Here is a 57,671-nt window from a genome sequence, read left to right as displayed (position 1 = left end):
AACATTTAGCGCTAATGTTTTATTCAGTAAACTTTGTTTTTTGGGTGGTTTGTAAAATGTCACCATAATGAATGAAATCTCTTTCTGCGGGCACAATACGTAACTATTACGTAATAGCATGTTATATCGCTATAAATTTACATCGCTATATGACATGATATGATTTAGGTAGCAGATTTTACACTAATTTTTCCTCGATAGATGCAGAAAATAAGCTTAAAAGAATGGGTTGTACTACTGACTATTGTGCCAACAACTGTCATAGGGATCAGTATTGCCAGCTACTTTTCCTACCAACGTTATGTTGAACTCGATGACTTTTTAGCCTTAAGAGCTACAAGTATTATTGAACCTTTAGCGATCACCAGTTCTGAACATTTACAGCATAAAAATCGCGAAAAGCTCCGTGAACTAATCGGTTTTGCCCACCGTAGCCATTCAACCATCATAAAAAGTATTACGGTTTTTACTCTAGATCACCAAGTTTTTGTTACGAGTGCCTATCACGGCGATACCAACCTTTTACGGTTAAATAATCAAACCAATATTCCTAGTAATACAAGTCGAGAAAGCATTGATGATTACGTAATTTTTAGAACACCGATCATCAATGAATATCCTCGCCTTAATGATAGTAATGACCATATTGAAAACCTAGGTTATATCACCTTACAAATTGACCGTAGCACGTTAAAGTTTGATCAACAAACAGAGTTACTTACGGCTTTTTTTATTGTTTTGGTTGGCTCTTTTGTCAGCGGTTTTTTTACTTTTAAGCTAATAAAAAATGTAACTCGACCAGTAACTTCTATGGTACAAGCGGTTGATAGAATTCGAGAAGGTAAATTAGAAAGCCGAGTTAGTGGCCAATTAATTGGCGAACTCAATTTTCTTAAAAATGGTATTAATGCGATGGCGCAATCATTAGGAGATTATCATGATGAAATGCAGCGCAGTATTGACCAAGCAACTTTAGACTTACGTGAAAGTTTAGAGCAATTTGAAATACAAAACGTTGAATTAGACTTAGCCAAAAGAAAGGCGCAAGATGCCAACCGCGTTAAGTCAGAATTTTTAGCGAATATGAGTCATGAATTAAGAACTCCGCTAAATGGTGTCCTTGGTTTTACGCGGCAAGTATTGAAAACGCCATTAACCGATACACAGCGTGATTATTTAGAAACCATTGAACGCTCTGCTAATAATTTACTCGCCATCATCAACGACATTCTCGACTTCTCAAAACTTGATGCTGGTAAAATGATCATAGAAAAAATTCCGTTCATTTTTCGAGATGCGATTGAAGAGACGATTACCTTATTAGCGCCAAGTGCCCATAAAAAGAATATTGAATTTTCATACCGAGTTGCTAGCAATATTCCTGATGGCGTTATTGGTGATGCCATGAGAATTAAACAAATATTATTAAACCTTGCCAACAATGCGATTAAATTTACCCAAACAGGTTTTGTCACTATCGATATTGACTGTGATCAAAATGACGGCAAACAAGCCTTGTTAAAGTTCACCATTACCGATACCGGTATTGGCATGAGCAAAAAACAGCAGGCATCACTATTTGAAGCATTTAGCCAAGCAGATAAAAGTGTCACGCGACTTTATGGCGGTACCGGTTTAGGGCTGGTTATATCGCAGCGTTTAGCTGAAGAAATGCAAGGTGATATTGGTTTTCATAGTAATAAAGATCAAGGTTCTTCATTCTGGTTCACCTGCCAATGTGAAATCAACCCGGTACAAATTAAAACCTCAATTGATACTTCGCCATTACATCAACAGCCCATTTTATATTTTGAACCCCAAGATCATAGCCGTATGGCAACCAGTCGGTTATTAGAAACTTGGGGCATGGAAGTGACACCATGTACTAGTATTGAGGAATTAACCAATATACTCATTAATGAAAACCATTATCAACATGCGCTGATCGGCTACAATATTAGCCCTACCGCCCTTAACGATTTAAAAGAGTTATTAACAACACTAGCGCCGAAAATAAATAATATTCATTTTGCCATCAATAGTAATTCGCCCAGCTTACAAGAAGCATTATTGTCCGCAGGTGCTAAAAGCTGTTTAAGTAAGCCGATTATTCCATCGAGGTTATTAAAAGAGCTTATGCCGCATGCAAGTGTTGCCGAGCAAAATAACAACACTAAACATTGCCAAAAACTACCAATAAAAGTACTCGCTGTTGATGATAATGATGCCAACTTAAAATTAATTAAAGCCCTTTTATTAGAACAGGTAACTGACGTTGCCACCGCGGTTAATGGTGAACACGCTTTACGCATGGCTGAAAATGAAAAGTTCGCGTTAATTTTTATGGATATTCAAATGCCGGTGATGGATGGCGCAACAGCATTAAGTAAAATAAGAACTGAAACCTTTAACGAAAGCACACCAATTATTGCGGTAACGGCTCATGCCTTAGCCGGTGAAAAAGAAAAACTCTTGCAACAAGGTTTTGACTCTTACATGACTAAACCTATTGATGAAGCCATGCTAAAACACACTATTTATGAATATTGTGATACTAACCTGTTTACTTCTGAAGTAGTGCCTGAGCTATTGAACACACCATTACTAGCAACAAAAACGGTAACCAAAGATGCTAGTAATCAGGATATTGATTGGCCTTTAGCGATAAAGCGCGCGGGTAATAAAGAAGATCTGGCCCGTGACATGTTAGCCGGCTTAATTAAAACCTTACCAGAAACAAAACTCAGTATTGAAGATGCCATTTCATGTCAGGATACTGAGCAAGTAAAAACCCTGATCCATAAGTTAAATGGAGCTTGCTGTTATTGTGGCGTACCAAATTTAAGTAAAATTATTCACCAAATAGAAACACAATTAAAACAAGATGCCAGTTTAACCTGCTTGGAACCAGAGTTTTTTGAGTTTGCTGAACACATCGAACGATTAATTGTCAAAGCACCTAGATACTTAAGTTAAACCTATCATCTATTTAACCTTTTCGAATCTTAATATCTGGAGATGAGTTGATATCTCCATCTTCGGTGACAACAGCGATCAAGCTATCACACGTTAATACCGCAATATTATGCCCGTTTTCGTTGCGTATAAACGCAAGTTCGTAACCGAACTTTCCTAAACTACTCGCTGAAAATTTTTGCGCCAAGGTCAATTTTTTCCATAAAACAGATTGCTCAGGTGGCTCCTTTCGTCTTTCGAGTAATAGATTTCTTTCAAGTTCCATGCTCATACAACATCCTTAAACGGCTTTACGGGTCTAAAAAAAGTATAGTGGATAATTAGAATTACAGTTAATTAAAAATAACGCTTAACGAGAAAGCACAACAAAAGCAACGGCATACTGAACTTCATCGGACAAACTTATATGCCAGCTGCTGGCATTCATTTGCTGTGCTCGCTCAAGTGCCCTGTCACTTAAATTTAATATAGGTTGGCCACTATTAAGCGAGGTAATAGAAAAATGCTGAAAAGATACACCTTCAGCAATACCTGTACCTAGTGCTTTCGCTGCCGCTTCTTTACCGGCCCAACGCTTAGCTAAATAAGGGATAGGAAACTTGATATTACTATAATGTTGATACTCAGCATCTGTGAGCACACGGCGAGCTAATTTAGCTCGCACCACATCACTCATTTTTTCTAAACGGGTAATATCAACAATATCGGTGCCAATACCAAGAACAGACATTAAGCTCTAGCTTCTAACATTAATCGTTTCATATCACGTACGGCTTTCTCCATACCATCAATAGCAGCACGAGCAATAATGGCGTGACCAATATTTAATTCAATTATTTCTTCAATGGCGGCAATAGGTTTAACATTAAAATAATGTAAGCCATGGCCAGCATTCACTTTTAAGCCTTGGCTGCTAGCATATTTTACCCCTTCGGTAATACGCGCTAACTCTTGTTGTTGCTCATGTTCATTTACAGCATCGGCATAATGGCCGGTATGAATTTCGATATAGGTTGCTTTTGAACTAACCGCTGCATCAATTTGTGCTTTATCAGCATCAATAAATAAACTAGTTTCAACCCCTTGTGCAGCCAATTTAGCAACAGCATCACTGATACGGGCTAAATTACCAATAACATCTAAACCACCTTCCGTTGTTAGCTCTTCACGTTTTTCAGGAACTAAACAGCAAAAAGCCGGCTTTACTTCACAAGCTATGGCCACCATTTCATCGGTTACTGCCATTTCAAAGTTCATGCGTGTTTTTAACGTTTCTTTTAACACATAAATATCTCGGTCTTGAATATGGCGGCGGTCTTCTCTTAAATGTACGGTAATACCATCAGCACCAGCATGTTCGGCAACTGCAGCAGCATGAACAGGATCAGGGTAATTAGTACCACGCGCTTGTCTTAGTGTAGCAATATGGTCAACATTCACACCCAGCAGAATATCTTTCATTTAGTTTTGTCTCTTCGTTTATTTTTTAGTAAATAGCTTGCGAGAATTTAATGGTTTATTACCTAATAAAGGTGCCATTATTTGCCGCATTAATAACTTAAAGCTGTATAAGGTTTTGTCATCAGCAAAATTTTGCTCAGCAATTGCCAGTAAGTGATGTTTATCATAACAAGGTTGTGGCAATTTGTTGATAGCGGGAATAAAACCATGCTCAGCAATATAATAAAAATGCGATGCTGCGCTCATATAAAGCTCGTCAAAGTCGATAGTTTGGCCTAACTCTTCTAACAATACCATTTCAAAATTTCTTAAAACAATTTCGATGGTATGCTGTTCATTTAAAGCCAGCAAGCTTTGCTGATACTGCTGATACAAGGCTGGGCATGGAATAAGCTCCCCTAATAAACGCACCATTAATTCATTTAAATAAAAGCCGCTGTACAAATAATTACCTTGAAAAGCATAAGACTTACCGACGGCTTCTACTAAGGTTAAATGTTTAAGAGAACGCTGACCTTTATAACTAATATTAAGGGGTAAAAAAGGTTGTAATAGTGCTTTTTTGCTAGATTTAACACTATTACCAGAAAAGGTAATAGCAGAGACTTTACCATCATGTTCGGTGATAAAGTCGAGCAATAGCTGATTTTCTTTATATGGCCGAGAATGTAATAAAAAAGCAGATTGAGTATTGGTTAACATGGCTTTGGTCAGTGATGTTAAAAACTATTCTATCCGTTGAATAGTAGAAAACAGCTTACATTATGATGAATAATCATCACCATAACCTAAAGAACGTAAAGCACGTTCATCATCCGCCCAGCCTTGTTTTACCTTCACCCAGGTTTCAAGAAAAACTTTTTGGCCAAATAAGGCTTCCATATCGCGCCTTGCTTCTTGGCCGATAGTTTTCATTTTTTCGCCTTTGTTACCAATAATCATACGTTTTTGGCTATTACGCTCAACTAAAACTAAGGCATTAATGTGTAAAATACCTTTATCGTCTTGTTTAAACTGTTCTATTTCAACCGTGGTTGAATAAGGCAATTCTTCGCCGGTAAAGCGCATTAATTTTTCACGAATAATTTCTGAGGCCATAAAACGACTTGAACGATCGGTAATGTAATCTTCCGGAAACCAAAATTCACTTTCCGGTAAATGCGCAAAACAAATTGCTTGTATTTTATCGAGATTTTCACCTTTTTTAGCTGAAATTGGCACGATTTCTTTAAAGTCATATTGGCTAGCTAATTTTTGTAAATGCGGTAATAGCTCTTCTTTATCTTGAACATTGTCGGTTTTATTGACCACTAAAATACAAGGTGCGCCTGACTGCTTTATTTTTGTTAGTACTAATTCGTCATCCGTCGTCCAGTGAGTACCTTCAACCAAAAATAACACCAATTCAACTTCAACAATCGAGCTACTGGCCGCACGATTCATTAAACGGTTAATGGCGCGTTTTTCTTCGTTGTGTAAACCAGGGGTGTCAACAAGTACCGCTTGATTATTTTCTTCGGTTAAAATACCTAAAATACGGTGACGAGTGGTTTGTGGTTTACGTGAGGTAATACTGACTTTTTGCCCTAATAAGGCATTTAAAAGCGTTGATTTACCAACATTCGGTCGACCGACAATAGCGATCAAACCACAATGCTGGTTTTCAGTTGGTAATGCGTTATTTGCCATTATCTATTTTATCCAAAACTTGTTGTGCCGCGGCCTGTTCAGCTTTACGTCGACTGGTTGCTTTTGTTAGTACCGTTTCATTCAGTACTTCAGTGTCACAGCTTACGGTAAACATTTGATTATGTGACTTACCTTGAATATCAATCACTTCATAAACAGGTAATGGAATTTTTTTGCCTTGTAGGTATTCTTGTAAACGTGTTTTAGGATCTTTATGTACACCTGGCTTTATTACCGCTAAATGCACAGAAAACCATGACAAAATTAACGCTTTGCAAGTATCAAGATCCGAATCTAAATATACCGCACCAATAATGGCTTCAATGGCATCTTCTAAAATGGACTCACGTTTATGACCGCCACTTTTTAACTCGCCAGGGCCTAAGACTAAAAACTCACCTAAACCGAAGTCAGTAGCAAGTTTGGCTAAAGTAACGCCTTTTACCAAACTCGAACGCATGCGCGTTAAATCACCTTCACAATGTTTAGGAAACTTATCATAAAGCGCTTCCGCAATAACAAAGCCTAAAATTGAATCACCAAGAAACTCAAGGCGTTCGTTATGCTCGCCTTTAGCACTACGATGAGTAACCGCCTGAATTAATAAATTCTTATTTTTAAAAGTATAGCCAATTTTACTGACAAGTTTATTGTAAGCTATTGGGTTAGTTTTGATATTCAATCAATAGCACCTATACGAGAAAAACGAACACCGGTTGGGATCCAAGTTGGTAAGAAGTCTTGTTCGGTATTTTCAAAATCAAAACTCATCCAAATAGCTACCGCTTCACCCACTAAGTTTTCTTCCGGTACGAAGCCCCAAAAACGACCATCTAAACTGTTATCACGGTTGTCACCCATCACAAAATAATGCCCTGCTGGTACCACATATTCATCAATGGCCGTGCCTGATTGCTGACATAAACGATCACCTGCATGCATACAAAAACTCTTTGCTTGTTGCTGGGCTGGAATACTCAAATCAATCAAAATGTCATGACTTTTGTTTGGCATCTTCGAGGTATAACGATATAAATCATCACCGCCCGATTTATATTCACCTTTATTAACAAATTCCGTGATCACTTTTTCAAGTTTAGGACAAGTTTCATCTGTTGTTTGACAAGCCGGTTTAATATAGATCGATTTATCACGATAAATAATGCGATCACCCGGTAAGCCGATAACACGTTTAATGTAGTCAATTTGGGGATTTAGTGGGTATTTAAATACCACTACATCGCCTCGCTCAGGCAAACCATTTTCATAAAACTTATGGCGAGCCACTGGATCACGTAAACCGTAGTTAAATTTATTTACTAAAATAAAGTCACCATCAAGTAAGGTTGGCATCATTGAGCCAGATGGTATTTGAAACGGTTCCCATAAAAATGATCGTAAAATAAGGACAAAAGCAATCACCGGAAATATTTGTACTGAGGTATCAACTAAGTTTGATGGCTCAACAATTTTATTAACGGCATCAGCGGGTAATTCACCCTCACATTGCGCTTTAGCTTCTGCTAATTTTAGCTGCCGTTGTGGCGCTAAATAAAACTTATTGGCTAACCAAACAATGCCCGTAACTACCGTAATGATCACCAAAAAAATTGAAAAATAAACAGCCATATTATTCCCGTATTCGTCCTAATTATTTGTCTAGTTTTAACACTGATAAAAACGCTTCTTGAGGTATTTCTACATTACCTACTTGTTTCATGCGCTTTTTACCGTCTTTTTGTTTCTGGAGAAGTTTTTTCTTACGAGAAATATCACCACCGTAACATTTTGCCGTTACGTTTTTACGAAGTTGTTTCACGGTTGTACGGGCAATAACGTTATTGCCAATTGCCGCTTGAATCGCAATATCAAACATTTGACGATGAATAAGCTCTTTTAGTTTTTCAACTAACATTCGACCACGAGAGATAGAATGAGAACGATGGGTGATCATTGCTAACGCATCAACACGATCACCATTGATCATCACGTCAACACGAACCATGTCTGCCGCTTCAAATCGCACAAAGTGATAATCGAGAGAGGCATAACCACGACTCGTAGATTTTAATTTATCAAAGAAATCCATCACCACTTCAGCCATCGGTAATTCATAAGTAACCGCAACTTGTTTACCATGGTAAATAATATCTTTTTGCACACCACGTTTTTCAATACATAAAGTAATAACATTACCTAAATGCTCTTGCGGCACTAAAATATTCGCTTGTACAATCGGCTCACGAATTTCGTCAATATTATTAATTGGCGGTAAATCACTTGGGTTATCAATTGAAATTACTTCACCATTGGTACAAGCAATTTCATAGTTAACCGTTGGCGCTGTGGTAATTAAATCAAGATTGTATTCACGTTCTAAACGTTCTTGCACAATTTCCATATGCAACATGCCAAGGAAACCAATACGGAAACCAAAGCCTAAAGCTGAAGAGTTCTCTGGTTCAAAAAGTAATGAGGCATCGTTTAAGCTTAATTTATTAAGGGCATCACGAAAGTTCTCATACTCTTCTGAACTAACAGGGAAAATACCCGCATACACTTGCGGTTGAACTTTTTTAAAGCCAGGGAGTGGCGCTGCCGCTTCTTTTTTCGAAATAGTGATGGTGTCACCAACTGGCGCGCCATGAATTTCTTTAATACCCGCAATAACAAAACCAACTTCACCCGTTCGTAAAATGCCGGTATCTTTTTGTTTCGGGGTGAAAATACCAACTTTATCAATGAGGTGAGTTTGTCCTGTCGACATCACCACCATTTTGTCGCCTTTTTTAATTTCACCGTTCATTACACGAACCAGTGACACAACCCCTTGGTAATTATCAAACCATGAGTCGATAATTAATGCTTGTAAATTAGCATCTCGTTCACCAACAGGAGGTGGAATATTAGCAACAATTGTTTCCAAAACATCTTCTATGCCTAAGCCGGTTTTAGCTGAACAGGTCACAGCATCAGTGGCATCAATACCAATAATGTCTTCTATTTCTTCCGCAACTCTTTCTGGATCAGCTTGTGGTAAATCTATTTTATTTAAAATAGGAATAACTTCTAAATCCATTTCTATCGCCGTATAACAGTTAGCAACCGTTTGCGCTTCAACGCCTTGTCCTGCATCAACCACTAATAACGCCCCTTCACAAGACGCTAATGAACGTGATACTTCATAAGAAAAATCAACATGGCCTGGCGTGTCGATAAAGTTAAGCTGATAAGTTTCACCATCTTTAGCAATATAATCTAACGTTACACTCTGTGCTTTAATAGTAATGCCACGTTCGCGTTCAATGTCCATTGAGTCAAGCACTTGCGCTGCCATTTCACGCGCTTGTAGACCACCACAATGTTGAATTAAACGATCAGACAAAGTCGATTTACCGTGATCAATGTGAGCAATAATAGAGAAATTTCGAATATGTTTCATAGATAGAGAATTAACAGTTTACGGCTAAAAAATAGGTTGGCGAGATTTTAGCGAATTTACGGCGTGCAAGCTATCTTTAGTTGGGATCAGGAGGGTATTTCAACAATATTAATTGTTTCAACTTGTTTTCTCAGTAATTTCGGCGCTAAGTTTTCTTGTTCCGTTAACCGATTCTGTAAATATTTAGCGTATTTAAATCCGCTAAAAGCGCCTAAAACACCAAAAATTATCGTTAATAACTCATGAGTAAGCGCAAAATAATGGCTGATATATTGCCCTAAACCGGCACAAAAGAGTAAACCGAGCAGCGGCATAAAATAGACTTGCCAAGCACTTTTTAATAATTGATGTTCAGGAATACCTAAAACCACCGGATCACCAATTGTCAGGTTTAAATGGTTTTCAAGTTTAACGGTTAGTTTACGATGAGGGATAGCTTTTGCTACTTGGCCACTACCACAGTTATCGACTTGCTGACATGAGCTACAAGTCGATTTTACTTGGCTTTCAACAATAATTTTATCATTGTCGATTGCAATAACGGTGGCATTTTCTTCAATCATAATGGGGTCTGTTTATCTTTGTTTAATAATTCAGTTTAATAATTCAGCTGAGAGATAAAATCGGTTAATCAAGGCCGAAATTATCTCGTTTAGTCATCTAAACCAATAGTTTTAACGCCCAGTAAAGCGATTTTAGCCTCAGCCCTCAGTGCATAGTGCATAGTGCATAGTACATAGTGCAATGGCTATTTTGTGCGCTAGCGGCATTAGAATTTCACTCATTTGGAACAACCAAACAAAGTTCACTCTGCTTTACTATCACTTAAAATAGCCTATTGCTGAAAGTATAAACAAAAATCAACAGACCCTGTGACTGATTACGGTGTAACTTTAAAAATTAATGAACTGGCAATTTTTTGTGCCGTACTCGCTGGAATTTTACCAACAACACTCACTTCAATGCCATTAATCACTTCATTAAAAGCGATTGTTGCGCCGTCTTGAGCAAAACCTGATGGCCGGTTTTCATCTTGGCTTGGACTAACATAAACAGAAAAATCCACTAAACCGTCGCTAAACATTTTAAATTCAGTCGGCTGTTTGGTATGCATGATCCTATGCGTATTAGCGTTAATTTCGACAAAACCTTCTGGCAACCACGATAGCCCCCAAGCATGATCTTGCTTTTGTACCAAATCAGGTAAATCAATCACCGTTGGCAAATCCGTTAATTCGATTTGCTGCAATGATGGATTAATGGTTTCATCTAACTCAAGATGAGTAAATTGAATTTGTTCTAATACCTGACCATTATCGTTAATAACCGCCAATTTTAACAGCAAGCCAGAATCTTTATCTAACCAAACCCAATGTCCATAACGAAAAGGATCTTTAGGAATAATACGAATAAACTGAGCCACTCGCCCTAAAATCCGACTACGACCGGCAGAAACCAAATCATAATTTTTTATTAGCTTTTCAGTATTACCTGAAAATATTTCAGGGATTGGGCTCGCAATAAACGCACTATTAACTGAATAAGGTTCAATACCTGATTCCAAATAACTGACAATATTATTACGACGCACCACATCACGATGAGGACCATTTAAAATTGATAACACTTCAACTTCCGCGTTATCTTCATTGATGCCATGCGACCAATGATACGGTTCCGCATTGTTATTCTTAACAACAACAAAGGAAGTAGTGAAATTTAAAGAACGAAGGGATTGGGATAGCTTTTCAAGCGAAGTATAGGCTTGATCATTTTCCACCGCTGCTGATAAAAAACTGCTCAGCAGCAATGGTATTAAAAAGAGGGATCTCATTGAGTATTATTTTCTACCTGTGTCTCAGATTGCTCAGCTTGAACAGTAATTTGTTTTAACTTTAACTGCTGCTGATGATCAGCTAATAATGCTTGAAAACGACGCTGTTGTTCCATATATGCTTGACGTTTCGCTTCTTGTGACGGCTTTTGTGAGACATTTAAACTCACCGGATCCGCGGTACCAAACACAGGCATAGTTTGCACAACTTGGTTAGGAATGATTTGCTCTGTTTGCGCCACATTCTGTTGGACACCAACAATCATTAAGGTAGCCGCAGAAGCCGCGATAGCAACTTGACCAAAAGGTTTTGCTAACTTAATTACCGTGGCTTTAACTTGTTGAGTTACCGTTTTACGCTGTGGTGCTAACACGGTAGGCTCAGCCGCAATAGCGGAAGCAATATTTAAGGATATATCAAGATCGATAGTGCTTGGGGCATCATCACGAAGTACATCACCAATTAAATGGTAACGGCTCCAAGTATCAGACATTTGCTCATCATTACTTACGTCAATAAGCTCTTTATCATCCAATTGATAATTATCAACCAATGAAGATACTGTCTCAAACTTACTTTCTGTCATATAGGTACCTTATTAATAACCTTTTTACTTATTAACATTAACGATTAATGTTGTAATAAAGGTTTAATTTGTTTATCTATTGCATCTCGTGCGCGAAATATTCGCGAACGCACTGTCCCAACGGGGCAATCCATTATTTCAGCTATTTCTTCATAACTTAGGCCATCTAGTTCTCGAAGGTTTATTGCTGTCCGTAAATCTTCAGGTAACTTTTCAATGGTTCTAAATATAACGGTTTTAATTTCTTCTGTTAATAACAGCTTTTCTGGTGATGCATTGACTCTTAAAGCTTCACCACCATCATAATTCTCTACGTCTTCAACATCAAGATCTGAACTACTTGGTTTACGATTATTTGCCACTAAATGATTTTTAGCGCAGTTAACCGCAATCCTAAATAACCAGGTATAAAACGCACTATCACCACGAAAATTAGGTAATGCTCGATAAGCTTTAATAAACGCCTCTTGCACTACATCTGATACATCGCTATGGTTTTTAATATATCGGCTAACTAAGTTCGCAACACGTTGCTGGTATTTAGTTACTAATAAATTAAATGCGTTTTTATCTCCTTTCTGTACACGTTCAACCAGGGCCTGATCGATCTTTTGTTCGCTCATCTGAGCCTAATCCTCTAAACAACTACAACACTTTTCGACACTCGGCTCATATCGAACACAACAAGTAAGACTACAGTAGTCAAAAAAAGTTCTAAATAAATTTGATTTTTATAAAAATTATTATCAAATGCGCTAAATACTATTCGTATTGAATAATAAACGGTAAAATATCTGCTTATAGTACCTGAACTTACCGAAGATATGAAACAACAACACAATTGCGACGTATTAATTATTGGCAGTGGCGCAGCTGGTTTAACTTTAGCTTTAAAATTAGCACAACATGCCGACGTGGTTGTGTTAAGCAAAGGGCCGGTGAGTGAAGGTTCAACCTATTACGCACAAGGTGGTGTTGCTGCCGTGTTTGATGAAAACGACAGTATTGATTCACATGTAGCTGACACCTTAATTGCTGGTGCAGGACTGTGTGAAGAAGATAGTGTCCGCTTTACCGCAGAAAACGCAAAAGCTTGCTTAGAGTGGTTAATTGACCAAGGCGTAAATTTTGACCAAGAAAATGCCGATAATGGAGAAACACGTTATCATTTAACTCGTGAAGGTGGCCATAGTCACCGCCGGATCCTTCATGCGGCAGATGCTACAGGTCAATCAATTCAAACCACCTTAGTTGAACGGGTGAGAAAACATCGACGCATTCGAATTTTTGAACGCTATAACGCCATCGACTTAATTACCGATAAAGCCAAAAAAAGCTGTATTGGCGCTTATATTTGGAATCGTAATTCCGAAAAAGTTGAAAACATTCACGCGAAAAAAATAATTCTAGCAACTGGCGGTTCCAGTAAAGTTTATCAATATACATCAAATCCAGATATTGCCAGTGGTGATGGTATTGCCATGGCTTGGCGCGCGGGCTGCCGAGTAGCTAATATGGAGTTTAACCAATTTCATCCTACTTGTTTATTTCATCCGCAAGCGAGAACCTTTTTATTAACTGAAGCGTTACGTGGTGAAGGCGCTTTATTAAGGCGACCTGACGGCAGCCGCTTCATGCCAGAATTTGACGAAAGAGCCGAATTAGCTCCGCGCGATATTGTCGCACGCGCAATAGATTATGAAATGAAACGTCTTGGTGCTGATTGTATGTACCTTGATATCACCCATAAATCACCAGAATTTATCAAGCAACATTTCCCAACGATTTACGAAAAAACAAAATCTTTGGGTATTGATATGACCACAGAACCATTACCAATAGTCCCCGCAGCCCATTATACCTGTGGCGGGGTGATGATTGATAAAAATGGTCAAACCGATATCGCTAATTTATATGCCATTGGTGAAGTATCATATACTGGCTTACATGGCGCTAATCGTCTTGCCAGCAATTCATTATTGGAATGTTTAGTCTTTGCCAAATCTGCCGCTGAGCATATCACTAAAACCCTTGATATTAAGCAGAAATATATTCAACTTCCGAAATGGGATGAAAGCCGCGTAACAGATTCAGACGAAGAAGTTATTATTCAACATAACTGGCACGAATTACGTTTATTTATGTGGGATTATGTTGGCATTGTCAGAACAACAAAACGTTTACAACGGGCATTACACCGTGTTGAACTATTACAACGCGAAATTGACGAGTATTATCAAAATTTCCGAGTTAGTAATAATTTATTAGAACTAAGAAACTTAGTGCAAGTAGCCGAATTGATTATTCATAGCGCCTTAAAGCGTAAAGAAAGCCGAGGCTTACATTACACGTTAGATTATCCTAACTTATTAGAAAATGCCGAAATCACTATTCTTTCACCACAAACGTTAAAAGCAGAAAGAAACAGTAACATTACATTAAGAGAAATGTAGTTTTACGATGAGCGCTTATTGCTTAACATCAAGCGCTTGTTTTTCGTTTTTATTTTTTAAAATAACTCGGCATAAACGGGCATAGTCTTGTTTGTTCATGCTGTCTTTAAAAATAAAACGTCGCTTCTGGATTTTAGGCTCAAGCACCTTTTGTGTTAACGGGTCGATTTTTTCTAAGGTTAAATAACAACCCCAAAAGCTCAATTTACTCGCTTTGGTTAGTAGCCAAATATCATCAAGGCCAAATTGACAATAACCGGATAAATCGAGAGTAAAATATTCAGGACTTGTTTGAGTGCCGACCCCTAATGTTAACTCGCTCAGAAGAAAAATTAGCAAACCAAACAAGAATACGGCTACAACAAGATAAAAAAATGCTAGTTGAAAAATAAGCGATAAACTATAACTCAGCACAAACACTAACATTAAACATTGGCAGAATAACCAAATACGGGCATGTGCTGAGGAATTTAAGCTGAGTTTATACTTTGACTCGGTTGAGTATAAGTTGGACCATGTCATTTAATTCGGCATCCTTGCATTCTTGATGTCCCATAAACCAAGCAAACAAATCAGGGTCATCACCTTCTAACAAACGTTCAAAGGTTAACTTTTGGTTTTCTGATAACTGATCATAAGCTTCATCAACAAAAGGTAAAAACAGCACATCTAATTCCAACATACCCCGACGACAAGCCCATCTTAATCTAGCTTTATTATTTAATAACGACATCAGCAACCTTTTAAAAATTTTTTATAAAACAACGCTACCCATTATTGTAGCAATTTAGCTAAGAAAAACGCACTAAAAGCTTGAGTTTTTCTTATTTGCCCTCAATTCTAATAACAACATTAATAAATAGTCATTCTGTCTAACTATGAGCAAAATTCACACTGATTTACCCGCACTATCATCATTACCTTCAGCTTTTGCTATTGAACTTGATAATTACAGTGCTATTTCTTTAACTGGCGATGAACAAAGTAAGTATTTACAAGGGCAAGTAACTTGCGACGTGAATAGTATTGATAACGCTAAATTGCTAACCGGCGCTCATTGTAATGCCAAAGGTAAAGTGTTTTCAGTATTCCGACTATTTAATTACCAAAACAGTCATTTATTATTTCAACCTAAAAGTACCTTAGCCGCATCTTTAGCAGAGCTTAAAAAATTTGGCGTTTTTGCTAAAGTAGATATTGAGCAAGCAAGCCATTTATCGTTTTATATTATTGCCGGTAAAGACGTTACCAGCAGCATTCAACAATATTTTGCACAATTACCCGATAGCCTTAACCCGATAGTATCAAAAGGTGATGCTCAAATTATTTATTTAGCCGGCCAAATGGAACACTATTTATTTATTGCTCCTACCATTAACGCAAATAAATTAATTGAAAGCTCAGGATTACCGGTTTATACCAATAAGGTTTGGCAACTATTAGAAATTGCCGAAGGCTTTCCTGCCATGAGCGAAGTTGCCGTCGATCAGTACGTACCTCAAATGCTCAACTTACAAGCTATTCACGGTATTAGTTTTACTAAAGGTTGTTACTTAGGCCAAGAAACCGTGGCTAGAATGCAATACCTAGGTAAAAACAAACGGGCTTTATATTATTTAACCGGTAATGCCAGTGACAATATTGAAGCAGGTAGTATTATTGAAATGCAACTTGGTGAAAATTGGCGAAAAGCCGGTGATGTCATCACAAGTTATTGTGACGATAATGGCCAAGTTTCGTTGCAAGCGGTACTTGCAAGTGACATGAGCTCTGATACCCTATTACGTATTAAAGGTGACGAGCAATCAAAATTAGTGATTGCACAATTACCTTACAGCATTAAAGATGCTTAAAAATTCAAGTGTTTAGTTTCAGCTGAGACAATATGTTGAACAAAAAGCACTAAAAACCATTTATCCTTAACAAAGAGAGCCATATGAAAATAGCAGAAAACAAAGTAGCGGTGATCCATTATGCCGTATCTGACAGTGAAGGAACATTAATTGACAGTTCTTACGATCACGCGCCACTCTCCGTTATTTACGGTACTGGCTATTTAATTCCAGGTTTAGAAGATGCACTTAAAGGTCATCAAGCCGGTGATAAATTTGAAGTTGACGTACCTGCTGATGATGCTTACGGCCATCGCAACGATAGCTTTGTTCAGGCCGTACCGAAAGAAATGTTTGGTGCCGTTGAAGATATTGAAATTGGTACGCAACTACGCGCTGAAACCGACCATGGTGAACAAACAGTGATCGTGGTTGATATGAATGACGAAACCATTACCGTTGATGGCAACCATCCACTAGCGGGCATTGATTTATCATTTGATGTTGAAATTTTAGAAGTACGTGATGCAACGGCTGATGAATTAGCGCATGGTCATGTACATGGTGAAGGTGGCTGTGGCCATAATCACTAAGCATTTTGCTTTTAGCTTTTAGCTTTTAGCTTTTAGCTTTTAGCTTTTAGCTTTTAGCTTTTAGCTTTTAGTAAGCATAAAAAAACCGATGAATCTTCATCGGTTTTTTTATTTTCGCTTCGAGCTTTTGGCTTATAACTTCGAGCTTGTGGCTTATAACTTTTACCTTCGAGCTTGTGGCTTTTCGCTTCTAGCTTCGAGCTTTTCGCTTCTAGCTTTTAGCTTTTAGCTTGAAGTTATTCCGTAATTGGCTTCATATGCGGGAATAAAATAACATCTTTGATCGTTGGAGAGTCGGTAAATAACATCACTAAACGGTCAATACCAATACCTTCACCTGCGGTTGGCGGTAAGCCATATTCTAACGCTTGAATATAATCCGCATCATAATGCATAGCTTCATCATCGCCAGCATCTTTACCTGCAACTTGATTTTGGAAACGGGCAGCTTGATCTTCAGCATCATTAAGCTCTGAGAAGCCATTAGCTAACTCACGACCACCTACGAAGAACTCAAAACGATCAGTAATAAATGGATTTTCATCATTACGACGTGCTAACGGCGATACTTCCCAAGGATATTCAGTAATAAACGTTGGTTGATCTAATTTGTGCTCAGCAACTTCTTCAAAAATTTCACAAATATATTTACCTGCGCCCCATACTTTTGAAGCATCGGTTTCTTTTACACCCACTTGTTTAGCTATCGCTTTAAGTGCTTCAAAATTTTCTTCTGGGTTACGTAAAATATTTTCGTCAATACCTTCCGAGTGTTTTAAAATCGCATCTACCATAGATAAGCGCTCAAACGGCTGCCCAAAGTCATAGAACTTTTCTTCAACCACTTCGCCATCTGAATTTTTCACGGTATTACGAATAACTGAAGTGCCCATTACATCTTCCGCTAATGTTCTTAACATATCTTCGGTTAAGTTCATTAAATCTTTGTAATCAGCATAAGCTTGATAAAATTCGATCATAGTAAATTCAGGGTTATGACGTGTTGATAGCCCTTCGTTACGGAAGTTACGGTTAATTTCGAATACTTTTTCAAAACCACCAACGACTAGGCGCTTCAAATAAAGCTCAGGCGCTATACGCATAAACATTTGAATATCTAAGGCGTTATGGAAAGTTTCAAACGGTTTTGCCGTCGCGCCACCAGGGATGGTTTGTAACATAGGTGTTTCCACTTCCATGAAATCACGCTCAGTTAAAAACTTGCGAATACCATCAACAATTTTTGAACGAATTTTAAAGGTATTACGAGTATCTTGATTGATAATTAAATCAACATAACGCTGACGGTACTTAGTTTCAACATCAGACAAACCATGGAATTTTTCTGGTAACGGACGTAGAGATTTGGTTAATAATGAATACTCTTCCATATTAACGTATAAATCGCCTTTACCTGATTTATGTAAAACACCTTTAACACCAATAATGTCGCCAACGTCTAATAAGCCCCAGCGCGCTTTAATGTCTTTTTGTACCACTTTTTCAGCATAAGCTTGAATACGACCTGACATATCTTGTAAAACCAAAAAAGGTCCACGTTTGGCCATGATGCGACCAGCAACCGCATAAGTTACTTGTAGTTCTTCAAGTTCTTCTTTGGTTTTTTCACCATGCTCTGCTTGAATATCAGCAGCGTAATGCTCACGATTAAAGTCATTCGGATGACCGTTAGCAGGACAATTTTCACGAATGTGGCTAAGTTTACCGCGACGTTCGGCAATTAACTTGTTTTCATCTTGTGCTGGTTTTGCTTGATCTGTCATTTGATTTCTCAATATTTAACTTTGCTTACCCTAGTTTTCACTAAGATTATTAATTTCAATAAAATAATTATTTACTTGTTACTTTGTTGATAACAAGAACATTACGATATTCATGTTAGAACAAAGAAAAGTACTTTACTTACTAATGTAACTCAGTACTTTTGATGCCGTTAATTACTATTATTAAAGTGAATAACGACGTTTGTCTTATAATCGCTTTATAAACCAGACTTTAAACTGGCTTCTAAAAACTTATCTAAATCACCATCTAACACCGCTTGGGTATTACGGTTTTCGACACCGGTACGTAAATCTTTAATTCGGCTATCATCTAAAACATAAGAGCGAATTTGGCTACCCCAACCAATATCAGATTTACCATCTTCTAACTCTTGTTTACCGGCATTTTGCTTTTGCATTTCCATTTCGTACAACTTAGCTTTTAATAGCTTCATTGCGGTAGCACGGTTTTTATGTTGCGAACGATCCGCTTGGCAAGCAACAACAGCGCCGGTTGGAATATGAGTCAAACGAATAGCAGAATCCGTTTTGTTAACATGCTGACCACCCGCCCCTGACGCACGGAAAGTATCTACTCGTAAGTCCGATGGGTTAATATCTATTTCAATATTGTCGTCAATTTCCGGATAAATAAAAGCTGATGCAAATGATGTATGACGGCGGCCACTTGAGTCAAACGGAGACTTTCTCACTAAACGATGAACACCGGTTTCAGTGCGTAACCAACCAAACGCATACTCGCCTGAATATTTGATAGTACAGCCTTTTATACCGGCGACATCACCATCGGTAACTTCAATTAATTCTGTTTTAAAACCATGCGCTTCACCCCAACGTAAATACATCCGCATCAGCATTTCTGCCCAATCTTGCGCTTCAGTACCGCCTGAGCCAGATTGAATATCTAAGTAACAATCGCTAGCGTCTTGTTCGCCCGAAAACATCCGGCGAAATTCTAATTTTTCAAGTTTAGCGTTTAATTCTAACAATTCACTTTCAGCATCACTGAAGGTATCTTCATCAGCTTCTTCAATGGCTAATTCCACTAAACCTTCAATATCATCACAACCTTCGTCAAGTTCTTGAATGGTTTTAACCACGGCTTCAAGCGACGAACGTTCTTTACCTAATGCCTGCGCACGTTCAGGTTCATTCCATATTTCAGGCGCTTCTAATTCACGTGTTACTTCAATCAACTTTTCTGCTTTAACATCGTAATCAAGGTAACTCCTAAGCATATTAGAACGCTCACGAATTTCTTTAATTTTGTTTATTACCGGGTTGACTTCAAACATAAATTTTACAGGTCTTACAATATTGTGGAATGACGATAAAATAGCAGCGCATTGTAGCTTAAAAGTATTTGTAAATAAACGTGTGACAACAGATAAACTTAATCAAGCTAAACTCGAAATATCAACATTATTGAGCAAGTGCAATATGCTCAACCATTAATTGAATATTTCGCTTACCGCGAAACTCATTTATATCGAGTTTAAAGGCCAAATGTACTTTTTTAGCTTGGCTATTAGGCCAGGCTTTTATATCCACATTAAAAGCAATCGCGTCAAAGGCAACACCATTTTTTTCCACCATTAATTTCAAGTGCTTTTCGCCAACAATACGTTGTTGTAATAACACAAACACATCGTCAAATACCGGCTCTAAAAAGTGCTGTCCCCATGGGCCTGCTTCTCTTAACTGCTCGGCAAATTCAAGGTTAAAAAATTGACTTGGTAATTCACCATCAGTTAATAAAATATTTTGCAGTGCTTCCTCGGTTAACCATTTACCGGCATATTCATTAAAACATTGTTGAAAGCGTTGAAAGTTTTTCGTTTGAATACTCAAACCCGCCGCCATCGCATGACCACCAAATTTAATAATTAAATTAGGCTCTTGGCTATGAATATGCTCAAGTAAATCACGAATGTGTAAGCCTGGTATTGAACGCGCTGAGCCTTTAATTTCATCTTGATTATCATCTGATGCAGCGGCAAAGACGATAGTTGGACGATGGTATTTTTCTTTAATTCGCCCCGCGACAATACCAATCACCCCTTGATGCCATTCTGGATGAAACAGTGCTAAGGCATGTGGCAAATTGTTTTCATTAAACTTTAATTTTGCCATCACTTGCTCGGCTTCTTGTTGCATGCCTTGCTCTATTTCACGACGCGCTTTATTTAAATGTTCAAGCTCAGCGGCCATTTGTCTTGCTTGGTTTATTTCTTTTGCTAACAAACAATTAATACCATAAGACATATCATCTAACCGACCCGCCGCATTAATGCGTGGACCAAGCGCAAAACCAAAATCACTAGCAACTAAGCTATGTTGATCACGATTAGCAATTTCAATTAACGCTTGAATGCCTGGCCGAGTATGCCCTGCCCTAATTCGCTTTAAACCTTGCGCCACCAAAATACGATTATTCGCATCTAATGGCACAACATCAGCCACCGTACCTAAGGCTACTAAATCCAGCAGTTGTGCAATATTAGGCTCAGCAATGCCAATACGATTAAACCAATCTTGCTCTCGACAATACTTTCTTAGCGCTAACATTAAATAAAAAGCAACGCCAACGCCCGCTAATGCTTTACTTGGAAAATTACAGCCCACTTGATTAGGATTAACAATAGCATCGGCTTTAGGTGTAGTGTTACCGGGTAAATGATGATCCGTAACCACCACTTGCAACCCTAATGATTTCGCCCGCTCAACCCCTTGTACACAGCTAATACCATTATCAACGGTAATAATTAATTGGCCACCTTGCTGATGGGCTATTTCAACAATCTCTGGTGATAAGCCATAACCATACTCAAAACGATTAGGTACTAAAAAATGATGATTTCTGCTGCCCATTAAGGCCAAGCCTTCCATCATTAAGGCGGTACTAGTAGCGCCATCAGCATCAAAGTCACCAATAATGACAATATTTAATTGCTGTTCAATGGCGGCATAAATAACCTGACACGCTTGTTCAATACCAAGCAAACTTGTCACTGGTGCCAGTTGCTGGCTAGTTAACAATAATTCGTCGGCATCTGCTACACCACGGCTAGCATATATCTGCTTCAATAACGCAGGTAATGTCGCGGGTAAATGTAGATCATTAACATGGGCACGACGAAGAATTGTTTTATCCATTGTATTAACTCAATTGTTTAAAAGGTAACCATTATAAAATGAAGATAAAAAAAGAGCCCGTTGAAGCGGGCTCTTTTTAGATATTCTAGCAAGATATTTTATATTTCCGCTAATATTTTGATAAGGTCATCAGGCTCTCTATAGCCAGGTAATAATTGACCATTACTTAAAATAACCGCTGGTGTGCCATTAACACCTATTTGACGACCAAAATTAAATTCTTCTTCAATTGGTGCATCACAAATACGATGCGCCACTTGCGAGCCAGCTTTAGCTTTAGTTAATGCTTCAGCAGGGCTTTCATGACACCAAATAGAACGTAAGTCTTGAAAGCTTTGAGTTAATTGACCACTCTGATCTCGAACACCATGACGCGGATAAGCTAAATAACGGATCGTGATCCCTAAATCATTATAAGCTGACATTTGAGCATGCATTTTACGGCAATAGCCACAGGTAATATCAGTGAATACCGTGATCACATGTTTTTCATTTTTAGCAGGATAAACAATCATGTTGTTTTCAAACGCTTTAACGCCTGCTAAACGCTCTTGAGCATAACGCTGCTCACCAATATCCACTAAACCAAAACCACCAGAAGAGCGATAAATTTTACCGGCGATAAAAAATTCACCATCATTACTAGCGTAAAATAAACCTTGATCCGTTGCTACTTCGGCAACCCCTGGTAACGCCGATGGTTTGATATCGATGACCGATAAACGCGTATTGGCTTGAATAAAATCAGTAATACTTTGTTTATTTACCTGCGTATTAACCGGCGCAGATGAGGTAGAAGTGCTATCTTCCGTTTCTTTAGCAGAATAAGCATATACAACACAAGACATTGTTAATATTAACAATAGTCCAACAACTTTTTTATACATCGGGATACCTAATAAATTCATGGTAGTTACTTCACAGTAATACGACCTCGGAAAGAGCAATAAAATTACCGTTTTTACCTACAAAAAGCAACGCGGTTAAATATTTAATTACAATTTAACTACCAAGCCAATTTAAGACAGAAGCCGTAAAATACTGGTAATTATCCACTTGCATTTGTTAAACTCGCCGGCAATTTTAGTGATCATAGTCTTAGGCAAATAATGAAAATCGGTCTTTTTTACGGTTCAACCACTTGTTATACCGAAATGGCAGCAGAAAAAATTCAAGCAGCATTAGGCGAAGACTTAGTCGAACTTAACAATATCAAAGACATTCCCTTAGCCAACACAGCAAACTATGACATTTTAATCTTTGGTATTTCGACTTGGGATTATGGTGAATTACAAGAAGACTGGGAATCACACTGGGCTGAAACCGCTGATTTAAACCTAGCCGGCAAAATCGTCGCGCTTTATGGTATGGGCGATCAAGTAGGTTATGCCGAATGGTTTCAAGATGCTTTAGGTATGTTACACGAACATTTATTGCCAAGCGGTTGCCATTTTATTGGTGCTTGGCCAAATCAAGGTTATGAGTTTACCGCTTCAAAAGCCCTAGCCGATGATCAACAGTCGTTTGTTGGTTTATCAATTGATGATGAAAACCAATATGAGCAAACCGAACAGCGTATTGAACAGTGGACAACACAATTGTTAGACGAAATTGAAGCACTCTTATCTGAATAATCTTGTTGCCATAAACAATGACACTGTACCGCTATCGAATTAATTCAACAATATCGGCATAAAATAACGACTTAATACTCGCTTACCGTTATAATCAGGCCAATTTTCAATTACTAGGGAACATGCATGTTTGCGCAGTTTGATCTCGACCAAGCATTACTTGGTGGCATTCAAGACATAGGTTATAAAAAACCAACATCAATTCAAGAACTTGTTTTACCTGAAGCCATGGCTGGTAAAGATGTTTTAGCATCAGCACCAACTGGCACGGGCAAAACCGCTGCTTTTTTATTACCCGCTGCCCAACATTTATTGGATTACCCGAGAACCAAACCCGGCTTTCCGCGTGTTTTAGTATTAACACCCACCCGTGAATTAGCGATTCAAATCAGCGAACATGCTACGGATTTAACTAAATATACCAATATTAAAACGGGTTTGATCACAGGTGGTGTTAACTACGGTAGTCATAAAGATATACTAACCGCCACCACCGACATGTTAATCGCCACCCCAGGCCGATTATTAGAATATATTGAAAACGAACAGTTTGATGCGCGTGAAATTGAAATTCTCATTCTTGATGAAGCCGATCGCATGTTAGATATGGGCTTTTCTGACACCATTAACCGCATTGTCGCAGAAGCAAGGTGGCGTAAACAAACTATGCTATTTTCAGCAACTCTCGAAGGCGCTGGCGTTGTTAAGTTTGCTAAAGAAGTATTAAACGAACCGGTATATGTCGAGTCAAACCCTTCACGTAAAGAAAAAGCCAAAATTCATCAGTGGATGCATTTAGCTGATCATAAAGAGCATAAATTACAACTGCTTTATAACATTCTTAAACAAGAAGAAGTAACACGTGCGGTAGTTTTTGCTAATAAGCGTGAAACCGTGCAAATGTTATCAGGTAAATTATTCGCTGAAGAACTCCCTTGTGCATGGCTTGAAGGTAAAATGCCACAAGACAAGCGTAACAATGCCGTGGAGCGTTTAAAGTCTGGTAAAGTTAAAATTCTAGTTGCAACCGATGTTGCTGCTCGCGGTTTAGACATCGACGATATCAGCCATGTTATTAACTTTGATATGCCGCGCAAAGCCGATATTCATATTCACCGCATTGGTCGTACAGGCCGTGCCGGTAACAAGGGTACCGCTATATCTCTAGTTGAAGCTCACGATATGCTAGTGATAGGTAAAATTGAACGCTACATGAAAGAGCGCTTACAAAGACGTACTATTGAAGGTTTACGACCACAATACAAAGAAGCAAAAGTAGCGATTAAAAAGCCAAAAGTTAAACGAACAACGGCACAGAAAAAAGCAAAAGCGAAAAAAATCGCTAAACGCAAAAAGAAATAACCTCACCTTTTTTATAAAACCCAGCATGCTTAAATCTGAGTTAAACTTAGAATTAAACAAACCGGCTGGGTTTTATAAAATAATACCAATCCGTATAAAACTATTTTCAAAAAAACAGCGCTATATCAAAAAACATAGCAAATATACGTTTATACTTATATAAATGAGTACAAATAACCTATCTGTTAGTTAAATTAGTGGGACGTTTGAATAATATTCCCCTTATTTTTTCACTGATAAACTAAACTAATATCGACAACATTGTAAATTGGAATATAGCTGTTAAGGACACTTCATGTACATCTCATTAACATTAAAGCAAAAACTCATTATTTTATCTGGCCTACCGTTATTGCTAATGATGCTTTTTTCAAGTTTATTAATTATCGATACCAACAAAAAAAATAATGACGCAGCGACCATTAATCAATTAATGACGTTAGCTATCATTAATTCAGAATTTGTCCATGAATTACAAAAAGAACGTGGCTTAACCGCAGGTTACATTGGCTCTGGTGGTAGCGAGCAATTTAAGCAAAAATTATTAGCACAGCGCCAACAAAGTGAACAACTAAAAAGTAAAAAACTAGCCGTCAACCAAGAGTTATTTGCGTTAACAGAAAAGGTCAATCTAACCAGTACTCAACAAGCTAACTCAGCATTAATTAGTCAAATTAATAGTATTAGACAGCAAGTAGACCAACAGAGCATTTCTTTAGCTGACGCCTTAGGTTTTTATACAAAGTTAAATGCTTCACTATTAACGGTTATTACCAAAATAGCTGAAATAGCTAATTCACCGGAAATTAAGCAACAAAGTTTAGCTTATTATTATTTCACCCAAGCAAAAGAAAGAGCAGGAATTGAGCGTGCAGTATTAAGTAATGTATTTTCAACGAATAACTTTTCTTTAGCCAGCTATGAAAAATACAAAGCGTTAGTATTACTGCAAAATACCTATTTAAAAGAGTTTGAACACCTTGCATCTAGTTCCGTGTTTACTATGTATCAACAAGCCATGAATGCAACGGCTATTCAAGACGTTGAAAATTACCGTGCAATTGCTAATACAAATAATTTAAACGGTCAGTTTAATGTTGACCCAATCACCTGGTTTGCGAGTGCAACACAACGCATTAATATTTTAAAAAACATAGAAACCAACATAGCAACAAGCTTAACCACACTGTCAGCTGAGCAACAACAGCAAGCTAGCAACGCTAATATTATCTACTTATTATTAGCTATTAGCTTAGGAGTAACTTGTATATTCATCGCGCTCAATGTCATTAAAGGCATCAATAAAAAAGTTAAAAGCTTAGTTGAAACCTTAAAATATTGTTCAGAAAACAGTGCTCTAGATAAAACACTAGTGGTTGAAGGAAAAGATGAGTTTAGTGATATTTTCACCGCAATAAACCAAATGTTCGCCAGCTTTAAAACGGCCATTGTCGAACTCGCCAAAAGTAGTGAGTCATTAGCCGCTTCTAGCAACCAAAACTCAGCCACCGTTGAGCAATCAAGTGTTGCGTTAAACCAGCAAAAAGAACAAGTGTATTTAATTGCTACTGCCGTTGAAGAAATGTCACAAACCATTCAAGAGGTTTCTAAAAACACGCTTGATGCTTCTGAAGCAGTTAGTAATGCAGAAAATTTAGCTAAATCAATGTCTGACATTACCAACGCATCTATTGAACAAATTAAGAAAGTCTCTAACGATGTTAATGATGTTCATCAATTAATTTCATCTTTGCATGGCAGTACTGGTGAGATCACTAACGTTGTTGATGTGATCAAAGCCGTGGCCGAACAAACAAACTTATTAGCTCTTAATGCCGCAATTGAAGCAGCAAGAGCTGGCGAACAAGGTAGAGGCTTTGCCGTGGTTGCCGATGAAGTTAGAACACTGGCACAGCGCACACAAGAATCAACACAACAAATTGAGGGGATTATTAATAACTTCACTCAATCAACAAATCAATCGTTTGCATTAATTGAAAACTGTCAAAATAACACCAATTTAAGTGTTGAAAGGTCAGAACAAATTACCGCAAAAATGGCTGAAATTGAGACTTCTATTGAAATTATCAACCAAATGACCACACAAATAGCCACTGCATCAGAAGAGCAAGTCGTAGTCGCCGCTGACATAGCCGAAAATCTTAATCAAATAAGTTCTGCTGCTGATGAATCAGCTAGTGCTATTGATGAAATATCTCAAACAAGCCATAACCAAGCGGAATTAGCAAATAATCTCAAAGGATTATCGAGCGCATTTATTGTTTAAACAAACGTACAAAAATGCTTTATCTTGTTATATGATATAGACCACAATGGATTGTAAAATAAACATCAATAAAAAAATGACGCACAAAACTTATCAACATCAAACATTAGAAGAGTCTGAAATCACTTTAAACAGTATTTTAGACTTAATTGTTGAAGGTGTTTGGGATTGGAATGCAACTTCTAGACAAGTGACACGTAGCCCTAACTGGTATCATATGCTAGGTTATGAGCTTGGTGTTTTTCGAGAAGATGTGTTTACTTGGGAAAACATTATACATCCTGAAGATTATCCGCGAGTTATGGCTCATTTTGAGGCTTATATCTCGGGGAAAAGCGACAAATATGAAATAGAATATCGTTGCAAAAAAGCAGACGATACGTATTTATGGATTATCGACCGCGGTAAAATCATTGAATATAGCTCTGATGGTAGTGTTAGCCGAATGATTGGTGCCCACCAAGACATTCATCAACATAAAATGGATCAACAAACGCTGTTAGAGCAAAACAAATTACTGCAAGCCGATAACTTAAGTTTAGAAAAAATATCCACCCAAAAAAATGAAGAATTACAGGCTCAAATAGCCTTATTAGAAAAGAAAGTTTCAGAAATAGAATCGATTTCTAATACCGATCCCTTAACCTTAATTGCTAACCGAAAAAGTTTTGAAGAAGCATTAAAAAAAGAAATTATCAGATCAGCTCGTTATAACCACCCGTTATCATTGGCGATATTTGATATTGACCTTTTCAAAGTGATTAACGATAAATATGGTCATAAAGTAGGCGATAAAATATTATGTCAAATAACCACCATCGTATCAAAAAATATACGTCAAGTTGATTTATTCGCGCGTTGGGGCGGTGACGAATTTGTGATTATTTTCCCTGAACAAAATAAAGCTCAAGCTCATATTAGCTGTGAAAAACTACGTTCAATTATTAGACAATTAGAAGTTATCAAAGATATTTCCGTTAGTTGTAGCTTTGGTGTTTCCCAATACCAAAAAACGGATAATTTTGACACCTTATTTCACCGAGTTGATAGCTTATTATATCAAGCAAAAGAAAATGGCAGAGATAGCGTAAAGTCTTAGCTTCTCTGCTAACCATGATGTAATAAAATAACTACTTTTATTAATTTTTGCTACTCGATGCTTCATCTCTCGGGAGAATAACAGTAAGTACCGTTTGGTTATTCTCATCTGAGCTTTCAAATGAAATATGACCATTTTGCGCTTCTGTTAATAATTTAGCAGAGTATGTACCTAAACCTGTACCTCCTGATTTACCATGCGTAACAAGTTTATCAAAAAAATGCTTTCTAATTTCTATCGGCACAACACCATGATTAGTAATACAAACCTTCACTGGGTTTTCATCATATAATTTAACTTCAACTTTTGTTTTTGCCGGTGCCGCCTCACAAGCATTTGCCAATAAATTTTGAAACAACGAATAACAAAAAGTAATATCACCTAATACCTGCGGTAAGTGCTCATCTTCTGTGACATCGGTATCAACAATAATTTGTAGCGTTTTATTAGCACTATTATTTCTTGCTATGGTAACAATTTGTCTTAAAACGTCAGCAATTGGCAACGACTTTGCCGTCAATGTATATTGCCCAGTTTCAATTTTATAAAGTTCCGCAGATAGATTAATAATATTAATTGCTTGTAACGCAGATTGTTCAGCTAGTCGAAGCTGTTGACGTTGTAAGTCTTTTAGTGAATGCCCCTCGTTTAGTGATTGAATTATACCAATCACCGCAGCAACCGACCCTTTGATGTCATGCTGAGTTATCAATTCAACTTGCTCTCTTAATCGTGCATTTTCTTGCAATGTATCGTATTCATATTGCAATGTTTTATGCAATAAAACATAACGCATAAAGTTACGGATCCGCGGTAAGAGTAAATTAGGATCTATCGGTTTAGTCACATAATCAACCGCCCCTAATGCCAAGCCTTTACTTTGAGCTTTATCGCCTTCCATTGCTGTAACAAAAATAATTGGGATTGATTCAGCGTTAGGGTGAGAACGCATTTTTTTAGCAACCGCAAAGCCATCCATCTCCGGCATCATAATGTCGAGCAACACTAAATCTGGCGGCGTATCAGAGCAGCAAATCTCTAATGCTCTTTTTCCATTTAGCGCAACTTGAATACGGTATTCATCTTTAAGTAATTGATAAAGCACTTCTACATTATCGGAATTATCATCGACAATTAATATTGTTGGACGACTCTGCTTAATGTCAGCTGATGCTGGCTTTTCAATTTCCGACGCAGGCTGAGTAGTATGAGTAACAGTTTTGCTTGGTGCATGCCACTTAGTTGCTTTATTAATGCGCTCTAATAACACATTCGCACTATAAGGTTTAACAATTAATGAACTAACACCATGAGCAATTGCTTCAATGACTCGCTCCCGTCCTGCTTCCCCTGTGAGCATAATAAAAGGAATATGGCACAATGCTTTATTCGCTCGAACCGCCATCAATAATTCTAGCCCGGTCATTGCAGGCATATTCCAATCACACAAAATCAGATCAAATGAATGCTCTAATAGTAAATTAAGTGCCTCGGTACCATCACTTGCTTGGGTAACTTTTTCAACACCAAATGTTCTTAGTTGCGAACAAGTCACTTTGCGCATACTATCAAAATCATCAACGACCAGTATTTTTGTTTTTTTAGTTAACTCCATCGCCCTATCTCAAATCCATTGGCCTAATTAGTTTTTTTGTTCTATTGCTTGCTTCACATATTCTAATTTTTCTTCCATATCAGCATCAGAATCTGCATATTTTTTCGCAATTTCTCTAAAGTCGTCAGCAAGCGTAATAAACGCATCAACCATGTCAGGATCAAAGTGTGAACCTTTACCTTCAATAATAATACTTACGGCTTTTTCATGCGGCATAGGGTCTTTATAAACACGGCGACTGATCAAGGCATCATAAACATCAGCTACAGCCATTAAACGTGCCGAAATAGGAATATCATCTCCCGCTAAGCCTTCAGGATAACCTGAACCATCCCACTTTTCTTGATGACCATAAGCAATTTCTTTCGCTATTTTTAAAAAAGGCATTTCAATACCAAGGCTTTTCTCTGCGTGCTCAATAGCATCTCGCCCTAGCGTAGTGTGAGTTTTCATGATTTCAAATTCATGCGGTTCAAAACGTCCAGGCTTTAACAAGATCCTATCTGGAATACCCACTTTGCCAATATCATGTAATGGTGCAGATTTATATAACAATTCAATAGTATCATCGTCATTCAGATAATGAGCAAAGCGTGGATTAAACCTTAACGCCTCAGCTAATGCTTTAACATAATGCTGAGTACGGCGAATATGATTACCCGTTTCATTATCACGGGTTTCTGCTAGCGACGCCATAGCACGAATGGTGACATCTTGAATGGCAGAAACTTCTTTAGTACGTCTGGTAACCTCGTCTTCTAAAAAGGTATTATTGTCTTTTAAAAAGTCTTGAACATGTTTGTTATTTAGATGCGTTTTAATCCGGGCTAAAACAATCGGGGGAGATATAGGTTTAGTAATGTAGTCACTTGCGCCTAATTCAAAACCTTTGGTTTCATCAATGGTTTCGGTTTTAGCGGTTAAAAATATAATAGGAATATCACGGGTTTGAATATTAGCTTTAAGTTGTTGACACACCTCATAACCATCCATGCCAGGCATCATAATATCAAGCAAGATCAAATCAGGTGGTGCATCACTTTGTGCAACTTGTAAAGCTCGCTCGCCACTATTCGCCACTTTAACACGGTAAGTAGACTTCAATAACCCAGCCATAAGCGTTAAATTATCAGCGGTATCGTCAACAACTAAAATTGTCGATTTTTTTGGATATTTATCTTCCTCAATCATTTTATATTCTCCATTACTGTTATTTATCCGTACCCTAAAAAATATAAATTCTAATTAGTAGGGCTAAATTTTTTGTGTTAATCCAATGCTAATTTTTGATTTCTATTTCATTAACAAATAACAATAAAATAGCGTTGGTTAAGTTACTCTCTGGTCTGTAATCGTAATTCAATTTCAGCGCTTTGTTGATTAAGTTCAATCAAAGCTTGATGAAAATCAAACTGCTGAATAGCATTAGCAATACTTTGATAAGCGACCGAATTTAATACACTTTTAAATATTGCTTTATTTTCTTCAAACACGTCGCAAGCTTCACTTTCATAGTTTTCAAGTAATTCTTTTAGACTTGATAATACTTTTTTCGTTATTTCAGGGTTAAGGTCAATAACACTCACTTCTTGCTCTTTTGGTAAAAACGCTGTCAGTGCCGTTATTAAGTTTGTTAACTTCTGAGCAAATATTTGTACTAAAGGCACTAAACTGACTTGCTCATTAGCAACTATTTGTTGTTCAATTTCAAACGCTAATTCCTGTAATTCTGTTGCGCCGATATTGCCACAAACCCCTTTTGTAGTGTGAGCTATTCGCTCTGCCGTTTCATTATCTTTATCGCCTAAAGCCTGATTCAATTTTGCAACGGTTTCCGCCTGATTAACAACAAACTTCTCTAACATAGTTAAATAAGCTTGTTTTTTACCAAGCACACGTTTTAAGCCTAATTCAACATTTAAACCGTCGATTACCGGCAAAAGTACTTCAGAGTTTGTAGCTCCGTTAAGTTGTTGCTGAAGTTGAGGGGAAGTCTTGATAGCTTCAGTACTTGGTTTAATCCATTGCAATAAGTTTCTATATAAGTCTTCAGGATCTATCGGTTTAGCTATATGGCCATTCATCCCTGCAGCCAAACATTTTTCTTTATCTTGCACCATAGCATTAGCCGTCATCGCAATAATAGGCAACATATTGTATGCCTCTATTTTACGGATCGCTTTTGTTGCCGTTATACCATCCATTATTGGCATCTGCATATCCATTAATACGGCATCAAATTTATGCTCAGCAAGTAAATCTATGGCTTCCTGCCCGTGATTGGCCAACGTTACCACAAAACCAGCATCTTCGAGTAAACCAACGGCCACTTCCTGATTAAGCTCATTATCTTCAGCCACTAATACAGAAGCCCCTTTAATTAATTCAAGTTTTAAATTCAAATCAATATTGAGGTGATTGGCAGCACTTTCTTCATAACTTCCCCCTAACACATGCATTAAGACATCAAAAAGTAATGACGGATTCACCGGCTTGGTAATCACCTCTTCTATTCCTGCCGTTTTTGCTACTTTCAAAGCTTCGTCTCGACTATATGCCGTGACAAGAATAAAATGTGGCGGGGTTTTTAAATTCAGCTCACTGATCGCTTTTGCCGTTTCGGTACCATCAATATTAGGCATACGCCAATCTAATAAAACCACGGAGTAAGAACTACCCTCTTGCTCCGCTTGTTGAATTAATGCAATTGCTTGTTCACAACTTTCCGCTTGATCAACATTAAATGCCATCCCGGTTAATAAAGACTCAAGCACATTTCGAGCGGTATCGTTATCATCTACAACTAATATCCGTTGTCCCCGTAAGGAAAATTCAGGCAGCATATTGCGGTAGCGCTTTTGACTTTTACCTAACCAAGCACTGAACCAAAAAGTACTTCCCTGACCCAGTTCACTTTCAACCCCAACCTCCCCTTTCATTAGATTAGCTAATTGCTTAGAAATGGCTAAGCCCAAACCAGTACCGCCATATTTACGACTGGTTGACATATCGGCTTGTTGAAATGATTGAAATAATTTTTGTTTTTGTTCATCCGTTAAGCCAATACCGGTATCACGAACATTAAACTTAATTAAGTACGCGTTTTCTTTTTGTTCAAGTAATTCAATGGCTATCACTATTTCGCCACGCTCGGTAAATTTAACCGCATTATTAGCGTAATTGATTAACACTTGACCAATACGCAGTGAATCGCCGTTTAAAAAATGTGGAACATCTGGCGCAATATCAAAAACAAACTCAAGCCCTTTAGCATGAGCTTTATCACTGATTAAATTGGCAACATTATCAAGTACAGTGTTTAAATCAAAATCTACATGTTCAATGCTAAGTTTACCGGCTTCAATTTTTGAAAAATCAAGAATATCGTTAATAATGCCAAGTAAATGCTGGCCAGAATTTTGAATTTTTGTAAGGTAGTCTTTTTGTCGTTGATCTAATGCCGTGTTATGCATTAAATGAGAAATACCAATAATGGCGTTCATGGGTGTGCGAATTTCATGACTCATATTAGCTAAAAAGTCAGACTTCATTTGTGTTGCTTCTTCTGCAACTTCTTTCGCTTTTTGTAATTTTTGTTCTGCCAAATAAGTCGTAGTAATATCAACAGCAACACCATATAAGTCAGTGGCACGACCTTGTTCATCTTTCACCACTTGACCAATAGCATGGATCCAAACAATACGGCCATCTATGGGGCGCTTGTAAGCATAAATAGCATCATAACGAGGCGCTTCACCACTCACCGCAGCCTCAAAACTTGCTTTCGCTTTTTCCGCCGCCGCTTTATCGCCCAATTCTACTTGTACTAACCAATGATCCATCAGCGGATATCGCCAATTTTCATTTGGAATATCACCAAATAAACGCGCAGCTTGCTCTGAAGAATTATAATAACCGTCTGTTGCCAGTAGCGGCACATGCCAATAACCTGCTTGGGTTAAATCTAATGCTTGCTCACTGAGAAATTTCGCATGCTCCAACTGTTTTTTTTCTGCCATTCGTTGGCTTATATCCCGAATAGATGCACAAGCACACTCTCCTCGCCCACCCAAATCAGGTAATAAACTTAACCCTATTCCTAATGGGAATTGGCTTTTATCTTTACGTACCCCCATTAATTCTTTACCAGCTCCCATCTCTCGACTTGTACCGGCTTTCATAAACCCAGCTCGCTGTTTGGTGTGATTATGGCGCAATGATTCAGGTAACAACATATCAACGCTTAGGCCTAACAACTCATTAGGAGCGTAACCAAACAATGCTTCAGCTTTAGGGTTAGATAAAATAATGATCCCTTCTTTATTCACAACCAATATGCCATCAGGTGCAATTTCAACGATGGACCTAAACCAAGTTTCCGTTTGAATTAAATCAGCCTGCTGCGCTTCCATTTCGGTTGATTGCTGCTCTAATAGAGCGGCCTGCTGCGCCATTTCTTTTGCTTGCTGTTGAGTTTCGGTTAACAAGTTTTGTGTATGTAAATTACGTGCTAATAATTCCATACTCATACCTAACAAAGGCATAATGGCATTTAATAATTCATTTTCTCGCGCTTTTAATGGCTGCAAAACAGCAAACTCTACGACACCTAATAAACATTCATTATGTAATATAGGCATAATCATAATTTGCTTAGCTTGTGCTCGCCCGAGACCCGAATTGATAACAATGTAATCTGCGGGTGGTTCGCGTAAAATAATAGGAGACTTTTCAATTGCACATTGACCAACTAAACCTGAACCCAATTTTATTTTTAATTGTCGTTCTTGAGATAACTCATTACCATAACCTTTAACTTCATGTAACTCTTCATTTTTATAATCATAAACAACCGCATAACCTATGTTTAATAATGGGCATAAATTAGCTAAAAACTGTTGTGATAATTGATTTAAATCATCACTTTGTTGCAATAAAGTCGCTATTTCAGAAAGATGAGTTTTAACCCAACGTTGGTCTTCCATTTTTTGATATAGTTGTTGTAAAACTTCAATACCTCGCGCTATTTCACCTGTTTCATTTGGGTAGTCGGTATAAGGAATTTTATCTTCAGTTTTACCATTGGCTAAGTTATCGATCGCTCTGCGTAAGCGGTTAGATGGTTTAGTAATTGATTTACCAACCAGAAATGCCAGAACAACCCCGAATAAAAGGCTCGCTATAATTAATAGCACATGTAATTTTTCTGTTTCCTGCTGCTTTTGTGCCATAGCAAGTGCCATTTCTTTTGCCGCCTGCTCCTTTAAATCAACGATTTGATCTAAGGTTGTATCAGCCGCATCGGCAACCTCACTATACGGCACACTTAAAATATATTCTCGAGCTTGCACTAAGTCGTAGCCATTACGATCTATTAAGTTAATAACCTGTTTAATATTACTTTGATATTTGGCAAACTCTCGATCAAATTTATCTAATAAACCAGCATTGTGCTCAATCAGAATACTTTGACGGGCATTATTTAATTGTTGTTCTAAATTTAAAATGGCCTGTTCGGTTTTATTTCTTGCATTGTCTCGTTCACTTTCATCAAATGCTAAAAGCATTTGACGGACATTTCGGCCGATCAAAATTAAGTTCACATTCGCTTCTTTAATTTGCGAAATACCCAATAATTTTTGCTCATACAAATCATGAATATCAGCACTCATTTTTTGTACACTAGTAATAGCATTCACGCCAAGCATTAAAATAATGATGTTCAATGCGCCAAAACCGACAAGTAATTTTGTCGATAAAAAACGCTTTTCAATCAAAATCCAAAACTTATTTCTTTTCATTATTTGGATACCCCACTCAATGTGGCCATATATGCTTAAACTTAATTTTTTTCGTGCTGTTCTAACACCAATAAAGCTTGCTGAAAATCAAATTGCTCTATCGAATTTTTGAGTTGCTGATATTTTGCTGCCGCTAACAATTGTTTAATAATCGCCTGATGTTCCTCGAAAATATCACAAGCTTCACTATCATCATTGGCAAGTAATTCTTTTAATTGCACAATAATGTTATTGGCTTCATCTTTATTAATATTAACGGCTTCAACATCTTCTTCCTTCGGCAAAAACGCTTGTAGTTGCATTAATAACGCCGCTAAATCTTGCTCAAAAATCGCTAAGGGTTCAGCTAACTCTTCTAACTGCTCTTGACCAATTTGGGTCTCCAAATGAGCAGCTTGTTGTTGTAAATTGCTCGCGCCAATATTGCCACACACCGACTTTGCAGTATGAGCAATGCGCTCAGCTGTAGCTAAATCACGTTCGGCCAATGCTTGCTTCAACAACTTAACCGTATCAGCTTGGCTGTTAACAAATTTAGTTAACATAGTTAGATAAGCTGTAGACTTATTAAGCACTCTTTTTAGTCCTAGCTCTACATCTAAACCATGAATCTTAGGTAATAGTCGATTTTCATTTTCAACTGTTGGCTTTTGCGCCATGGTTAATGGTTGTGTATGTTGATTAATGCCTCTAGGTTTAAGCCAGCGTAATAAGGTTTTATATAAATCTTCCGGATCAATCGGTTTAGCAATATGGCCATTCATGCCTGCAGCAAGACACCTCTGTTTGTCTTGTTGCATAGCATTCGCCGTCATGGCAACAATTGGCAACATGCTATATGCCTCAATTTTCCTTATTTCCTGGGTGGCGGTTAAACCATCCATAACAGGCATTTGCATGTCCATTAAAACTATATCAAAGGTATTTTCTGCCAGCAGAGTCAATGCTTCTTTGCCGTCGTTAGCTATAGTTACCTCAAATCCAGCACCCTCTAACAAACCAATGGCCACTTCCTGATTAAGTTCATTATCTTCAGCAACTAATATCGACGCGCCTTGTATTAATGCCAAACGTTGATGAATGTCTGAATCTGAGTGTTCAATTCCTTCCACAGATTCATATTGACCACCTAATATACGCATCAAACTATCAAATAAGTATGAAGGGTTGATCGGTTTATGAAGGATCTCTTCTATTTTTGTCATCTTGGCTTGCTGCACAACCTCTTCACAGCCGTATGCTGTCACCATCATCAAATGTGGTGCTGTTTTAAGCTTGAGATCGGCAATCGCTTTAGCCGTTTCAATACCATCTAGCCCTGGCATATACCAATCTAATAACACCACAGCATAAGGATTATCTTCTTGTTCAGCCTGCTGAATTAAATCAAGTGCTTGTTCGCCACTTTCAGCTTGATCAACGTTAAATAACATACTAATGAGTAACGTTTCTAACACTGTGCGGGCAATATTGTTGTCATCAACAATTAATAAACGTAAACCTTGTAAAGAAAATTCGGGCAATAATGACCGGTATTTTTCTTTGCTTTTACCTAAGCTTGCTGTGAACCAAAAGGTACTTCCTTGACCATATTCACTTTTTACACCAACGTTCCCCCCCATTAATTCAGCTAGCTGTTTAGAGATGGCTAGCCCTAAACCGGTGCCGCCATATTTACGACTCGTTGACATATCCGCTTGTTGAAATGATTGGAATAATTTATCTTTCTGCTCATCTGTTAAACCAATGCCTGTGTCTTTAACACTAAACTCTAATAAATATTGCTCGTCGGTTTGTTCGAGAATGCTAATCGCAATAATAATTTCGCCCCGTTCGGTAAATTTAACGGCATTATTGGCATAATTAATCAAAACTTGCCCAATACGCAGCGAATCACCATTTAAATAATGAGGAACGTCCGGATCAATATCAAAAATAAATTCCAACCCTTTTTCATTCGCTTTTTCACCAATTAAATTCGCAACATTGTCTAGCACTTTGCCTAATTCAAAATCAGCATGCTCAATCGTTAACTTACCCGCTTCAATTTTTGAAATATCTAAAATATCATTGATAATGCCCAATAAATGCTGTCCTGAAGCTTGTATTTTATCGAGGTAGGTCGTTTGGTTAGCATTTAATTCCGTTTTATGCATTAAATGAGAGATACCAATAATGGCATTCATTGGCGTTCGAATTTCATGACTCATATTCGCCAAAAAGTCTGATTTTACTTGTGCTGCTGTTTCAGCTTGGTCGCGGGCAACTTTAAGCTCTTGTGTTCTGGCAGAGACACGCTGCTCAAGTTCGTTATTAAGATTTTCTAGTTGAAATTGAATAGCGGCTTGCTTCGATAGGTCAATTAATACTGCGCCAACTCCAAACAGAATATCATCTCCCTCCAAATAAATAGGAAATAATGACACTTGATATTTTTTATCGGCATCAATTAATGGTGATGTTAATTCAAATTCACTAACTTCTTTTGTATTAACGACTTTTTCATGGGCTTGATGAAAAGCATTATAAAATTTCCCTGGTAACACATCCCAAATATTGTGACTTTGCCAATTATGACTATTTAGGCCAAGCAGGGTTTGAAATTGCACATTATGAACAAGAATTTCACCGGTAGGCAACCACATTAAAACACCACTAGGGACGTTTTCTCTTAAAGCACGGCCTAACATTTCAGATCGTAAAATTTCATGTTTAGACTTTTCAGCTTTACAGCCATGGACGATCACAATAACAATGGCGACTACCGTCAAAAATACGATAATCAAATTCACAATTCGGTTTAGAAAAAACGCTTCGGAGATATCTTTTTCAACAATAACCCCCATATTAAATTGTGACAACCACTCACCAGTACCCGCTACCTGTATATCTCGATAATCTTTATAACCTTCAAGGTAACCGGTTGATTTAGATTTATTTTGTAAAATAGTTTTAACTATTTTGGTAGGTTTGCTCTTTGGATCTTGAGGATTAGCTGCCGCATAAATAGTATCGCTTTCAAGAAATGGTGCTGAATCCTTAGCATAATTAAAACGTGTTGGCGTAAGAATCCGTCCGTTTTCATCAATTAGATATCCTTCACCTGTTTGACCAAACAAGGTGATTTTTAGCACTTTATATAAAGACTCTTCAGACAAAACAACTAGGCATAATGCGCCTAAAGTATCACTATTATTGATTGTTATATTGACACAGGTTGTTTGGTAGGCCGTGCCTTTTGCATGCATTCGTCCATCATAAACATGTTGATGAGTTGAAAACATCGGACGAGAGGTTAAGGTTTTTCCAGTTTCAATTACTCGTTTAGCATGTTTGCCAAGTTCACTATGAGCAATAGATTGACCAACTAAGCGATCTGTTCGCAGGGCTGCAAAACGCAAGTCTTTAGTAACTAGCGCATAATCGGCATAATCTTGCCGTTGAATAATGAAACCAAGTGCTGCCTTTAACTCTTTTCTCGCTTGAATATTTTCAGGGTCAGTTAGAATGGATGCCGACAAAGAAGATACCGATTCCAAGGTCGCAATAATATTAGCTGATTCTACATACCTGGTTTGCATGAGCTCGATAGCTTCTTCAACTGACTTTAATTGCATCTTCAAGTCATTAGCCACATCCGTTCTAAAAATGGTATTAGTTATAACAATAACTATCGAACAAAATGTTAATAACAGTAATGAAGAGATCAACATCCATTTGCTATTAGCTAAATTTTTTTTCAACATTATCTCGCATAGTCCCTTGTTTAACGATCTCTATATATGCCCAGCAGACCCTCACCGGCACATGGATATACGAAGTATAGTCCAAATAACTTTAAAGTAAGGCTAATGAATATTTATTGATACAATAAAAGTTTTATATTTTTAAAGCAATTCTTTTTAAAATCATAAATTTAAAATCCATCTCACTTTCAAACTTGTAACCATACTGGCTTTTTAAATTTGCTTACTTGGACTATTTAACAAAGCTTTTCTTAACATAGCTATTCATTGCCTGCTCACCAATGCTACTTTTATCAAAACCAAAAAAGGGGGCATACTATGCCCCCTGTTGTTACCGCTGTAGTTTCGAGAAAAACTCGTAAGCTTAGCTACTGATTTATTAATGCCAGCTGCTGTTGATAACCTTGCTCTTTGGTCACATAAGCTGTCCACTGCTTTGCCGTTTTTGCCGTATCAGGTACTTCTTGGGCGCTATTAAAAGCAATTAACGAGTCATCAAATTTTTTCAAATTAAAGTTAGCCATGCCTAATACTAAAAACATATTACCAGTGTTTTCTAACTCACCACGAGCAAGGGCTTTTTTTGCTGAGTCGATAGCTAATTGCCACTTTTCCAAGTTTAAATAACTTTGAGCAAGTTGAGCATCAAACTTACCTGTTTCGGCAATTTCAGCCGCTTGTATTAATACTGGGATCGCTTTTTCATCTTCTTTTGCCAACATATACGCTTGCGCCATCAGCTCTAAACGTTTTTCATCAGCAACAACAATACCCTTAGCAATAGTCTCATCTAACAAGGCCGCGGCTTTATACGGTAATTGATTGAATAGATAAAGCTGAGCTAACATAACAATGTCACTTTCTTTTGTTACATAACCAGCTTGCCAAGCGGTTTCCATAGCACCAAGTTGTTTAGCTTCTTGCCCTATTTCGCCGTACATACCCGCAAGTTGTAACCAATAAGCTGGCTTTTCATAATATTTAACCAACTGCTCCATAACTTCGGTTACTTTTTCAGGTTGTTTTAGCTCGTAGTATGCCGCTCGTTGTAAAATTAACCATTGTTCTTTAGCAATACCACCTTCGGCTTGTTCCAGAGCTACCGCTTCGTTAACGTGTTTTAATGCATGATCAAAGTTTTTATCTTGATAATATACTTGTGCAAAAACAATATGCTGACTGGCCGTTAACTCTTTAGTGTTAGATGCTTGCCACTGTTGCAAAAACTTCAACGCTTTAGCGTAGTCTTGTTGTTGCATAGCCAACTGCGCTAACGAATAGGTTGTTGATAAATACAATGACTCAGGAATAGCTTCTTGGGCAATCACTTGTTCAAAGCTATCAATGGCATTGGCCAACTCATCATTAGCGTAATACATAAAACCATAAAAATTATATAACATGGCCTGTTCATAGCTATTTAGTTGGTCAATGCGATCTTTAACTTCATCAAGCACTTCAAAACCAGCAATTTTATCACCTTCATCTGATAATTTTTGTGCCCGTGCTAATTGAGCATAAACTCGATTACGCATCGCAGGCACTTTTTTTGAACTGCGCTGTTTAGACGCTTCTTCAGCATAAGCAACCGCACTAAAAGGTGTTGCCACTATGCCAGGTAATACGGTGAGTACACTGGCGAGTGATAAAGCAATAACCGCTTTTGGTAGACGATTAATCATGTTTTTCTCCAAATCTTTTATCTAAAGGTTAACTTGCTGACCAAGTTATTAATGAACAAATTAACCGTCAATCTCAAATGATATTTTATTTTGCACGCCCGCCACTTCCATAGGCTCACCGTCAACAACTCGTGGCTTATATTTAAACTTTAAAGCGGCATCAAGCGCGGCTCGATCAAAAATACTTTCAGGATTAGCTTCAACCACCACAGGGTCAACAACCGCTCCCGTTTTTGAAACGGTAAATTCAACAATCACATACCCTTCTATACCACGTGATTGCGCACGTCGTGGGTAAATAGGTGCAACTTTAACAATAGGTAAATATTCACCATCACTACTACCTAAACTTAAACCACCAGTTAACCCAGTATCCGCTTGAATGTCAGCTGAAAAACTGGTTGAAGCCGCATTAACATTAGGGTTACTGTTGCTCATTTGTGGCTGCTGCATTGGCGGCGGCGGTGTTTGTGGTTTTGGTGGCTTTTGTGGTTTACGCTCTTTTTTGGCAACCGTTTCTTCTTTCTTTAAACGAATAAAGTCTAAAACGTTGCCTTTAGGTGCTTCCGATAACGCTTCATTACCACCAGCAATTAACGTTTGCATACCCCATAACAAGGCAATAGTCATGGCAACTGCCAAACCTATTGCTACTAAATATCGGTTAACTGCATGTTTCATTTATTTAACCTCACAAAAGTCTTAAGCATCATCAGCGGCAATTGAAACATCAAACACGCCCGCAGCTCGAGCTGAATCCATTACTTTAATTAAGACATCGGTAGTCGCTTTTTTATCAGCTTGAATTACCACAGTACCTTGTGGGTTTTCAGCTTTTAAACGTTCAATATTTGCTTGTACTGTTCGCACATCAACTTTACGTTTATTGATCCAGATTTCACCTTTGTCACTGATCGCCACTAAAATATTAGCGCGTTCTTTTTTTACGGCAGTAGCCGCTTCTGGACGATTAACTTCAATACCCGCTTCTTTCACGAATGAGGCAGTAACAATAAAGAAGATCAATAAGATAAAAACAACATCCAACATCGGAGTCATATTAATTTCTTCTGCTTCTTCTTGCTCTTGCAATACTTTTGATAATTGCGATCTCATGTTTAACCCTTAACTTTGTTAAGTGATAAGCGCTAGTGGCTCATCACTAATTTATCTTCTAATAATTCAGTTTGGCGTTTAGCATTACGCTGGAACCAAGTCACCATAAATACTCCAGATAACGAGCCAACCATGCCCGCCATTGTTGGAATAGTGGCACGAGATACCCCTGAAGCCATTGAGCGAGCATTACCGCTACCTGAAATTGCCATCACATCAAATACTTCGATCATACCGGTTACTGTGCCCATTAAACCTAATAGCGGGCATAACACCACTAAGCTTTGAATAAGCGCAATATTCTGATTTAATTGCGCTGAACCACGTGATACCAAAGCTTCACGAATATGGATGGCATTCCATGAGCTACGCTCTTCGCGATTAAACCAAGTGTCTAAAGTTGCTTTTCTGATTTGACGATAGCCAAATAAAATAAACGCCATACGTTCGAAAATTAATAACCACATTAAGCCGATAACCAAGGCGATGACGGTCAACACTTGACCGCCAGTGTCCATAAACTCACGAATAGCATTCATCATTTCGATGAACCAGATCATGGTTTATGCTCCTTTTTCAGAACGCTCAGCAACAATACCAGCACTTTGTTGTTGCAGAATATTGATAATGCTGCGGCTACGCGTATTTAACATGGTTGAAATGAATACCATCGGAATGGCTACCACTAAGCCTAATACGGTAGTAACAAGTGCTTGTGAAATACCGCCAGCCATTAATTTAGGGTCACCAGTACCAAACAAGGTGATTGCTTGGAAGGTATTGATCATACCGGTTACCGTACCTAATAAACCAATTAGAGGGGCAACAACCGAGATAATTTTGATCATGGTTAAACGTGAAGTTAATTTAGGTACTTCTCGTAAAATTGATTCAGATAACTTCAATTCTAGAGTTTCTGTATCAGCATCAGGGTGCTTTTCTTTTACTAATAACACACGACCAAGTGGGTTATTTTTTGAAGCGGTATCAGATTTTAATTGACGGTTAACTTTCGCACCAATTAAGTACAGTGAAACAAAACGTTCAGCCGCAATTAATAAACCAACTAAACCAATAGCTAAAATAATGTAGCCAACAGTACCACCTTGATCAACACGCTCTTGTGTATCAGGTGCTTGCACTAATAAACTTAAAATTGAACCGCCTGTTGGGTCTAAAGCAAAAGCAATTTGCCCACTGTTGGTTTTAGTCAATGTTGCCGCTGTATCTAAGTATCGACCTGAAGGTTGACGAATTAACTCAGCAATACTATTGGTGTCGCTGATGTACTCTAAATACTTATTGTTAGCCACTAAGTTAAAATTACCTACACGGGTGACTTCAGCTTGCGCTTTTTTACCATCAGCTAACACAATTTCAGTATTAAATTTAGTTACTTTCGCGCTTTCGGTCATTTCACGTTGTAGCTCAAACCAAATTTTTTCAATTTCTTCAATTGAAGCTAACTTTGACGTAGAGCCCATTGATTGAGCAAATTCATCTAAAAACTCACCTCGGCCTGGAATTTGCGCTGAAATAACTGAATTTTCAAACTTTGATTTAGTATCGCCAGCTACCTGTTGTAACACACCAAATAATTCTTTTAACTCACCTAAACGTTTGTTTAAGGCATCAGTTTTATTACCTAAGGCGATTTCATTTTCTTGGAAGCTGTTTTCCAATTGAGTACTTAACGCAATTTGTTGATCGCGAGTAGCAAAGGCATTTTTTAATAATTGCTCTTGCTCATTTTTACGAGCAATAAAGTCAGCTTCACGGGCTTTATTTTGCTCTGTTTGAGCCAACTGACCATTGGCCAATTTTGATAATAGCTCGTCTAAGTTAGCCGCTTTATTTTCAGCAGCAAATGAAGTGGCAGCTACTAAACTTAAACCTGCGGCAAATAATGTTGAGAGTGATAATTTCATGATGGTTTCCTACTTATTCGCTAGCATCAGTTACATTTAATGGCACAACCACTAAATCAGGGGCAAGTTGCTTACGTGCAATACGCAAACCTTTGTTGATATCGGTGCGGTAGCTTGCTGGTAAAGCCGCCCACGCTTTAGTTTTGGTATCCCATAACCCCATTTTTGAACCATCACGAGTTTGATAGATAAAGCTGACACGACCAATGCGTAAAAAATCAACATTTTGCTCGCTGCCATCAATGGTTAATAATCCTGTGTAGGCTTCAATAGTACGGCCATAATCAACTTCTACCTGGTAAGCTTCTAACACACGGCGGAATTTTTCAGAAACCGCAATATCAGCTCGCTCTAACATTGATTTTAAATTAGCAATTCGATTACTACGCTCTTCAGCTAAAAAAGGGACATCTAAAGCAACAAACTCTTCTAATGTATCAATCATGCGTGACATTAATGGTGAAATTTGACGCTCAATAATGCTCACTTGCTCCATTGAATTAGCTAACGCATCTAACTCACTAAGCTGATTATCAAGCTGCTTTTGCATTTGGTTGTTATATACCGCTAAACCATCAATTTCTTTATTAACCGTTTTAAATTGTTGGATTTTGCTAACGATTTGATCGTTGATGCTATCAATCTTTTTTTGTGATTTTTCTGCCGATTGATTAATTTTTTCGCCGGCTTTGACCACATCATCTAATTGCGTATTTTGTGCAAAAGAAGACAGTGATACTGCACTTGCGCTGCATAACAACGTAAGACAAGCGAGTTTTGACAAATTCATATGGTTACCCTTTTAACTTAAGCCAATAAAGGTGCTTAAAGTGAGACTATAACTAGCGCACTTAAAATTGCGCTAATTAGCTAAATTTATGACGTGAATTTTAAAGGGGAAATGTGACAATCAGGTTTAATAAATATTGCAGATTTATTAAATGACAGTATTGTTAAGAAAATCTTACAGTTAGCATTAAAAGTTCATAAAATCTCCATAAAAGAAACATAAAAGCTTCATTTAAAGTTATTTATAAATGATGTTTATTAACTATTGCCAAGTATTGAATTTCTAATCCAATTTCTTTGAATACGGCTGGTACTTGTTCATTATAGTTATCACTAATAAAATGGCGGAGCACTTTACCACCTTGTGTTTCAGCCGATAATTTAAAATCTGCTACTACCATAGGGTTCGCCTGCTCTTTTGATAACCCTGTTTTTTGATAGTTAATTTCATTGTATTGAATAAATTCAGTTATAGGTATAAAAACGTGATACCAAGCATCAAGCTGGCTGTTAACGTTTAAAGTCAGAAAATATTCCGCATTAAACCTTGGGCTTTGTGCTTTTTCAGCACTTCTTAATGACAACGACAAATGCACGTTGCCATCATCTAATCTAGCTAACTGCTCATTATCAAGCCAAGGCTGATAAATTTTAGCCAGTTGTTGAAGATCAGGTAAGTGACTTCGCTCTCGGTTTATTCTTAAAACCAATTCAATACCTGCAACACCTCCATAGACCAATTGAGGGAACTTTGCGGTAATCCCATTAGCATGTTGATGATGCCAATTATGGTATTTTTTGATCAAAGTTACCGAAAAAGGATAATTCACTGATTGGTGCGTAGAGCTTACTTGATAAAACTCATGAGGAAAACTTAACCTGGTGAACTCATTTGGATAGCTTGGCACATGATTCCAACCGGTTAATAAGTTAACCTCTCGATTAAAAAGCACCTGAGCATCAGCCATTAACGCCGTATTCTGATATGGGCTAACCAGCAAATGTTCTGCGCTTGGCTTAGCTTGTTGAGCAGGTGATAATATTGTATTGTCTGAACTACAGCCACTTAACAAAACCGTAAATAAAGTAGTTATCAAATAAAAACAGCTGAGCAAATGTTTAATATTAATGTGTTTTTTCATATAACAATTCCTTGTCTTTATCATTTTTATTATCAAGTTAAAACATCAGCTTCTTATCGTTTAAGTTATATCATAATCAGTAGATAAATAAGCCTTTTTTAAAAAACAGTAAAAACAAAAAAGCCGATAATCACTATCGGCTTTTGTTTAACGTTTAACGTTTAACTAGATATTTAATTTATTATTCAAAATTCCATTTATAAGAAATATCAAACCCTATACCTTTGGTTTCACTTTTTACTAAGGTATTTTCAAACTCTAACTCTTTTTGTTCATCTAATATATTTTGTACTTTAAACTTCAAAGTTGAAGAATAAGACGGATAATATGTATAGATAAGATCTAACGAGTGAAATGGCTGTTCATATGCATCATCACGGCCTTCAATACCCGGTAAAATAATGCGGTCACCAAAAATGTTATAAGCTAAAGTCGCTGAATGATTGCCATTTGGTGCATCGTAACCTAGGTTTAAGTTGATCACATATTCTGAATGCCCTGTCATTCTGCGCGTGGTGTTTGTAATCGACGTTGAAACGCCAGTTTGTTGCTCAACACGCACCGGATCAATATTGATTTCAGAATCACTTAGTGTCACGTTACCCGATAAATAAAAGTCTTCGCCAACATCTTGTAAAAACTCAACTTCAATACCGTAAACTTCACCGTCATCCGCATTAGCTATACGAATAAGCGCAGGTCCATCTTGCGCAGGTGACTGTACTGCTTCAATTGGGTTAATCATATCTTTGTAAAACAAACCAACAGATAGATTTTCACCACTTGCCATATACCATTCCCAACGAACATCGTAGTTTTTAATCGAAGTACTAACAATGCCCGGTGTACCACCAACTGGATTACCCGTTAATGGGTCAATATAAGTGGCCGGCGCAACTTCTCGGATATCAGGACGAACGGTAGTTTCGCCATAAGAGAAACGATATTGCATTTCTTCACTTGCCACATATGTTAATGCAAGTGATGAATAGTAGTCGTCATCTTGGAAAGTTAATGCCGCTAAGTCATCTGTGGTTGGTTGTGCTGGAATATCAAACTTGCCTGTCGCTGGGTCTAAAGGTGCAACTACTTGTCTGAAATCTTCCCAACGAACACCACCACTGATACGCCACGTGTTATCAATGAAAACATCCACTTCACCATAATAAGCATCAATTTTTTGGCCCGACATATAATCATCGCCATCCACTGAAGTATCACGAATAATATTAGCGGTGTTGTTTAATGAATAAGTTAATAACTTATCATCGGTTAAAATATCATTAAATTGATGACCTTGAAGATCGGCGTTATTAAAACCTAAAGTGTTCCAGTCAATTCTTCTAGCAAATGCATCGCGAGATTTAGTTACAAAATTACCACCCGCTTTTAACTCCACTTCCATATTCGAAAATGATAAAGGTAATGACAGGTTATAACCGTAATTTTCAACTTCGTCATTTAAATCTTGGAAGGTATAACGAGAAGCTGTTTGCGCACGACGTAATGAACTCTCATTTATTAAGTCAAAAATGCCATTTTCATCTTCATCAACAATAATATAACGAGTTGAAACATTGCCTGGTGCATAGCGATTTGAACGTGAATCTGAATATTTCCAATCAAGTCCTAAATAACCTAATTCAGGAAAGTTATGCGTACCTAAAATTTGATTAGCAATTAATTCTCGCTCTTCGTAAGTTACTTCACTGTCACGTAAACGCTGTCCGTCAGCAATAGTTACGTTGTTTGAATTACCCACTTTTTCGGTTATTTCATCAACCGTGTCACGTAAAAGTACCGAAGTAAAATCTAACCTATGGTTGCGATCGTACTCAACCCCAAGGTTTAACATACCTGACCATTTTACCGAATGCTCAGTACTGTTCACTTGGTCAAAACCACGAACCAGCTTCCATTCACCGCCTTCAGACTCTTGACGAAAATCTTGTCCTTCATAACCTTCGCTATTTTGCCATTCATTGTCGTACGAAAGCGAAGTTAAAAAGCCAAACTTAAAGTCGCCTGACTCAAACTTATTACCTAAGGTAAAGTCAACGCCCATATCAGGTTGGATGCTTTCTTTAACCGAGTCGTAGTCACGATATAAATCGGCAGCAATTACACGGTTATCAGCTTGTGATAATTCATTTAATGGCTGGTAATTAGCCCATAAGTTTTGTAACGCTTGCGGTGCTGCACGCGTGCCATCATCTTGGCCACGCCAGTCATCACCACCGCCGTTATAAGTTAAGCCGTCGTCAAAGTTATCCGTGTTGCCGCCAATATTTGCTTGCATACTAAAGAGAAAATCACTTGGGATAGTTTTTAATCTGATATCAACGTTACCACCACCAAAATGCGCAGGCATTGATGGTGAGTATGATTTTTGCACTGATAGCGATTCAATGATCGGTGCAGGGAATAAATCTAAAGGTATAACCGTACGAGTAGGATCTGGGCTTGGTACGGAAGCACCATTAAGTTGTGTACTTGAATAACGTTCACCTAAACCACGCACGTAAATAAATTTACCATCAACCAAGGTTAAGCCAGTAACACGTCGAAGCGCCGCTGCGGCATCACTATCACCGGTGCGGCCTATTTGCTCAGCACCTAAAATATCAGCAACAAACGCTTGGTTTTTACGTTCTTCCATTACAGCACTTGCTGTGCCTTTTAAGCGGCTGGCTTTTACGACCACTTCTTCAATTGCGCTGTCTTCATCTGCGGCAGCGTCTTCTGCTTCTGCGCTATAAGCTACGCTTGAAAAGCTAGCTAAAATCGCAACAGCTAAGCTAGTTAAGCTAAAACTGTAAGTGTTATTTTTCATCTTTAACCTCAAAGGGTGGTTAATCATTGGATGATACTTCTGTCCTTTCAAAACGTGTAATTCAGTTAGAAAGGGATTTTTAAATATTTAGGGGCTATTGCCGAGTGGAAAATATAAGCCATCATCGCTTTTGCAATGATGGCTTTTGGTATTCGCTGTTAGTCGTTTAAACCAACCGCCCAGCCTGCTGTCCAGTCGTTATCAGCACTTACTGCACCAATGTGAGAAGCATTATCAAAAAATGCCGTTGAGCTGAAAACATATGGTGCTGTTGCATCAATAGTGAAGTAACCGTTAAGTACATCTGACATACCAGCAGCTGTTGAATTGTTGCTGTTGTCGTTTGTTACCCAAGAAGCTAAATCAAGTAAGGTTGTGTCATCTGATTTATCATCAGTACCTTGAGTTGCAGTCGCGTTTTTGAAGTTTTCTTCACAAGCAAACACTGAGTTAGTGATAACTGTGTCGCCAGCAATAGCTTGGTCAACGGTTGTTGATGATGTTTCACCACCTTCAATTTCAAAACATTCACCCATGCCAGCACTACCTGTTACCACAAAGTTATGTAACTGTGCTTTAGTGCCTTCACGTAAATAAATACCTTCAGAGTCTTTATCCGCTGTGTCAAAACCATTACCAATAATAGTCATGTTAGCAATCGTTGGGTTAGATTGTGGCTGTTTGTTAGGCGTTGAACCATCGTTATCCGCTTCAATCGCACGGTTAGCTTCACCGTCGTTATCAGCATGTTTAACTAAGATATATTGCATGTTACCGCGGTAACCATTATCCCAATCAACACTGTCGTCTTTGTTACCAGTTAATACTGCGTATTTAACATTTACTGTGCCACCGAAGAACTCGATACCATCATCAGCATTGTCATGTACTTGAATGTACTCAACAGTAGTACCTGAACCAACACCACCAAACGTAATACCGTTTAATTCGTTATCTGGGGCAATTTCATAACCTGCATGTTTAACAACAACATAACGAAGCGTACCTGAACTGTCGGTATCATTAGTGCCACCAAAGACACCACCAGCTTCTACACCTTCCACTTGAAGTGAACACTCACCTTCAGCTGGGCACTTATTAGAGCTTGCATTACCTAATAAAACAATTCCACCCCATTGACCTGAGCTTGTCGCTTCACCGGTAATATCTTGACTTGAAGTGAAAGTAATTGGCTTAGCTGCCGTACCTTCTGCTTCAATCATTGAATCACGGCTTATTACTAAATAGTCGTTACCTGAACGGCCATAAATAGTTGTTCCGGCTTCAATAGTTAATGTTGCAGAATCAGCTTTGTCATTACCAACAAATACGGCACCATTTAATGCGTAAATATTGTTAGCTGTTAATGTTAAATCCGAGGTAATACGGCCAGAAATTTCACACGTTGTTGTTGAACCATCTACTGCTGAAATAGAAGAAGTACCGGTAGGACAACCTTCAACTGCCGCTTGTGCAGTAACTTCACCGCCACCAAAGCCAAATGCCCAACCTTCACGCCAGTCATTTGTACCATCTAAAGCACCAACATAATCAACTGAATCAAACCATGCATCTAAAGTATTTGCTGGATCTTGACCTGCACCTAATAATGGTGAAGTCGCATCAGGAATACCTGTGCTGCCGATTAATGGCGAAGTAGTTACACTGTTAGTCGCTTCAGCTGTAAACCAAGTTTCTAGGTCAAGTGCAACAGTGTCATCAGACTTATCATCCGTTCCTTGAGTAAAAACTGAATCTTTAAAGTTTTCACCATTGCTACAAGCCATGATAGTGTTTTGCATGATGATTTTGCCAGATGTTGCATTATCAACAGTAACCGACGCAGTTGAACCACCTTCAAACTCTAAACATTCGCCCATTTCAGCAGGGCCTGTAATAAGTGTATTAACGATAGTTGCCGCAGTACCTTCACGTAAATAAATACCTTCAGAGTCTTTATCTGCAGTATCAAAGTTGTTACCGATAATGGTCATGTTAGCAATCGTTGGATTTGATTGTGGCTCTTTGCCTGGATTTGAACCGTCGTTATCTGCTTCAATTGCACGGTTAGCTTCACCAGCATTTTTAGCATGTTCAATGTAAACATGTTGTAAGTTACCACGGAAACCGTTATCCCAATCAACACTGTCATCTTTGTTTGACGTTAATACTAAATGTTTTACGTTAACCGCACCGCCAAAAAATTCAACACCATCATCAGCATTTTCATGTACTTGGATGTAATCAACAGTAGTGCCAGAACCAACACCACCAAACGTAATACCGTTTAATTCGTTATCAGGGGCAATTTCATAACCAGCATATTTAACAACAACGTATTTTAAAACACCTGAGTTATCTTCCCAGTCAGTACCACCAAAAACAGCACCTTCAGCAGCGCCTTCAATTTGTAATGAACACTCACCTTCTGTTGGACATTTATTTGATGGTGCATTACCTAAAATAACTAAACCACCCCATTGGCCAGCACTCGTTGCTTCGCCTTTAACATCTTGTAATGAGGTAAAAATAATAGGTTGAGTTTTTGTACCTTCTGCCATGATTTTGGCATCGCGGTGAACAACAATATAGTCATTACCTGATTGACCAAAAATAACAGTACCTGGTTCAATAGTTAATGTTGGTGCGTCATCCGCAGCTTGTGTAGATGCTTGCAGAGAAGCAGTTGATGCATTGGCTGCTGTAGTAACTTCTAATGCGCCATTAATTGCATAAAAAATAGGGCTGCCAGTAGATGTTTTTGCTACTAAAGTTGTATCTTCAGTAATTTCACCATCAAGTGTTTGCACAACAACGTCAAAACCCATTTGAGCAGAAACCGTTGAGCTTAACTGGCTATTTGGCTTACCTGGTAATGTTTCAGTTACCGGTGTTGAACCACCATTGCCACCACTACCTTCGTTAATTGTTGTGGTATCACCAACAGAGTTATCGACGTTTGAAGAAAGGTTAATATCACCGCCACAACCGGCAAGTGCTAAAGCACTAACAACAGCGCTGGCTTTAAATAAATCTAAAATTTGCATGTTTGGTCTGCTCCGCAGAAAATAATTATTAAAGTAAAAAACGGAGCTATCTTAGAAGTTTTAAATGACAGAAATGTTTTAGAATTGTTGTGTTTTTGTTGCTGAAATATGTCATTTAGATGACACAGGCTAAAAAGTACAGGTTTTGAATCACTACTTTTTAGCGATTATTGCCCTGCACATAGCTAATGTTGAGCGATGTGCGCCTCCACTTACGATTAATATTAGTCTGAAATTTAAATATAAAAGTTAACTTTTTAAGAAATTAAAAAGTCGAATTTATGACAAGTTTAATTTAAATGACTTAAATTATTTACACTATTTACAGGCAAAAATCACTTCTGTCATTAATTCGTTGGCAGCAACCTCTCGGGGATTATTGTGGTATAACTCAAATGGTGGATAAGCTTTCGCTTGCTTGAATTTTTTCGCTCGTTGCAATCCCATGATCATCGACCAAGCATTACCTAAGTGATGATAACAGCCTGTATGCATCACAGAAAACACCTTCATTGTTGGTATTTCTCCTAACACAAAATGCTCAGGTATGTGTCCTGGCGAATCGTCAATAATAAGCCCTGCGGTGTAACTAACTTCGCCACTAATCAAATCAAACTTATGATAAATGGCACAGGCTTTTTTAATGACAATACTGGGATATTGCTCTGCAAAGCTCATTAAGCTTGCAAAATCTTCCGGCATCGTCTTAACCATCTCAGTACGAAGACACGATCGTTTAACCCCGAGATAGGTTGCGCCGGAGAATTCGGTTTTTCCTTGTATGCTCAACTGACAAGCAACAGTACCTGTTTCAAGATAGTCTTTTAACATTAGCAAACCACGCTCGTAATCCATTCCTATCAATGCTTGCATCATGTTTTTCATCCAAAACATGAAAAAAGGTAAGCTACTTTGCATTGCCCAAGTTACTTCAACCTCATCCCCTTGTTGAGATAAATAAAACTGTACTTGTGCGGTTGATTTCCATGGTTTAAAAAAGGTGAGATGTAAATTTAACGCTTGATTAGGCTCTGAAGATATTAATGCCATAGCGCCCTGGCCAACACGTTCTCCTTGCCATTGGTATGATTGTCCGTCAGCAGACACTGTCATTTCGGCTTTAGATTCAGTGATCAGCCAAGGTGACCAAATACGCCATTGGTTAAAATCACTTAATACGGCAAAGACGCTATCAGTAGTGCCTTTTATGCTAATGCTACGTTGTACATTAATACTGGGCATTACAAATCCTTTTGTTTTATTTTTTGGTATATTTCTTTGTAAGCGATAACGACTACTAAAGTCAAACACATTCAGCGCTTTAAGGCGATTAAACGTAGCGATCAAAAAAAGGCTGTTACTTTAAAAGTAAACAGCCTTTTTAAAAATAGATAAGGTCTATTTTTTAAGCTCGAGCTTAAGGCATCATCTCTTCTTGATCAGCGCCTTCTTTTTCGATCACTTCTGGTATTAAATCATCTCTTGAAATACCTAATGCTAAAGCAATAGAACTTGCAACATAAATTGATGAATACGTACCAACAAAAACACCAAATAATAATGCTGTTGCAAAACCATGAATTAACGCACCACCTTGGAAGAATAAGGCAGCAAGTACTAACAAGGTAGTAATTGAGGTAATAATGGTTCGGCTAAAAGTTTGTGTTAATGATTCATCAATAATATCTTCTGGCTCACCATCACGTATTTTACGGAAGTTTTCACGAATACGATCCGAGACCACAATAGTATCGTTAAGTGAATAACCAATTACCGCAAGAATGGCGGCAAGTACGGTTAAATCAAACTCTAAGCCTAAAAATGAGAATAAACCTAAGGTTAATAAAACATCATGAAAAAGTGCAAATACCGAGCCTAAGGCAAAGCGGTATTCAAAACGAAAAGCTACATACACTAAAATACAAATAAGTGCAGTTAACATCGCCAAACCACCTTGCTCAGCAAGTTCATCACCAACACTTGCACCAACAAACTCAATGCGGCGCATTTCAATATTTTGGCCAGTACCTTTTTGAAGTACATCAAGCACTTGGTTACCTAACATTTCTGCTTTAATGTCTTCACGAGTTGCTAAACGAATAACCACATCACGCGAACTACCGTATAACTGTACAACGGCATCATCAAAGGTATTTTCGTCTAATACTTGGCGAATTTGAGTAAGATCAGCGGCTTGTTCAAAGCCAACTTCTAATAAAGTACCACCGGTAAAATCTAAACCGAAGTTTAATTTATTGACCGCTAATGACGCTATTGACGCGATCATTAATACTGCGCTTAACACCATCGCAAATTTGCGATATTTCATGAAAGCGACTGTTTTAGTTAAATTTAAAATTTGCATTGTTTAAGTCACTCTTAATTAAATTGGAAGCTTTTCAAGGCGTCTTCCACCCCAAACTGCGTTAACAATGGCGCGTGTACCAACAATTGAGGTAAACATTGATGTTAAAATACCAATAGATAGGGTTACCGCAAAACCTTTGATCGGGCCTGTACCCACCGCAAACAAAATAAGCGCGGCAATTAACGTGGTAATGTTGGCATCTAAAATGGTTGAAAAGGCTGAGTCGTAACCTTGGTGAATCGCTTGTTGTACCGACTTACCTTTTTCACGTAACTCTTCACGAATACGCTCAAAAATAAGTACGTTGGCATCAACAGCCATACCTACCGTTAAAACTATACCTGCCATACCCGGTAAGGTTAAGGTAGCTCCAGGAATTAACGACATAACGCCAACAATTAATACTAAGTTAGATAATAATGCCATGTTAGCCACTAAGCCAAAGGCACGGTAATAAATCAGCATAAACATAAACACTAAACCAAAGCCCATTAAGATAGCTTGAAAGCCTAACTCTACGTTTTCTTTACCTAATGATGGACCAACGGCACGTTCTTCAACAATTTGAATTGGCGCCACTAAAGCACCTGCTCTTAGTAATAAAGCTAAGTTATGCGCTTCAGCCGGAGAATCAGAACCGGTAATTCTAAACTCTTTACCTAAACGTGCTTGAATAGTGGCAATAGAAATAATTTCTTCATGCTTTTCAAAAATGGTATTACCGTTAGCATCTTTTTTATTGGTTGGTTTATATTCAATAAATACTGAGGCCATTGGCTTACCAATGTTGCTTTTAGTGGCGTTTGAAAATTTAGTACCACCGGCAGAATCAAGTGAAATATTCACTTGTGAGCGACCATTTTCGTCAAAACTTGAACCCGCATCAACAATATGATCACCCGTTAACATAACACGCTTTTTAATTAACGATGGGCGACCATCACGCTCATATAATAATTGAGAACTTGCTGGTACGCGGCCATTTAATGCACTTGATAAATCGCCGTCTTGGTCAACCATTCTAAATTCAATAGTAGCGGTAGCGTTTAAAATTTCTTTCGCTTTTGATGTGTCTTGAATACCTGGTAACTCAATGACAATATGTTTTTGACCTTGACGTTGAACTAATGGCTCAGCAACACCAATTTCATTAACACGATTTCGAATAATGGTAATATTTTGCTGTAATGCGTATTCACGAGTTTCTTTTAATTTTTGCTCGGTCATTTTTGCATTAAGGGTTAATTTTTCTTCGTTTTCGGTGAACAATAAATCACGGTTTTGATCTGATAAAAAGCTTTCAGCGGCCGCTAAGTCTTCGACATTACGAAAAACAATATCAATACCGTCATCAGATGATTTTTTTACTGTTCGATAGCGAATTTTTTCACTGCGTAGGTTGGCACGAAAATCGTCGATTAAACTTTTTTCAGCTTTTGCAATCGCTTCCGACATGTTGACTTCCATTAAGAAGCTAACACCACCACTTAAATCTAAACCTAACTTCATTGGTGAACCACCAATACTTGCTAACCAATCAGGTGTTGCAGGCGTTAGATTAATAGCAACTGAATAACCGTCACCAATACTTTCGTCAATTAAGTCACGTGCTTTTAATTGTTGGTCGGTATCAGAAAAACGAATAAGCACTTGCCCTTCATCTAGCGCCATACTTAAATAGCTGATGTTTTTTTCATCTAATACTGATTTTACAGAATCTAGCGTTTGGGCACTTACTTCAACACCACGTAAACCAGAAATTTGTACCGCTGGATCTTCACCATACTTATTAGGTAAGGCGTATAAAGCACCAATGGCAACTATAAATAGCACCATCAATGTTTTCCATAATGGATATTTATTTAACACAATATCATCCTATTTCTATTGAGGTTTAAAGCAGCAAGTTATCCGCCTAAAACACTATTTTCTTCTTTGTATGCTGACAAAAGCATAGATAACGATAAAACACCTGATGAATTAATTTGACGAATAAGCGAACGACTAAGACGAATAAACTGCAGGATAAAACCTAATCATAAAAAATAATTAAGTTAACCATGCAGTTTGTCAGAAAGGTTAATCGCTACCATCAAAAAAACTTATAGCGACTTCATTGTACCTTTTGGTAATACGGCTGAAACAGCTGATTTTTGTACTGTTACTTCCGTACCTTCAGCAATGCTAACAACTAAAAAGTCTTTTTCTTCAGACACTTTAGTAATTTTACCCACTAAACCGCCTTGTGTTAACACCTCGTCACCTTTTGATAACTGAGCCATTAAGCCTTTATGCTCTTTCACTCGTTTAGCTTGTGGGCGATAGATCATAAAATAAAACACTAAACCAAAAACCGCTAACATAATTAACATGCTAGCACCGCCACCTTGTTGTGCTGGCGCTGCGGCTGCGTGTGCTTGACTAATAAATAAACTCATAAATTCCTCTTCTACTTATAATTAAAACTAAAAAAATTGTTCAGCTAATGCTATTTAACCTGTGCTCAGGTTATTTAAACTTGCTCACTACCTGCCGCTAAAGGCGGTACAGGTAAGCCTCGTAAGGCATAAAATTCTGCCACAAAGTCGTCTAATTTACCTTGTTCAATGGCGTCACGTAAACCTTTCATCACTTTTTGATAAAAGTGTAAATTATGTAAGGTATTTAACTGCGAACCTAAAATTTCACGGCATTTATCTAAATGATGTAAATAAGCACGTGAATAATTTTTACAAGTGTAACAATCACATTCCGCATCTAATGGGCCGGTATCGGTTTTATTTTTTGCGTTACGAATTTTTACCACTCCAGTGGTGACAAATAAGTGACCATTACGGGCATTACGGGTTGGCATGACACAATCAAACATATCAATACCACGGCGCACACCTTCAACTAAGTCTTCTGGTTTGCCAACTCCCATTAGATATCGGGGCTTATCTTCAGGGATCAAGGGAGCAGTGTGATCTAAAATTCGCACCATATCTTCTTTCGGCTCACCAACGGATAAACCACCAATGGCATAACCGTCAAATTCAATCGCTTTTAAACCATTAATCGATACTTCACGTAGGTCTTCATACATGCCACCTTGCACAATACCAAATAAGGCAGATGGATTATCGCCATGCGCCTCTTTACTGCGCTGAGCCCAACGTAATGATAATTCCATTGATGACTTAGCTTCTTGGTGTGTCGCAGGGTACGGGGTACATTCATCAAAGATCATCACCACATCAGAGCCAAGTTCACGCTGTACTTCCATTGAACGCTCTGGTGTTAACATGATTTTTTCACCGTTTACCGGTGAGCTAAACTTCACCCCTTCTTCGGTAATTTTTCGCATTGCGCCTAAACTAAATACTTGGAAACCACCTGAGTCGGTAAGAATAGG

At 37.9% G+C, this 57,671-nt stretch carries 45 protein-coding genes (2 of these 45 running past the window's edge); 8 read left to right on the top strand and 37 right to left on the bottom strand.

Features of this window, described 5'->3' with window-relative positions; genetic code table 11:
- A protein-coding gene (gene rlmD / locus ACSLUO_RS06305; protein ID WP_448247178.1) for a 23S rRNA (uracil(1939)-C(5))-methyltransferase RlmD crosses the window boundary here: on the bottom strand, positions 1 to 66 show its 5' portion. Its footprint begins 1,269 nt before the window's first position; the window shows 66 of its 1,335 coding nt (coding positions 1-66); the start codon lies at positions 64 to 66; its stop codon lies off the left edge, out of view.
- Positions 67 to 201: 135 nt separating this feature from the next.
- Between rlmD and barA the strand changes: the two genes are divergently transcribed.
- Positions 202 to 2,976 (top strand): two-component sensor histidine kinase BarA, encoded by a 2,775-nt coding sequence (gene barA / locus ACSLUO_RS06300; RefSeq protein ID WP_448247177.1) that lies wholly within the window; start codon positions 202 to 204, stop codon positions 2,974 to 2,976.
- Positions 2,977 to 2,989: 13 nt separating this feature from the next.
- Here the strand turns inward: barA and ACSLUO_RS06295 are convergent, their stop codons facing one another.
- The 12 genes from ACSLUO_RS06295 to rpoE form a co-directional block, all read right to left on the bottom strand.
- Positions 2,990 to 3,247 (bottom strand): hypothetical protein, encoded by a 258-nt coding sequence (locus ACSLUO_RS06295; protein ID WP_448247175.1) that lies wholly within the window; start codon positions 3,245 to 3,247, stop codon positions 2,990 to 2,992.
- A 78-nt stretch (positions 3,248 to 3,325) separates the two neighbouring features.
- Positions 3,326 to 3,706 carry a holo-ACP synthase gene (gene acpS, locus ACSLUO_RS06290; RefSeq protein ID WP_448247173.1) on the bottom strand — a complete coding sequence of 127 codons (381 nt, stop codon included), beginning with the start codon at positions 3,704 to 3,706 and terminating at the stop codon, positions 3,326 to 3,328.
- On the bottom strand, positions 3,706 to 4,437 hold the full coding sequence (pdxJ, locus tag ACSLUO_RS06285) for a pyridoxine 5'-phosphate synthase (protein WP_448247171.1): 732 nt from the start codon (positions 4,435 to 4,437) through the stop codon (positions 3,706 to 3,708). Before pdxJ ends, acpS begins: the two co-directional genes overlap by 1 nt.
- An 18-nt stretch (positions 4,438 to 4,455) precedes the next feature.
- A complete protein-coding gene (recO, locus tag ACSLUO_RS06280) occupies positions 4,456 to 5,139 on the bottom strand; it encodes a DNA repair protein RecO (RefSeq protein WP_448247169.1) in 684 nt (227 codons plus the stop codon).
- A gap of 60 nt (positions 5,140 to 5,199) precedes the next feature.
- Positions 5,200 to 6,126 (bottom strand): GTPase Era, encoded by a 927-nt coding sequence (gene era / locus ACSLUO_RS06275; RefSeq protein ID WP_448247167.1) that lies wholly within the window; start codon positions 6,124 to 6,126, stop codon positions 5,200 to 5,202.
- Positions 6,116 to 6,802 (bottom strand): ribonuclease III, encoded by a 687-nt coding sequence (gene rnc / locus ACSLUO_RS06270; RefSeq protein WP_448247524.1) that lies wholly within the window; start codon positions 6,800 to 6,802, stop codon positions 6,116 to 6,118. The genes era and rnc overlap by 11 nt, the downstream gene beginning before the upstream one ends.
- Positions 6,803 to 6,804: 2 nt before the next feature.
- Entirely contained in the window at positions 6,805 to 7,755 is a 951-nt protein-coding gene (lepB, locus tag ACSLUO_RS06265; protein WP_448247165.1) for a signal peptidase I, read from the bottom strand.
- Positions 7,756 to 7,777: 22 nt separating this feature from the next.
- Complete coding sequence (gene lepA / locus ACSLUO_RS06260; RefSeq protein WP_448247163.1) at positions 7,778 to 9,568, bottom strand: translation elongation factor 4; 1,791 nt, start codon at positions 9,566 to 9,568, stop codon at positions 7,778 to 7,780.
- A gap of 86 nt (positions 9,569 to 9,654) precedes the next feature.
- Entirely contained in the window at positions 9,655 to 10,131 is a 477-nt protein-coding gene (locus ACSLUO_RS06255) for a SoxR reducing system RseC family protein (protein WP_448247161.1), read from the bottom strand.
- 317 nt (positions 10,132 to 10,448) lie between these two features.
- Positions 10,449 to 11,348: a MucB/RseB family sigma factor regulatory protein gene (locus tag ACSLUO_RS06250; protein WP_448247159.1), complete on the bottom strand. Its 900-nt coding sequence runs from the start codon at positions 11,346 to 11,348 to the stop codon at positions 10,449 to 10,451.
- A gap of 50 nt (positions 11,349 to 11,398) precedes the next feature.
- Entirely contained in the window at positions 11,399 to 11,989 is a 591-nt protein-coding gene (locus ACSLUO_RS06245; protein WP_448247157.1) for a sigma-E factor negative regulatory protein, read from the bottom strand.
- Positions 11,990 to 12,033: 44 nt separating this feature from the next.
- Entirely contained in the window at positions 12,034 to 12,612 is a 579-nt protein-coding gene (gene rpoE, locus ACSLUO_RS06240; protein WP_448247155.1) for an RNA polymerase sigma factor RpoE, read from the bottom strand.
- A gap of 201 nt (positions 12,613 to 12,813) precedes the next feature.
- On the opposite strand from rpoE, the gene nadB reads away from it, so the two are divergent.
- On the top strand, positions 12,814 to 14,442 hold the full coding sequence (nadB, locus tag ACSLUO_RS06235) for an L-aspartate oxidase (protein WP_448247154.1): 1,629 nt from the start codon (positions 12,814 to 12,816) through the stop codon (positions 14,440 to 14,442).
- Between the two features lie 15 nt (positions 14,443 to 14,457).
- Here nadB and ACSLUO_RS06230 read toward each other — a convergent pair whose 3' ends face one another.
- A complete protein-coding gene (locus ACSLUO_RS06230) occupies positions 14,458 to 14,964 on the bottom strand; it encodes a protein YgfX (protein WP_448247152.1) in 507 nt (168 codons plus the stop codon).
- On the bottom strand, positions 14,924 to 15,175 hold the full coding sequence (locus ACSLUO_RS06225) for an FAD assembly factor SdhE (protein WP_448247148.1): 252 nt from the start codon (positions 15,173 to 15,175) through the stop codon (positions 14,924 to 14,926). The genes ACSLUO_RS06230 and ACSLUO_RS06225 overlap by 41 nt, the downstream gene beginning before the upstream one ends.
- 145 nt (positions 15,176 to 15,320) lie before the next feature.
- Between ACSLUO_RS06225 and ygfZ the strand changes: the two genes are divergently transcribed.
- Positions 15,321 to 16,295, top strand: a complete 975-nt coding sequence (gene ygfZ, locus ACSLUO_RS06220) for a tRNA-modifying protein YgfZ (RefSeq protein ID WP_448247147.1) — start codon at positions 15,321 to 15,323, stop codon at positions 16,293 to 16,295.
- A gap of 83 nt (positions 16,296 to 16,378) precedes the next feature.
- Entirely contained in the window at positions 16,379 to 16,867 is a 489-nt protein-coding gene (locus ACSLUO_RS06215; RefSeq protein WP_448247145.1) for an FKBP-type peptidyl-prolyl cis-trans isomerase, read from the top strand.
- 236 nt (positions 16,868 to 17,103) lie between these two features.
- Here the strand turns inward: ACSLUO_RS06215 and lysS are convergent, their stop codons facing one another.
- From lysS to dsbC, 4 genes are all read right to left on the bottom strand, one after another.
- Positions 17,104 to 18,651, bottom strand: a complete 1,548-nt coding sequence (gene lysS, locus ACSLUO_RS06210) for a lysine--tRNA ligase (RefSeq protein WP_448247143.1) — start codon at positions 18,649 to 18,651, stop codon at positions 17,104 to 17,106.
- Between the two features lie 218 nt (positions 18,652 to 18,869).
- On the bottom strand, positions 18,870 to 19,967 hold the full coding sequence (gene prfB, locus ACSLUO_RS06205; protein WP_448247141.1) for a peptide chain release factor 2: 1,098 nt from the start codon (positions 19,965 to 19,967) through the stop codon (positions 18,870 to 18,872).
- A gap of 127 nt (positions 19,968 to 20,094) precedes the next feature.
- Positions 20,095 to 21,828: a single-stranded-DNA-specific exonuclease RecJ gene (gene recJ, locus ACSLUO_RS06200; protein WP_448247140.1), complete on the bottom strand. Its 1,734-nt coding sequence runs from the start codon at positions 21,826 to 21,828 to the stop codon at positions 20,095 to 20,097.
- A gap of 98 nt (positions 21,829 to 21,926) precedes the next feature.
- Complete coding sequence (gene dsbC, locus ACSLUO_RS06195; RefSeq protein ID WP_448247138.1) at positions 21,927 to 22,736, bottom strand: bifunctional protein-disulfide isomerase/oxidoreductase DsbC; 810 nt, start codon at positions 22,734 to 22,736, stop codon at positions 21,927 to 21,929.
- Positions 22,737 to 22,937: 201 nt separating this feature from the next.
- Between dsbC and fldB the strand changes: the two genes are divergently transcribed.
- From fldB to ACSLUO_RS06175, 4 genes are all read left to right on the top strand, one after another.
- The gene (gene fldB, locus ACSLUO_RS06190; protein WP_448247137.1) at positions 22,938 to 23,462 is read left to right on the top strand and encodes a flavodoxin FldB; all 525 of its coding nucleotides are present in this window, start codon (positions 22,938 to 22,940) and stop codon (positions 23,460 to 23,462) included.
- 126 nt (positions 23,463 to 23,588) lie between these two features.
- The gene (gene srmB, locus ACSLUO_RS06185; protein WP_448247135.1) at positions 23,589 to 24,824 is read left to right on the top strand and encodes an ATP-dependent RNA helicase SrmB; all 1,236 of its coding nucleotides are present in this window, start codon (positions 23,589 to 23,591) and stop codon (positions 24,822 to 24,824) included.
- Positions 24,825 to 25,119: 295 nt separating this feature from the next.
- Positions 25,120 to 27,111: a methyl-accepting chemotaxis protein gene (locus ACSLUO_RS06180; protein WP_448247133.1), complete on the top strand. Its 1,992-nt coding sequence runs from the start codon at positions 25,120 to 25,122 to the stop codon at positions 27,109 to 27,111.
- Between the two features lie 76 nt (positions 27,112 to 27,187).
- Positions 27,188 to 28,210, top strand: a complete 1,023-nt coding sequence (locus ACSLUO_RS06175) for a sensor domain-containing diguanylate cyclase (protein ID WP_448247132.1) — start codon at positions 27,188 to 27,190, stop codon at positions 28,208 to 28,210.
- A gap of 40 nt (positions 28,211 to 28,250) precedes the next feature.
- On the opposite strand, the gene ACSLUO_RS06170 is transcribed toward ACSLUO_RS06175, so the two are convergent.
- From ACSLUO_RS06170 to tgt, 18 genes are all read right to left on the bottom strand, one after another.
- A complete protein-coding gene (locus ACSLUO_RS06170) occupies positions 28,251 to 29,825 on the bottom strand; it encodes an ATP-binding response regulator (protein ID WP_448247131.1) in 1,575 nt (524 codons plus the stop codon).
- 27 nt (positions 29,826 to 29,852) lie between these two features.
- Complete coding sequence (locus tag ACSLUO_RS06165) at positions 29,853 to 31,016, bottom strand: response regulator (protein WP_448247130.1); 1,164 nt, start codon at positions 31,014 to 31,016, stop codon at positions 29,853 to 29,855.
- 143 nt (positions 31,017 to 31,159) lie between these two features.
- Positions 31,160 to 35,626 (bottom strand): response regulator, encoded by a 4,467-nt coding sequence (locus tag ACSLUO_RS06160; protein ID WP_448247128.1) that lies wholly within the window; start codon positions 35,624 to 35,626, stop codon positions 31,160 to 31,162.
- Between the two features lie 41 nt (positions 35,627 to 35,667).
- Positions 35,668 to 39,372, bottom strand: a complete 3,705-nt coding sequence (locus tag ACSLUO_RS06155) for a response regulator (RefSeq protein WP_448247126.1) — start codon at positions 39,370 to 39,372, stop codon at positions 35,668 to 35,670.
- Between the two features lie 368 nt (positions 39,373 to 39,740).
- On the bottom strand, positions 39,741 to 41,054 hold the full coding sequence (locus tag ACSLUO_RS06150) for a tetratricopeptide repeat protein (protein WP_448247124.1): 1,314 nt from the start codon (positions 41,052 to 41,054) through the stop codon (positions 39,741 to 39,743).
- Between the two features lie 60 nt (positions 41,055 to 41,114).
- The gene (locus ACSLUO_RS06145; protein WP_448247122.1) at positions 41,115 to 41,735 is read right to left on the bottom strand and encodes an energy transducer TonB; all 621 of its coding nucleotides are present in this window, start codon (positions 41,733 to 41,735) and stop codon (positions 41,115 to 41,117) included.
- Positions 41,736 to 41,756: 21 nt separating this feature from the next.
- The gene (locus ACSLUO_RS06140) at positions 41,757 to 42,170 is read right to left on the bottom strand and encodes an ExbD/TolR family protein (RefSeq protein WP_448247121.1); all 414 of its coding nucleotides are present in this window, start codon (positions 42,168 to 42,170) and stop codon (positions 41,757 to 41,759) included.
- A 32-nt stretch (positions 42,171 to 42,202) separates the two neighbouring features.
- On the bottom strand, positions 42,203 to 42,730 hold the full coding sequence (locus ACSLUO_RS06135; RefSeq protein ID WP_448247119.1) for a MotA/TolQ/ExbB proton channel family protein: 528 nt from the start codon (positions 42,728 to 42,730) through the stop codon (positions 42,203 to 42,205).
- 3 nt (positions 42,731 to 42,733) lie between these two features.
- On the bottom strand, positions 42,734 to 44,098 hold the full coding sequence (locus ACSLUO_RS06130) for a MotA/TolQ/ExbB proton channel family protein (RefSeq protein WP_448247117.1): 1,365 nt from the start codon (positions 44,096 to 44,098) through the stop codon (positions 42,734 to 42,736).
- 13 nt (positions 44,099 to 44,111) lie between these two features.
- Positions 44,112 to 44,888, bottom strand: coding sequence for a DUF3450 domain-containing protein (locus ACSLUO_RS06125; RefSeq protein WP_448247115.1), 777 nt, complete (start codon positions 44,886 to 44,888; stop codon positions 44,112 to 44,114).
- Between the two features lie 241 nt (positions 44,889 to 45,129).
- Positions 45,130 to 46,029, bottom strand: coding sequence for a hypothetical protein (locus ACSLUO_RS06120; protein WP_448247113.1), 900 nt, complete (start codon positions 46,027 to 46,029; stop codon positions 45,130 to 45,132).
- Between the two features lie 181 nt (positions 46,030 to 46,210).
- Positions 46,211 to 48,862, bottom strand: coding sequence for a TonB-dependent receptor domain-containing protein (locus tag ACSLUO_RS06115; RefSeq protein ID WP_448247111.1), 2,652 nt, complete (start codon positions 48,860 to 48,862; stop codon positions 46,211 to 46,213).
- A 158-nt stretch (positions 48,863 to 49,020) separates the two neighbouring features.
- Positions 49,021 to 51,909: a beta-helix domain-containing protein gene (locus ACSLUO_RS06110; protein ID WP_448247109.1), complete on the bottom strand. Its 2,889-nt coding sequence runs from the start codon at positions 51,907 to 51,909 to the stop codon at positions 49,021 to 49,023.
- 318 nt (positions 51,910 to 52,227) lie between these two features.
- Positions 52,228 to 53,151, bottom strand: coding sequence for an SRPBCC family protein (locus tag ACSLUO_RS06105; protein WP_448247108.1), 924 nt, complete (start codon positions 53,149 to 53,151; stop codon positions 52,228 to 52,230).
- A gap of 175 nt (positions 53,152 to 53,326) precedes the next feature.
- Positions 53,327 to 54,274 (bottom strand): protein translocase subunit SecF, encoded by a 948-nt coding sequence (gene secF, locus ACSLUO_RS06100; RefSeq protein WP_448247106.1) that lies wholly within the window; start codon positions 54,272 to 54,274, stop codon positions 53,327 to 53,329.
- Between the two features lie 18 nt (positions 54,275 to 54,292).
- Positions 54,293 to 56,146: a protein translocase subunit SecD gene (secD, locus tag ACSLUO_RS06095; protein ID WP_448247104.1), complete on the bottom strand. Its 1,854-nt coding sequence runs from the start codon at positions 56,144 to 56,146 to the stop codon at positions 54,293 to 54,295.
- Positions 56,147 to 56,379: 233 nt separating this feature from the next.
- Positions 56,380 to 56,715, bottom strand: coding sequence for a preprotein translocase subunit YajC (gene yajC, locus ACSLUO_RS06090; RefSeq protein WP_448247102.1), 336 nt, complete (start codon positions 56,713 to 56,715; stop codon positions 56,380 to 56,382).
- A 74-nt stretch (positions 56,716 to 56,789) separates the two neighbouring features.
- On the bottom strand, positions 56,790 to 57,671 hold the 3' portion of the coding sequence (gene tgt, locus ACSLUO_RS06085; RefSeq protein WP_448247522.1) for a tRNA guanosine(34) transglycosylase Tgt. The gene runs 252 nt beyond the window's last position; 882 of the gene's 1,134 nt are visible here — the last part of the coding sequence; its start codon lies beyond the right edge, outside the window — the gene reads right to left on this strand; its stop codon occupies positions 56,790 to 56,792.

This window comes from Thalassotalea agariperforans, assembly GCF_053470345.1.
Note: the sequence above shows the minus strand (reverse complement) of the source record. Positions and strands in the feature narration are given on the sequence as shown.

Bases quoted from the DNA above. Each gene is read 5' to 3' on its own strand.
- lysS (WP_448247143.1), bottom strand. From the start codon at position 18,651: ATGACAGATCAAGCAAAACCAGCACAAGATGAAAACAAGTTAATTGCC.
- ACSLUO_RS06165 (WP_448247130.1), bottom strand. From the start codon at position 31,016: ATGATTGAGGAAGATAAATATCCAAAAAAATCGACAATTTTAGTTGTT.
- ACSLUO_RS06180 (WP_448247133.1), top strand. From the start codon at position 25,120: ATGTACATCTCATTAACATTAAAGCAAAAACTCATTATTTTATCTGGC.
- ACSLUO_RS06215 (WP_448247145.1), top strand. From the start codon at position 16,379: ATGAAAATAGCAGAAAACAAAGTAGCGGTGATCCATTATGCCGTATCT.
- rpoE (WP_448247155.1), bottom strand. From the start codon at position 12,612: ATGAGCGAACAAAAGATCGATCAGGCCCTGGTTGAACGTGTACAGAAA.
- nadB (WP_448247154.1), top strand. From the start codon at position 12,814: ATGAAACAACAACACAATTGCGACGTATTAATTATTGGCAGTGGCGCA.
- ACSLUO_RS06130 (WP_448247117.1), bottom strand. From the start codon at position 44,098: ATGAAATTATCACTCTCAACATTATTTGCCGCAGGTTTAAGTTTAGTA.
- barA (WP_448247177.1), top strand. From the start codon at position 202: ATGCAGAAAATAAGCTTAAAAGAATGGGTTGTACTACTGACTATTGTG.
- lepA (WP_448247163.1), bottom strand. From the start codon at position 9,568: ATGAAACATATTCGAAATTTCTCTATTATTGCTCACATTGATCACGGT.
- secF (WP_448247106.1), bottom strand. From the start codon at position 54,274: ATGCAAATTTTAAATTTAACTAAAACAGTCGCTTTCATGAAATATCGC.
- srmB (WP_448247135.1), top strand. From the start codon at position 23,589: ATGTTTGCGCAGTTTGATCTCGACCAAGCATTACTTGGTGGCATTCAA.
- ACSLUO_RS06110 (WP_448247109.1), bottom strand. From the start codon at position 51,909: ATGCAAATTTTAGATTTATTTAAAGCCAGCGCTGTTGTTAGTGCTTTA.
- ACSLUO_RS06170 (WP_448247131.1), bottom strand. From the start codon at position 29,825: ATGGAGTTAACTAAAAAAACAAAAATACTGGTCGTTGATGATTTTGAT.
- recJ (WP_448247140.1), bottom strand. From the start codon at position 21,828: ATGGATAAAACAATTCTTCGTCGTGCCCATGTTAATGATCTACATTTA.
- lepB (WP_448247165.1), bottom strand. From the start codon at position 7,755: ATGGCTGTTTATTTTTCAATTTTTTTGGTGATCATTACGGTAGTTACG.
- fldB (WP_448247137.1), top strand. From the start codon at position 22,938: ATGAAAATCGGTCTTTTTTACGGTTCAACCACTTGTTATACCGAAATG.
- ACSLUO_RS06160 (WP_448247128.1), bottom strand. From the start codon at position 35,626: ATGAAAAGAAATAAGTTTTGGATTTTGATTGAAAAGCGTTTTTTATCG.
- ACSLUO_RS06140 (WP_448247121.1), bottom strand. From the start codon at position 42,170: ATGAGATCGCAATTATCAAAAGTATTGCAAGAGCAAGAAGAAGCAGAA.
- recO (WP_448247169.1), bottom strand. From the start codon at position 5,139: ATGTTAACCAATACTCAATCTGCTTTTTTATTACATTCTCGGCCATAT.
- ygfZ (WP_448247147.1), top strand. From the start codon at position 15,321: ATGAGCAAAATTCACACTGATTTACCCGCACTATCATCATTACCTTCA.
- ACSLUO_RS06125 (WP_448247115.1), bottom strand. From the start codon at position 44,888: ATGAATTTGTCAAAACTCGCTTGTCTTACGTTGTTATGCAGCGCAAGT.
- ACSLUO_RS06150 (WP_448247124.1), bottom strand. From the start codon at position 41,054: ATGATTAATCGTCTACCAAAAGCGGTTATTGCTTTATCACTCGCCAGT.
- ACSLUO_RS06115 (WP_448247111.1), bottom strand. From the start codon at position 48,862: ATGAAAAATAACACTTACAGTTTTAGCTTAACTAGCTTAGCTGTTGCG.
- ACSLUO_RS06230 (WP_448247152.1), bottom strand. From the start codon at position 14,964: ATGACATGGTCCAACTTATACTCAACCGAGTCAAAGTATAAACTCAGC.
- ACSLUO_RS06175 (WP_448247132.1), top strand. From the start codon at position 27,188: ATGACGCACAAAACTTATCAACATCAAACATTAGAAGAGTCTGAAATC.
- ACSLUO_RS06145 (WP_448247122.1), bottom strand. From the start codon at position 41,735: ATGAAACATGCAGTTAACCGATATTTAGTAGCAATAGGTTTGGCAGTT.
- prfB (WP_448247141.1), bottom strand. From the start codon at position 19,967: ATGTTTGAAGTCAACCCGGTAATAAACAAAATTAAAGAAATTCGTGAG.
- dsbC (WP_448247138.1), bottom strand. From the start codon at position 22,736: ATGAATTTATTAGGTATCCCGATGTATAAAAAAGTTGTTGGACTATTG.
- ACSLUO_RS06135 (WP_448247119.1), bottom strand. From the start codon at position 42,730: ATGATCTGGTTCATCGAAATGATGAATGCTATTCGTGAGTTTATGGAC.
- acpS (WP_448247173.1), bottom strand. From the start codon at position 3,706: ATGTCTGTTCTTGGTATTGGCACCGATATTGTTGATATTACCCGTTTA.
- ACSLUO_RS06225 (WP_448247148.1), bottom strand. From the start codon at position 15,175: ATGTCGTTATTAAATAATAAAGCTAGATTAAGATGGGCTTGTCGTCGG.
- pdxJ (WP_448247171.1), bottom strand. From the start codon at position 4,437: ATGAAAGATATTCTGCTGGGTGTGAATGTTGACCATATTGCTACACTA.
- ACSLUO_RS06120 (WP_448247113.1), bottom strand. From the start codon at position 46,029: ATGAAAAAACACATTAATATTAAACATTTGCTCAGCTGTTTTTATTTG.
- ACSLUO_RS06255 (WP_448247161.1), bottom strand. From the start codon at position 10,131: ATGATTGAAGAAAATGCCACCGTTATTGCAATCGACAATGATAAAATT.
- ACSLUO_RS06245 (WP_448247157.1), bottom strand. From the start codon at position 11,989: ATGACAGAAAGTAAGTTTGAGACAGTATCTTCATTGGTTGATAATTAT.
- ACSLUO_RS06105 (WP_448247108.1), bottom strand. From the start codon at position 53,151: ATGCCCAGTATTAATGTACAACGTAGCATTAGCATAAAAGGCACTACT.
- ACSLUO_RS06295 (WP_448247175.1), bottom strand. From the start codon at position 3,247: ATGAGCATGGAACTTGAAAGAAATCTATTACTCGAAAGACGAAAGGAG.
- yajC (WP_448247102.1), bottom strand. From the start codon at position 56,715: ATGAGTTTATTTATTAGTCAAGCACACGCAGCCGCAGCGCCAGCACAA.
- era (WP_448247167.1), bottom strand. From the start codon at position 6,126: ATGGCAAATAACGCATTACCAACTGAAAACCAGCATTGTGGTTTGATC.
- ACSLUO_RS06155 (WP_448247126.1), bottom strand. From the start codon at position 39,372: ATGTTGAAAAAAAATTTAGCTAATAGCAAATGGATGTTGATCTCTTCA.